Genomic DNA, 55,316 nt, shown 5'->3' on the forward strand with positions numbered 1-55,316 from the left:
AGCCGCCGACGGGGTTCAGCAGGCCAAGGACTATGCCGAAATCCTTGGGCTGAAATTCGCCTATGCCGCCAACGGTGCCGAGATCATCGAGATCGACTACACCACCGGCATTGAAATGCTCGTGCCCGCTTTCCCGACGCCGGATGAACTATGGGCGCGGCTGCGGGCTGCCGAGGGCGTGGCGGACGACAAGGCCGCCGAGCGCCTGCTGACGCCCAGCTATCCTGATCACAAGAAGCCGCTGCGGTACTATCAGGAGATAGCAGTCAATCGCGCGGTACAGGCCATTGTCCAGGGACGGCGACGCAATCTGCTGACCCTATGCACCGGGGCGGGAAAGACTGCTGTTGCCTTCCAGATTTGCTGGAAACTGTGGTCCAGCCGCTGGAATAAGACCGGCGAATACCGCACCCCAAAAATTCTGTTCCTGGCCGACCGTAACGTGTTGGTGGATGATCCCCACGCCAAGGACTTCGCCCCCTTCGGTGACGCCCGCTACAAGATCGGCGGCGGTGCGCCCAGCCTGGGGCGGGACATGTATTTCGCCATCTATCAGGCCATGGCCGAGGACGAACGCCGCGACGGCCTGTTCCGCGCTTTCCCCAGGGACTTCTTCGACCTGATCATCGTGGACGAATGCCACCGGGGCAGCGCCAGCGACAAGAGCACATGGCGCGATATCCTGGAGCACTTCGATTCCGCCTATCAGCTTGGCATGACGGCGACGCCGCGCCGCGAGGAGAACGTAGACACCTATGCCTATTTCGGCGAACCGCTGTACGTCTACAGCCTCGCCCAAGGCATCGCCGACGGCTTCCTCGCCCCATATCGGGTCCATCGCATCATCACCGATGCCGACGCGGCGGGCTGGCGTCCGACCAGGGGAGAGTTGGACCGCTTTGGGAGGGAAATCCCTGACGACGAATACGAGACCAAAGATTTCGAGCGCGTCGTCGCTCTGCGCGCCCGCACCGAGGCCATTGCCCACCACCTCAGCACCTTCCTGAAGGCGACCGACCGTTTCGCCAAGACCATCGTGTTCTGCGTCGATCAGGACCATGCCAGCGAGATGCGCCGAGCCCTGATCACCGAGAACGCCGACCTCGTGAAGGCTTTTCCTGATTATGTCTGTCGGGTGACCTCCGACGAGGGCGATGTCGGCAAGGGTCACCTATCCCGGTTCCAGGATATTGAAGCTACCTCGCCGGTGATCCTCACCACCTCCCAGCTCCTGACCACCGGTGTGGACGCCCCCACCTGCAAGAACGTGGTGCTGGCCCGTGTCGTCGGCTCCATGAGCGAGTTCAAGCAGATCATCGGGCGTGGCACCCGGCTGAAGCCCGATTACGGGAAGCTGTATTTCAACATCATCGACTACACCGGCACCGCCACCGAGAAGTTCGCTGACTCTAATTTTGACGGTGATCCCGCCGCCACAGGCGGAGCCACTATCGACGAGACAGGCGAGATCGTTACCGAGACCCCAGACGAGGAAACTCCGGTTTCACCCGGCGAATTGGACGACCCTTCTGGGGAAGGCGACCCGCTGCCACCCGATGGTGGGGATGATGACGGAATGCCGCGCAAGTTCTTCGTGGACGGCGGCACCGTCGCAGTGATCCACCATCTGGTCTACGACCTGGACGCCGACGGCAAGAAGCTGACCTGCCGCCAGTTGACCGACTATACCGGAGAGAAGGTCCGCACCCTCTATCCCAGCGCCACAGAATTTCGACACGACTGGCTCGACCCAGACAAGCGCCCGCTGATCGTCGAGGAGTTGCTGGAACGCGGTATCGACGTGGAAAGCCTCGCCGAGACGCTGGACAAACCTGAGGCCGATCCCTTTGACCTGTTGTGTCACCTCGCCTACAACGCGCCACTGCGCTCGCGGCGGGAGCGGGCGGATCGCGTCCGCCATGACGAAGCCGCGTTCTTCGCCCAATACGGCCCCGACGCCCGCGCCGTCCTCGACGCCCTGTTGGAGAAATACGCCGATCATGGTGAGGCCCAGTTCAGGCTTCCCGACGCCTTGGAGGTAGCCCCCTTGGACAGCTTCGGTAATGTTATCGAGATCGCTGGGCGGTTTGGCGGCGCAGCCAAACTAAAGGAAGCTGTTGCGGAATTGACCCAGCTTCTATACGCCGCATAGCCTTTAGCCTTTGAGAGATCAGAACACCATGGCTCGCCAGCCCGGCACAAAGAAGAAGCAACCGACGCAGACCACCGCCCAGCGGCTGGACAGCATTATCAAGTCGGCGCGCAAACACATGCGCAAGGACCGGGGCCTGAACACCGACCTGGAGCGCCTGCCGACTCTGGTGTGGGTCATGTTTCTCAAGTTCCTCGACGACAAGGAACGCATCGAGGAAGAAAAGTCCGTCCTCTCTGGCACTCCCTTTAAACCGGCCATCGCCCGGCCCTACCGTTGGCGTGATTGGGCGGCCAAGTCCGAGGGCATCACCGGCCCCGACCTGATTCGCTTCGTGAATGACGAGAAGGCGGTGCTGCCGGGCAGCGAGGAGGAAGGCCCCGGCCTGTTCGCCTATCTCCGTTCGCTGCGGAACGGTGGCTCGGGTAAGGACCGCCGCGACGTCATCGCCAATGCCTTCCGCTCCATTAGTAATCGGGCGGAAAGCGGCTATGTGCTGCGCGATGTCATCAACCTGATCGACGACATCCATTTCACCAGCTCCGAGGAGATGCAAATCCTTGGGCGGCTATATGAAACTCTGCTGCGTGAAATCCGCGATGCGGCGGGCCAATCGGGTGAATTTTATACCCCACGCCCAGTCGTCCGCTTCATGGTCAATGTCACCGATCCCCGGCTGGGCGAAACCGTCCTCGACCCCGCCTGCGGCACCGGCGGCTTTCTGACCGAGGCATTCGAGCACCTGTCCGCTCAGTGCCGCACCGTCGCCGACCGCAAGACCCTCCAGACCGCCAGCATCTTTGGCGGCGAGGTGAAGTCGCTGCCCTACATGCTGGCCGAAATGGGCCTGCTGCTGCACGGCTTGGAAGCGCCGCAGATCGACCCCGAGAATGGGCTTCGCCACCGTCTGACGGACATCGGCGAGAAGGACCGGGTGAACGTAATTCTCACCAATCCACCCTTCGGTGGCGAGGAGGAGAAGGGCATCCTCAACAACTTCCCCGAGGATAAACGCTGCCAGGAAACCACCCTGCTGTTTCTGCAAATGATCATGCGGCGGCTGAAAAAGGCTGGGAAGGGTCGGGCCGCCGTGGTGGTGCCCAATGGCACCCTGTTCGGCGATGGCGTCGCCGCCCGCATCAAGGCCGATCTGATCGAGAACTACAATCTTCATACCGTGGTGCGACTGCCCGAGGGCGTCTTCGCCCCCTATACGGACATTCCCGCCAACCTGATCTTCTTCGACACCAGCGGCCCGACCAAGGACATCTGGTTCTACGAACACCCACTGCCGCCGGATCGGCGGAAATACACCAAGACCAATGCCCTGGCTTTCGAGGAGTTCGAGCCGTGTCTGTCGTGGTGGGCGAACCGCGAGGAGACCGAACGAGCCTGGAAGGTCCACGGCCACGATCTTATCCAGCGCGATGCCGAGGGCAAGGTGGTCTCCTGTAACCTTGACCTCAAGAATCCGAACGCCGCTGATGCTCTGGACCACCGTCCGCCCGCCGAGCTGGTGGATAGCCTGATAACACACGAGCGCCGTATCCTCGACATCCTGGCCGAGATCAAGGCCACGCTGGCGGAGCCGGTGTGATGGCGAAGCGGTGGCCAGTGGTCGCGTTGAACGATGTGGCCCCCATTCGGAGGCGGCCTGTGGAAACCGCGCCGGGCAACAACTACCCCCTGCTGGCAGTCCGGTCTTTCGGGCGCGGGACGTTTTGCAAGCCTCCGCTCGAGGGGGACGAGATCACATGGCAGAGCCTTTTTCAGGTTCGGGCTGGAGACCTCTTGTTAAGCAACATCAAGGCGTGGGAGGGGGCCGTCGCCGTTGTCGCCAATGACGATGATGGGCGCTACTGTTCGCACCGCTACATCACCTGCGTCGCGGACGAAACCCAGGTTCTTTCGACCTTCCTCGGCTACTACTTCCGTACTCCACAGGCCGTCTGGCAGCTTGCGAAGGCTTCACCGGGGAGTGCTGACAGAAACCGCACATTGAGCATGACCGCGCTCAGGCGGATCACGGTTCCTCTTCCTCCCCTTGATGAGCAGCGCAGAATCGTTGCCCGCCTAGATCAGGTTGAGCGGTTGATGAATGCCCGCCAAGCGGCCATTGAGGCGATGGATGCGGAGGCCGAGGCTATGCTGCGGTCGGCCTTTGACCGTCTCATCGACGGCGCGCCTCTGCGCCCCATGGCCGAGGTTGCACCGCTTGTCCGCCGTCCGGTGGCGGTTATTCCCGAAGACTCTTACCCGGAATTGGGTGTTCGATCTTTCGGGCGGGGAACCTTCCATAAGCCGCCATTGTCCGGGGCAGAGGTCGGATCAAAAAAGCTGTTCTTCATCAAGCCCGGAGACCTCCTGTTCAACATTGTGTTTGCCTGGGAAGGAGCCGTGGCCGTTGCGGCGGAAAGTGATGAAGGACGGGTTGGCTCCCACCGCTTCCTTACCTGCATTCCCCATCATGGAGGTGCCACAGCCGAGTTTCTGCGGTTCTATTTCCTTACCCCCGAAGGGCTTGCCAAACTTGGAGAGGCATCCCCCGGCGGGGCTGGGCGAAACCGCACCCTTGGTTTGAAGGCACTGGAGGCGATAAAAGTGCCCACCCCATCCTTCGACAGGCAACTCTGGTTCGACGGTCTGCAAGCCAAGGCTGGTGAAATGCGCTCCATCCGCGAACAAGCCGCCCGCGACGCCGGTGCCTTGCTTCCCGCCATGCTCCACGAAATCTTCGGCGGTGGGGAGGTGTAGACAACCACCATGCCCGACCGCCTGCCGCCCCTCATCGCCGCCACCAAGACCCTGGCCTCAACGCCCAAGTGGGCGGAACTGGACGACCAGTTTACCTTCACGGTGGCGCTGGACATCGACGGGGTTACCCAGATTGGCTTGCGGTTGAGAGGGCGATGTGCGCGGGAGTATTCCGACCAAAATCTGACCTTTCAAATCGAGTATCAGTTTCGTGGAATAGCCAGATTTGCCCCGGTCACACGCGTAGACTGGAAGCCGATAAAGCCACACAACAACCGACATTTTGGCCCTCCGGCATTGCGGCTAATGCGCTTTCACGCCTCGCACATTCACCCGTTTCAGGAAAACCACGAATGGATGTCGGGGAATGGTCAGCCGTTGGCCGAAAACCTCAAGGCGTATGATCTTCCCATCGCTATTCCGATGGAGCACGAACCGGATACTGTGTCCGCGCTAATGACTTTGGCTGGACGATGCTTCAATATCGACGGTATGAATGCCATCCTGGGTCCCCCGTGGAAGGCCCCGAGGTTGTTATGATGACGAACGGACTGAACGAACAGAGCAAGGCGTTTCAGGAGGTCGTGGACGGTGTAGCCCGTGCTATGGCCGACGTGCGCCATGCGCAGGACGCTTCGTTCGTCAGCCTGCCCGTCATGTATCCCAGCGGCTCGCTGGTAGTTGTCCGCATCGACCCCCACCACGATGGCCGCTATCTGGTGTCAGACGCGGGGCTGGGTTTCGAGGAAGCCGATTTGATGGGAGCGGGCCGGTTGTTCGCCCACTCCGCCCCTGCCGTCGCCATGCGGGCCGGTGTCCATTTCGACCGGCACACCTTTTCCTTGGGGGTACGCCAGGAACAACTTGTCGGTGCCGTCTCGGTCATTGCCGCCTGTTCACAAGAGGCGGTCCAGGTCGCCGCCTTCCGGCTGGACGAAAGGAAGAAGGCCGACGCCGCCGACCGCCTGTGCGAACGTCTCTTCCGCCTGTTCACCCCCGCCAAGGTCGAGCGCGGGGCGACTGTCATCGGCGCGTCGAACACGCCCTGGACCGTAACCGCGCTGGTGCGGGCCGATGGTCATAAGGCCGTCTACGAACCCGTGTCCGAGCATGCCAATTCGGTGGCCTCCGCCCTGACCAAGTTCGTGGACTTGACCCAGTTGGAGTATCCCCCCGCCCGCATCGCCGTGGTGCGGAACAAGGACGCATTGGGAACCCGGCTGGCGCTGATTTCGACGGCGGCCAACGTGGTCGAGGAAGGGGTGTCTGATCAGACTTTGGAGCGGCTGGCGGTGGACGCGGCTTAAATGGATTTGACGATCTGGTGAAGCAGACGTTCGATGCGGCGCTTAGCACGCAGGAGGTTGCTCTCCGTTGCGCTTGTTGTGGTGGGGGCCGACCATGTGGATGCGGTCTGAAAGGTAGTAAAGCGCCACAAGGGTCGTGATAAGCATGTTGGCTTGCCAGAAGCCATATGCAGCCATAAATGCAGCCTTAGCCCAGACATGGTAGCCCTGTGGGATAACCATCGCTAACGAGGGGGCGACGATGTTGGCGATGAGTCCTCCAAGATATAGGCCGATACTCAAGAAGGTGAGGTAGCCGAACATCGCGCTGAGAAACCGTCGTCTCGTCAACTCCAAGACAAAGGGTTTTCCCCTGTAGGTAACTGCCAATGTCGGAGGAACCTCCGGCATCGGGTCGTCCATGTCGGCCTTGTTGAACGTGGAAATAGCTGCGAGGGCGGCGATATAGAAGCCCGGCAGGATTTGGACAAGCTGTCCCAGGCGGTCGATAAGACCTGATGGTCCAAAAACGCTCGGCGGGACCGGAAGGATAAAGAATACGCCAACCGCAATGGCGGTCAGCCCGCCGGGTAGGTACCAGTCATATTTGCGCTTGGTCTCGTGCTGGATACGGAGATAATCCAGCGGAGCAAGTAGGCGGTTGGTCCAGCCCATAGAATAACCTCATCCCGTAGCCCCGGCTCGGGCCGGGGCTACCTCTTCTTCAAGGGCAGTGGTCTCAGTGGATGATTGCTTTCGCATCTCCTCCATGAGCGCGAGCATCTTCTTCAACATGTCGGCACGCAAGGTATCTGTCGCCTGCTTCATCGGCTCGATAAACCCATCAATCATTTCGTAGCGGGTATATAGAACATCTCCGACATCCTCTCGCCCAGCTGCAACACTGATGGTGCGGTCCGTTCCTTCCGCCCTCTTGAACCTGATCTTGACACCATCAAAGTTGTCCTGCTTTGCCCGCCTTGTGACCGCACCAATCACCTCCAGGGCACGCTCGCCTAGAGATTGTTTGACGGTGAGGCGCAAAGTCCGCGTGACCTCCTTGGTGTATCCAAACTCGTCGTAATCGACCTGAGCAGGTCGGGTCTGAACAAGCTCAAACCCCTTGACCTCTCCTCGCTCAAGATCGTCTCTAAGCCGCTGGGACATGGAGCCGTCGATCTTGGCAATCGGCCTGAAACGATGTTCCTGCCGATTGGGATCGGTAAACGTATATTCGTGCGGGGCGGCATCAGCTATGACTTTGAACTGCTTGGTCATGAATGGCTCGATCTTGGTCCGTCCAACTCCGGGGATGTCTTCGAGGACGGCCAGATAGGATGTTCCACCTTCTCGGATCGGGTCGAGGGCAATCATCATATGGGCGCAATATGAGCCACCCTCATTCTCTTCTTTAACAACCTCACGTTGCGTGCCGGTGGTCAGGTCTTCGTACACCGTGTTTGGAACATCGGGGTCAGCATAATTGAAAAGGAGGCTTGCCGTGCGGTGCGCCAAGTCCACCGACATATCGCGGATACGGAGAACCTTTTTGCCATTTTCAATTCGGTCAACCGCTTCGCCTGACACAACTCGCTTCTGGAGTTCCTGGATCAGCGGCTCAAGAGGTACTGATGGCGCGATGTCTGGGTACATCTTTAACGTCAGGTCGTAGATGAAGACCCATCTTTCCCATTGGCTAAGCATCACCACTCCCTCGGTAGCCTCAACACCTACATTACGTGATGATTGCCGCGAGGACAACTAGCCGGAGAAGGATATTCCGGTGCTTAATCCCATTGGAGGGGGGGTGGTAATGGACTGAGGGCTCATTTTGATTCTACCACCCAATCACCTCGTTAGCTGAACCCGAGTTCGGTATAAGCCAAGGCGTGCCCCCGCAACCAACAACAAAGCCCGTAACTGGAAACAGTTGCGGGCTTTTGTCGTTTTGGCCGGCGGAGGTGCCGCGGGCGCGGGGTAAGCACGGGGTAAGCGGAGCACCGCAAGCTTGCGCCGGCAGCCGCAAGGAAAGCCTGTTTGCGGCCAAGCCGAATTATGGCGAAGATGGACCAATATCCATCGCTGCAGGACCCGGATGGCCACGATTGGGCGATGATCCCCTCACCAGCCTGCCGCCCGTCGCAGCAGCCTGATCAACCCGGCCATCCCTGCCGGAGATCAAACGGCGACAGCGCTGTTATACCAATCCTTGGGACACGGGCACAGTTCCCGACAGATCAATCACGAAATGCGCGGGCCACTTGATTGCTGAGCGGCTGCATGAGATGGAAAATCGGGGTCAGAGTCCATTTTGACTGATCTATTTCAGTAGCCAAGGTGTGATGCATGGCTCGGCTTGCCCGCCAAGACGTTCCCGACGGACGGCGCAGGCATCATCGATGGGGCGTCACGACGTGAGTCCAAAGCCAAGGCCGGGGAATTCCTGGCCAAGGTCATCACGAGGGGCAGCCCAACAATGTCCGATAATTCTAAGCGGACCTGATCTCGCCCAGGAAGCCCTGGACCTCGCTGGCCAACTGGTTGGACACATCCTGCAGCGCCACTGCCGCGCCGGTGACCTGATCGGCCATCAGCTTGGTTTCCTCGGCGGCGTTGGCGACTTCCGCCACGTTCTCGGCGGCCTGGTGGGTGCCTTCCGCCGCCTGCGACACCGAACGGGCGATCTCCTGGGTGGCGGCGCCTTGCTCCTCGACCGCGGCCGAGATCGCCGCCGACAATTCGTTGATGGTCTCGATGGTCGAGGCGATGCCGCGAATGGCATCCACCGCGACGCGGGTCTCGCCCTGGATGGCCGACACCTGCTGGGTGATTTCCTGGGTGGCCCGCGCCGTCTGGTTGGCTAGGCTTTTCACCTCGTTGGCGACGACGGCGAAGCCCTTGCCGGCTTCGCCAGCACGCGCCGCCGCGATGGTGGCGTTCAAGGCCAGCAGGTTGGTGGCGGCGAGGCGCGAGTCGGCCTCCTTGTCGCGGCCGGCTTTCAGGTCGAACGCCGCGAATGCAAACTGCAGCATGGTCGCTCGCATCGAATCGTTGATCTGGCCCAATTGGCCGGCCGGGACCACGCGGTCGGCGTAAACCGTCTGGACCGCGCCATTGGAGTGCTTCATGCCCACCAATCCGATTGCGGCCGATATGATCATCAGGATCAGCATCAGCGACAAAGCGATCCACAGAATGCCTGAAACACTCTGCGCAATCTCATTCATCCGCCCCTTCAGCCCCGTCCTCACCACGGCGCCTTCTCGAATTTGCACACCGTGCACCCGCCCTTCCCGGAAGTCGGCATAAAGCTTTTCGGCCGCCGCCACCTGCTCGCGGCTGGGCTTCGAGCGGATCGACACAAAGCCGGTGATCTGGCCGTCTGGCCTGCTGCCGGTTTGGTGGACAGATTGTTTAGCTCATGACGCCTTCATTTCGTACTCCATGGGGCTGAGATATCCCAGGGTGGAATGTCGCCGTTTGGGGTTATAGAACCGCTCGATGTAGTCGAAGACATCGGCCCTGGCATGGTCGCGGGTGCGATAGACCTTCCTGGCGGTCCGTTCGGTCTTGAGCGACGAGAAGAAGCTCTCCATGGCGGCATTGTCCCAGACGTTCCCGGCTCGGCTCATGGAGCATTGAATGCCCTGATCGGCCAACAGGCGTTGGAACTGGTCGCTGGTGTACTGGCTGCCGCGATCGGAGTGGTGAAGCACGGCGTCGGGTCTGCCGCGCCGCCACACCGCCATCATCAGGGCATCGACCACCAGTTGGGAGGTCATGGCGGCGTTCATGGACCACCCCACGACACGGCGCGAGAACAGGTCGATCACCGCCGCCAGGTACAACCAGCCCTCCGCCGTCCAGATATAGGTGAAGTCGGCCACCCATTTTCGGTTGGGAGCATCGGCGCTGAATTGCCGATCCAACACATTGCATGCAATGGCCTCGGATTTGCGTTCGCCGCCATCCTTGGGCAAGCCGCGCCGACGCGGACGAGCCCGCAGGGCGTTCTGCCGCATCAGCCGCTTGACCCTATGCAGGCCACAGGCTAAGCCGTCGGCCAGGACATCGCGCCACACACGGCGTGCGCCATAGGTGCGGTCACTGGACAGAAAGCTCGCCAAGGCCGAGGCGGAAATCTCGGTGTCTTGCCGGGACCGCCGGCTGGGCGGACGGTTCAGCCAGGCATGAAAGCCACTGCGCGAGACACCGAGCGCCTCGCAAAGCCACGTCACCGGCCAGACCCCTCGGTGTTTCGCGATGAACCCGAACCTCATAGGGAGTCCTTCGCGAAGTAGGCCGCGGCTTTTTTTAGGATGTCGCGTTCCGCCTTNGTCTTCGGTGATCGGGGTGACGTTGGCGCGCACCCAGTAATAATCGCCGCCCTTGGTGCGGTTCTTGACGAAACCTTCCCACGGCTTGCCCATCTTGATGGTTTCCCACAAATCGGCGAACGCCTCTTTCGGCATGTGGGGATGGCGCACCAGATTGTGCGGAGAGCCCAGCAGCTCATCCTCGGTGAAACCGCTGATGTCGATGAAGGCCTTCTTGACGAAGGTGATCCGCCCACCCGCATCGGTCCGAGACACCAGCATGGTGCCATCGCCCATGATGACCTCGCGGTTCGTGATCGGCCCGTTGTCGCGCATCAAGAAACCTCCGCCCCAAAAAGGTATAACCTAAGTATAAATACAGAGGCATGGCACAAAGGTTCAAGAAGATTCCTGCTCCCGTCCCTTGAAACCGGAGGCGATGACGTATGTTTCCGCCGATTCCTTGCGACTGGCGGGCGGCTTGGCGTGGCGCACCGTGGCGAAGTTGCGCTTCAACTGGTCCAGCAGGCCCCGTTCGGTGCCGCCCTGGAAGACCTTGGCGACGAAGGTGCCGCCCGGGACCAGCACCTCCAGGGCGAAGTGCAGCGCCACCTCGACCAGGCCGATGATGCGCAAATGGTCGGTGGGCGGATGGCCGGTGGTCGGCGCGGCCATGTCCGACACTACCACGTCGGCGGGGCCGCCCAGCGCCTCTTTCAGGCGGTCGGGTGAATCGTCGGCCAGGAAGTCGCCCTGCATCGAAATGGCGCCGGGAACCGGGTCGTATTCCAGGATATCCATGCCGACCACGCAGCCCTTGGCGCCGACGCGGGCGACCGCCACCTGGGTCCAGCCGCCGGGAGCGGCGCCCAGATCGACGACGCGCTGGCCGGACTTCAGGAAATGGAAGCGGTCGTCCAGCTCGATCAACTTGAAGGCCGCGCGCGAGCGATAGCCCAGCTTGCGGGCCTCGTGCACATAGGGGTCGTTCAACTGGCGCTGCAGCCAGCGGGTCGAGGACGGCTTGCGCCCCCGCGCGGTCTTGACCCGTTCGACCAGCATGCGGCTGCCCGAACCCTTGGCGCCGCCGCCGGACTTGCTTTTGGTGCCGCCCTTGGCCCCGCCCTTGGTGGCGCTCATGCTTCTTGTTCCTCGCGCATCAAACCCAACAGAACCCCTTCGCGCACGCCGCGATCGGCCACCCGCAGGGTGTTCAGCGGCCAGGTGCGGCAGACAGCTTCCAGGATGGCGCAGCCGGCGATGACCAGATCGGCGCGTTCCGGCCCGATGCAGGGATGGCCGGCCCGTTGCGACGGCGTCAGGTCGTGCAGCCAGCGGGTCACCGCCGCGATGTCGGCAAAGCCCAGATCCAGCCCATCGACCAAGGTCCGATCGTAGCGATCCAGCCTGAGATGCAAGGCCCCCAGAGTGGTGACGGTCCCCGAGGTCCCCATCATCTGCACCAATCCATCGACCAAATGCTGTCCGATGCCGTGGCGCTGGTCGAACGGGGCCAGGCGGGCGGCGATGGCCTCGACCGCCTGGTCGTAGCCGTCGGCCGAGAACAGCCGCTCGCCCAGATGCTCGGTCAGGGTGACCACGCCCAGCGGCAGGGACTGAATGCCCTTGACGTCGTGGCGGCCGCTGGAGAGATCGACCCAGGCGACCTCGGTCGAGCCGCCGCCGATGTCGAACACCAGGGCCCACGGCAGGCCCGGCCGCATCAGCGAGGCGCAGCCGGCCAGGGCCAGCGCCGCTTCTTCCTCGGGGCTGATGATGTCGAGATCCAAGCCGGTTTCGGCGAAGACTCTTTCGCCGAATTCGGCGCAATTGTCGGCGCGGCGACAGGCCTCGGTGGCGACCAGGCGGGCGTGGGTGACGCGGTTGCGCCCCATTTTCTCGGCGCAGGCCTTCAAGGCCAGGATGGTCCGGTCCATGGCCGCATCGGACAGCCGGCCGCTGGCGGCCAGCCCCTCGCCCAGACGGGTGACGCGCGAGAAGGCGTCGATCACCCTGAATCCGACCAGGGCGGGGCGCGCCACCAGCATCCGGCAATTGTTGGTGCCAAGATCAAGGGCGGCGAAAACCGGGTCGCGGGGGTACAGGGGAGCCAGGGAACTCAACGCGGAACTCACCACGGGAAAGCGGGGCGGGGAACGAATGGGCCGGCATGTTACCCGCCCGGCCCCCAGGACCCAAGGGAAATGTCCCGCACAGCCAAATTCCCCCTTTGCAACCGCCGAAACGCTGTGATAGAAGGTCCCCCTCTCGCGGTCGGCCACCGGCCCCGCCAGACCCCTGCTGGGGGATCGTCTAACGGTAGGACAGCGGACTCTGACTCCGCCAGTCTAGGTTCGAATCCTAGTCCCCCAGCCATCTACTCCCAAGCAAAATCAACAAGTTAGCAATGAGCAGTGGCGCTCTCATTGCGTCAAAAAACCGTTAGCAGTACATTAGCAGTGCTCAAACGCTGTCCAGCATGGATTTTCCCATGCTGCGTTGCAATAAATTGAGCGTTTGTGAGGCTTTGATGGGCGACGTTGTTCATATCCTCGGCGGCTCAATAGCGCTCTATCAGCGTCTCTACATGGGCACTCAGACCTGGACAGCCCGCTACAAAATTCGCGGCATGAAAGGCTATCTGACCAAAACCACGGGCAAACGCGACTTGGCGGAGGCCAAGGAAGTAGCCTTGGAGAAGCACGCAGAACTGACTGCCGATTTCCGCCGTGGAATTCCCATTCGCAGCCGCACCTTCAAACTGGCCGTCAACGCCTACTTGGAAGATCTGCAAACGGCAGTTCTGACAGGCAGGGCCACGGAACGGACGATGAAGGACAACAAGGCGGTCATTGATCGCTATCTGCTGCCCTATTTTGAGAGCAAGGCCATTGATGCAATCAGGCAGGAGCAGATTGAGGCGTACAAGCTGTGGCGGCTGACATATTGGACGACAGGGCCAGGAGCGACGGACACCACCCGCAAATACATGCGCGGCGGCAAGCTCATCAAATCCAAGCGCCCGCAAAAGACCCAAACGCAGCGCTCGGGGGAAATCTTCATCCTCAAGGCCATCTTCAATTCAGCCCGCAAGCGCGGTTGGGTGAAACGCGATCAAATCCCCGACATTGAGGACGATCAGCGCAAGGCCGAACGTCGGCCCGCGTTCACGGAAGCGGAATGGAAGCGCATCATCGCGGCCATGCCCAGCTACATTGAGGGCGCGAAGGGCCTGCTGGTCGAGGCTGACCGCAAGATGGTCTGCGCCTACATGCAGTTCATGTTTGAAACGGGACTGCGGCCAGGAAAAGAGCACCAGCAACTGACATGGGCAGATTGCGAACTGATCACCAATAGGGCTGAGGTTGGCACGGCCAAGGAAACTCACATTCACGTCCGCGCCGACACCAAAACGGGCAAGCGCACAGCGGTCAGCAGCGAGGAAACTTGGGAGGTTTTGAACCACATCAAGACGTTTTCTCCGTGGACCAAGCCCAGCGATCCCATTTTCGCCGACCGCAAGACAGGCAAACCCATCAAGAGCTTTGCGAAGGGCATTTCGGCGTTGCTGAAGACGGCTGGTTTGGAACATGACCGCAATGGCGTGAAATTCTCCCCATACAGTCTGCGCCATACCTATGCCACCGACCGACTGATCAGGGGCAGCGTGGATGTTTGGCTGCTGGCGAAGAACATGGGCACCAGCGTGGAGATGATCCGAAAGCACTATGGGCAGGACGAGCCGAAGCAGCGCTCGCACGAACTGATCCACGACAAGGTGCAATTGGACATGGCCGCTTGGATGGCAATTCTGAAAACCAATCCCGCGCTCGCCGAGGAAGTTATGCGTAAGGCCAATGCGCCCGAAGGGCCGATCTACGATCCAAACGCTCCCGAGGCACCGCCCGATCCGAACGCGCCGCGAAAGCCCAAGAAGTTCAGGCTGAGCGACATGATTGATAAGCCGAAAGACCCCGACTGAGTGTCGTGTTACACGACAGGCGCACCTTATATATAGGCCGCCGTCGCAGCGGCCCTTTGCGCGTCACACAAACCGCCAATTTGAACAGCGGGCATTACGGCACTCATGGAAACAGCCCCGCTTGTACGGGGCTGTTTGGCGTTAAGCGAGCTTCTTGCCGAAGCGTCCCTTCATCGCGACCAACTGCTTGTCCAGTTCGCCAGCCACCACGGCATCGCGCACCAGCGTCAGCGTCGGGACCAGTTCCGCCACATCACCGATCTCAATGGCCGTCTTCTTCGGCTTGATCTCGATGATCTTGTTGCCGTAGCGCACTTCCAGCATGAACGCCCCATTGGCCTCCTGCCAGTACCAGGGGCGAAATTTGACCAGTCGGTCTTGCAGGGTCTTGTTGCCCTCGCTGTCCTTCGTCCAGCGCTTGCGCCGAATTTCAAAGCTCTCGCCCTTCTGCATCGCTTCCGCAGCAGCGATCTGCTGATTGATGGCCTCCACCAGCTTGTGCCGCAGGCGCCCTTCAGGCGTGGCCGCAACAGCACGTCGGGTCTTCTCGCTCAGCTTCAGCTTGTCCAATGCACTCATCATCACACCCTCCGATTGGGAACACATGACGAACACACTATGCTCTGATAGCCGAGCTGGACAACCGAAAGGCACTTGTTGGGAAACACGACAAGTTGGCCAACCCGCCATCGTTCAGGCCTGTTGCGAGGCTTTGAACGCTCTCGTCGCCGGATCCGGCCGGATCAAGAGCCTTTTTTCCAGCCATGGATCAGAAAGGTCATCTCGTAGGCTTGCGGAATAAGACGTGCCTCATCCGAAATTATCAGGAGTTCAGAAGGCGTTGCGATTCAGGATGAACCTTCAGAACGGTTCCGCCTAATCAGGTCTTCAAACTGTTCTATGGGAGCCGGTTTGTGGAATAGATACCCCTGGATGTAATCGACACCCATGGTTTTGAGCAGATCATTTTGGGCTTGGTCTTCGACCCCCTCGGCGGTAACGACGAGCCCCAAGTGATGGGCCAGGGCCACAGTTGCCGCGACGATATCGCGATGGCGCGGGCGTTCAACCATATCAACGATAAAACTTCGGTCGATTTTAAGCTTTGAGAATGGAAAGTCCCGAAGATAGCTGAGGGATGAGTAACCGGTGCCGAAATCGTCGATTGCCAGCGGGAAGCCCATTTCATCAATGGCCTTGAGATAGGCGCCAGCGGTTTTCATATCCCCGGCGAACACCCCCTCTGTGACCTCGATTTCAAGGGCGGCCAGGGGATAGCGTTCTCGAATGCCTTCGAGACGCGACAGCAGGTCCGTGCTGCGGAATTCCACGGCACTGATGTTCACCGAAATTGGCGCCTGAAAGCCAAGATGATCCGACATTGCGGACGATGCCTTTGCAGCATTTTCCACGATCCACTCGCTGATCGGCACAATTGCTCCGTTGCGCTCGGCGAGAGGGATGAATTCTCCCGGCGGGACCAGCGCGCCATCTCGTTCCCAGCGCACCAAAACTTCCGCGCCGCGCACAATTCCATCGACCGGAGATACAAACGCCTGAGCGAAAAGGCGCAGTTCATCTCGTGCTACCGCTTGGCGTAGATCGTTGTCGAGTTCGAAGCGGCGCTTAACCTGTTCGTCGAGAGTCCGATTGAACAGGCGATAGGTGCCGCCGCCGGTTTCCCGAGCTCTAATGGCGGCTGAATAGGCGTCATCGATAAGAATTGCCGCATCGCTGCCGTCGCGTGGGAATACCGCGACACCAGCCCGCAGGGTCAACGCGATCATTGACCCCGCCACGGCGTATGGTGCACTGCATTCGCGCAGGGCTCGGGCAGCTTGAATTTCTGCCTCACTGGCGATACCCAGGCCGGGAAGGACGAGGAGGAACTCATCTCCTGCCAGGCGACAGACCAGAGCGGGCGGGGGAAACAACTCCTGAAGCCGCTTTGCAACGACTTTGATTACCTCGTTGCCAGACTCGTAGCCAAATGTCTCGTTGACCCGAGTCAAGCCGTCGATGTCGAGATAGATAACGGCGGTCATGGTGCCGCCACCAAGGACCTGACGAAGTCGCTCGCGACCAAAGTCGCGGTTCGGGAGACCCGTCAAATCGTCCACTGTCTCCTTTCGGAGGAGGGCTGCTTCATACCCTTTCTGGTCGGTAATGTCCTCGGTGATGATCAGGTTGTGGGTGATCTGCCCGGCGTCGTCCTTAATGGGGGAAACCACCGCCCTCAACCACCGGCCTGTCATCTCGTCAAAATATTCCCCCGACCATGCCTCGGATCGCAGCCTTCCATCTTGAAGCAATGTGGTTATGGCTGACTCATCTGGTCCATGGATGCGCTGATGGGCCGTATTCCGGAAACGAGCAACACCTTCGGCATCAATGAGGACGATTGCCGCCGGACTTTGGCTGACGGCGGTTTCAAGAAGTTGGAGGTCCTGCTGTTGAGCTGTGATGGTCTCAAATGCCTTATCGATCGCCGACGAAATTCCCGCCAATTCATCAGAGCCCTCTAAGGTACAGCGCGCCTCCCGATCGCCGCCACGGAACCGAGAAATCGATTGAATAATCCTCTGGCTGGGCTTCGCCACGGCCTCATTGATGAGCCACCAGCAGAGGAGAGAAAATAGAACGTTGACCCCGAGCAGTGCCGCGCTACGTTTAAGTTCGGCAAACTTGGCGGCTGATAAACGCCACGCAGTTCCATGTTCGACAAGGAGGTACACACACCTGCGCACGGAGATGGTGCCCGGCACGACCTCGCAAATTGGCGCCACGCCATAAACGTGTTCATCTGCCCATGATTTGACCGTAACAGAATTAATGTTTGAGAGACTAATCTGGCGGAACCAAGGCGAGGCAAGCATGCGAGGCGCAAGCTCAGCGTCAGAAGTTTCGATTATGCGGCCATCAGCGTTTACCAGCAGTGCAACGTCGTCATGAGCCAAGATGGCCAGGGATTTGAGTAAGACGGCGAGCTCTTCCCGGTGGTTTTCATCCACGAGGGGGCCTGCCAGCCCTTGAGCAAGATGAAGTTGTCCTCTCAGATCGATAACGGCTTCGTGCTGTGCTCGTCTGAGAGCATCCCACACAGACAGCCCAAACACGACGGCATGGCTACCCAGACCAAGTATAAATAGCGCAACAATTACCTGGGCAGCCACGGGGAGACGGGACAGAACGGCACGAACGTTCACCGGTGCACCTCCCCTGAAATCATTGGGGTGGGCGCTCCAGAGGGGGAAATCCCATACCTTTGCATGATTTGCCAGAGTTTCAGTGAAGTCTCGGCCAGCCGTTGACCGGACCCTAGGATCAGGGTCTCAGACTCTTCAGCATTGGGAAATGCAATATCTTTTAGGGCCGCCCTAAGCTCCGGTTCCGAAAGGCCGGTACGCTTCGTAACGCCAGCAGCCAAAGCGGGATCTAGGGCGACCAGCTTTTTCCGGCCAAACTCCCATGCATCACGCAGATGCCTGATGGCTGCAGGATTGCTGTCCAGGGACTGATCCCTGACCACCAAAACATCGAGGACTTCGTTGGGAATGTCCCTTGAGGAAAAAATTTGCCGCGCTCCTAGCGAGAGAAGCTTTGTGCGGATAGGGTCAAAGGTGATCACCCCATCGACCTCACCGCTGACATAGAGCCGCTCTTGCCGGTCAATCGGCGCTTCGATCAATTTCACGTCATTCGGATGCAATGACATCTTTTCAATCATGCGCGCCGCCATGTAGGCGCCCATCGCCTTGCCCTCGAATGCTATCCTTGCACCTTGAACGCTGAGTGCCTCTGTGGCTCTGGGATTGATGACCACTGCGTCAGCGCCGTTCGATATGTCCGCGACCAGCAGCACACGGATTTGGGTTCCTGAGTGCTTGAGAAGCAGTGCCTCGTCGAGGGTAAGCGCGGCTGCGTCAAGAATTCCATTTTGCAGTGCGCGGATGGTTTCTGTGGTCGAGGACATATCCACGACCCGGACAATTTTGGGGTCAAGCGCCAAGGCATCTCGGGCGACAAGCAGGGGTTCGTAGCCGAGCCATGGGTTTATGCCGATGCGAAACGGTGGCCCAGGAATCCTCAATCCAATCGCGACGGCAAAGAATGCCACAGCAGCAAAGACAGAGAAAACCACGAAGATTCTCTCCCACCTAGATACCAATATTGCTCGAAAACGATCCACCTGCCAATTTTCTCCAATAGGATATTTAGCGAAGGCCTGCTGGATGATGCCGCACTTAAACTGGTAACTGTGACAATAAAGGTAGTATTGCAAATGCATGGTTTGTGGAGGGCTACACATCTAAAAGATATACTCGTTACTGAAAAACAGCTACTGTCATTCGCGGCAACCAGAGCTATCAAAAACAGAATTCCCCTTGATCAACTCACTGAGGGCGTCACGATGAATGCTTCCTGTCGCGTTATGCCGATGGGTGGCGTCATGCGGGGAGGGCGTAGGCTGCCTATCACTGGGCCATACAGATTCAAGTGCCCGAATCTGGCACATCCCGGTCATCCACCAGGGACAGCTACAACCCCTCCACAGCAGCTTTCATCATCTGGTCATTGACTTCGATGTAGCGCTGCGTGGTGGACAGGTGACGATGGCCCGCCAGGGTCATGATCACTTTGGCCGAAACGCCGCTGTGGGCCAATTGCGTGATAAACCATCGCCGACCGCTGTGGCTGCTCGCACCATCAATTCCGGCCAGTGCGTAAATCTGTCCGAATAGCTGGCAGAGCGTGTTGGCCGAGAACGCCGTGGCCTTTTGTGTCACGAGAAACGGCGCGGCCCGATTCGTTGTCGTGTTACACGACAGGAAGCGCTCCAATTCGCGGCGCAGCTTGCCACTGACGAACACCGTCCTGGCCTCGGCAGTCTTGGTATAATGGGCTGGCAGCACGATCTGGTCCTTCACGCGGCCATCGCCATCAATGACATCGCCGAGCTTCAAATGGGCGATCTCGCCGACGCGCATTCCCGCATAGAAGCTGAGCATGAGGGCCACGCGGTTGCGGGCTGCATGACGCTGATTTGCGACAACGGACAGCACGCGCTTGAGTTCCGCCTCGCTGAGTACCTTGGCCTGTTTCATCGCTTTACCTAATGAAAAGTTATTCCGTTAGGCAAATCATTATATGATAAAAGGCACAGCAGGCCCGACCGCAATTATCTGCGTTGATAATCAAGCAGTTAACGGTAAACATAATAAAATGTAGCTTTTCTTATGTTTTGCTCAGGCGCTGGCGTTTGTAGCTGCTAGCTTGATTAACTCGCCTTGGCGCTTGGTCAGGGACGCTCTGACGCTGTTTACCTGCTCGCGTTTTTTCTGCACGGATGCCGCTTGCTTGAGTTTCTTCGCCTGATCGGCCTTGGCATCGGCCTGTCGCTTCAGATTGTCCGCGAAGCTGTTGGCCGCGGCCTCCTCCGTCATGAATTCCCACGCCCGCATCGTCGCCTCCCTGTTGTCGGGTTTCACGACACTATTTATGGGCATGAGCATGTTGTTGGGATTCCCGACAAGTTGGCTGCGTAGAGGCCGACCGCCTGTAGGTTAAACCTACGGGCGCGGGTGTCGTGTAACACGACAAGGCGATAATCAACTGAAATTCACCTATAAGATCAATGACTTGCAAACAGCATGATTGTCGCAATGCAGCAATGTGGCGCGACGTGACAAGACGGCAGAAATAATTTTCCACATCCGCGTTGGCAGCGCTGCTGATCGGGATAAATACAATGCTGGGGCTTAACTGCGTCCGACGGGATCAGTGACAGCCTCTTTCATCAGCGTTTTCCAGGCCGCCCCAGCGTTTTCACTGAAAACGCTCATGGAGGAAAACGCAAATGGCAAACATTCAATGGAACAGACACATCAACAAGCTATGCGAGCACCAAGGGGGCCATCGGTATGACGACATGCTGATCGGCTGCATCGCAGCCTTTCATCAAAAGGGGCGTTCGTCCGAGAAGCAGGGAGAATGGCTGGTCAGGCAGTTGGACATGCACTACGGCATCCAGGTGGCCCATCACGGCGCAATACAGATGACGAAGGCGCAGCGTCGGCCAATCAAGGAAGCCGTGGATTGGACAAACGCCCATGCATCAAGTGGCCGCATGGCCTATCTGAACGGGCGCTTTCCACACACTTTTCACACCGTTTCCACACGGTTCCCACACAGTTTCCACACCAAAGGGGCAAATTCGTCTGTTGATACAACGACTTATGAAGTCACTATTGCTAAGCTATTGCTAAAACTAATCGATGCGCCTTTGGCTCACTCGCGGCCTTCGGCCACGCCCAATGGCCCTTCGGTCGATTTCGTCGATGGTGGCTCGCTTGTGGCTCGCCACTCGGAAGAAAGAGATGTGATCTGCCCAATCGGAATGAATGACAATGTGATTGACGATGCGGCTGCGCCACTTCGTGGCTTCGCCGCCAAATCGGACGAGCCATTGGAGAGAAAGAGGGAGCCACTTGGAGGGAATGAGGAGTTCGCCACTTGGGCAAAGGCCAATCGGACAGCAGCTCAGGTGAAGGCCAATTCCAAGGCCACGATATCGCTTTGGGTCGCTGGCAGTTCGCGCAGCTATGTGCGCGGCCAATTGGAGGTCGGAGACAAGAAGTACCGCGTGAATTTCCGCAGCCCACGTCACGTCGAGGAATTGGTCTATGTGGAGCGCGGCCAGGACGTGGAAGCGCGGCAGTGGTACGAGGCAGTCAGCAGCCAGGTCATTCCCTTCTGGCTGGACAAGGCCGAAGCTGCCGAGGGCAGATTGGCCCGTAAGCACGTCGCCAGCGCCATCCATGAATTCCAGGATAGAAATTGCGAAGGGCATGGCGTGAACTGCGGCATTGCGTTCATGGGCTATCGAGGCGATGTGCCCTCACGCTGTATCGTGCAGCTCAATGGCACTGACTGGAAATTTGACCTCCAGCCAATCCGTAGCGCGAAACTGAAATCGCCCCAGTACAAGGCGACCGCCGAGCGGTCTTCTGCAGCAGCATAGCGATGACGGCCTGATGTACGGCCTCCTCAATGGTCACTACCTCATTGGCAAAGCCGATCTCGCAATAGCCCCTCGGCAAATAGGACAGTCTGTTCATGGCGTTTTCTCCTCCTTGCGGCAGCATCCATCGTGGCGCTGCTCCGCAAGCGTATTTAGCGCGGAGGGCTAAATAGCGGGACGAAACGCCTTGGGGGAGAACGGACATGCTGTTGGAAACGGTCTATAGGGAATTGCGGGATATGTGGATGGTCGAGAGCCAGTATGAGTTTTCGCGGTTTTGGCTCGGCCAATCGCGCAGCTATATGTCCTGCGCCAAGGCGCGGCAGCGGCCACCGTCATTGCTGGTTCTGATGCGGCTGTCGCAGCGGCTTGCATCAATGTCGGCCAAATACGCCGCAGTGGCGACAACCGAGATGGAACTGACCAACTGCCGCAAGCTCAGCGAATTGAACGGCATCGTTGGCAACGCGGTCAGGGCGGAGGCGTTGTCGGTTTAACCGACAGGAAGCAGGTGTCGTTTTTCCCGACAAGTTGGTCGCGGATCAGCCTGTGAGGCGATCCCGCTCATTCTCTAAGTCGGCGTATTTATTTCGCCCGATCGCATCCCAAAATCGCTTAAACCCAGCGATTTCATCCGTAAAGTCATCAATATCTGCATGCTTCTTCAGAAAGAAGTCAGCCCCATGCTCATAGCAATTACATCTTTTGCTCTCGTAATCGGCCGTCGTTAGCATAACAACCGTTATATGATTAAATTTATGGTCACGGCGCATCTGTAAAAGCATTGAACAGCCAGTGATGGCGGGCATATTAACATCCAAAAAAACTATATGCGGCCCATATCCTTCATTTACGTTTTCTTCTAATATTTTTAATGCATGACGGCCATCTGTATGAAGCTCTACATCATTGTGAAAGCCAACGGCTTTCAATGCCATAATTGTTAAAGCTGCATCTTCGATGCGGTCATCAACCAACATTATGCGTGTATGCCCCATAACGGCCCCACTTCGCTATCCGCACAAAATTTAGTGCGGAGGTTCTGTAGCTGCGTGAGTACGACGCCCATCAGGATCAGGAGGCATAGTTGCGGCTACGGCTAAAGTATAAAGACGGATTGTGTGGGCCGAATAGCCGATGACATCACCTGCGTATTTCTACCCAAGGTGTTCGCTGGATTGATTGGGCGGAGACTGGAGGGCTAAGCCTCAGGAATCCAAATGTGCGATAATTTCGGCCAGCGTTAACCCGACCGCCGCAGCTTCATTGACAATTTCAATTACGTTGCTGATGCGTGCTTTTATATAAATCCGAGCGCGATGCCCCTCAACGGTTCTTGTGCTGGCATGTAGATGAGCTGCGATAGCCTTATTACCCATACCTCTAAGCGCGCCCGACAAAACTTGACGCTCACGATCAGTAAGATTGGCCAAACGCTCCCAAAAAGATTGCTTTGCTTGGCTGGTCCTGATCAGTTCAGCCTTAGCCTCCATCTTTTCGGTAATGTCCTCGGCTGCAATGATTATGCCGCTGACCACACCAGCAAAATCCGTCCAAGGCTGCACGGCCCAACGCAGCCAGTATTTGCTGCCATCGGCTTGAACCCATAAATCTTCATCGTTTTGCATGCTGGCACCAGCCAAACAGCGCTGGTGCACAATTTTCCATTCTAATGGCATGTCTGGTAGTAACTGATAGTGATTTAACCCAATTAAATCGGAATGTCCTTTTCCGAATTCTTTAATCCAGCGATCGCTTACCGACATATAATTCATATTCATATCAAACATTGCCATTGAGACTGGGGCGTATCGGATGAACGCTGTCAACTGATCACGAGATTTTTGAGCGCTTATTTCCCGCGCTTGCTCGGCGAGTTTGCGCTCGGTGATATCAGTTGCCGAGCAAATGACACCAATGATCTCGCCATTGCCATCGTAACGGGGTTCGATGTTCAGATCGTAGTACGAGATGGGGCCGTTTGGCGCTGAGGCGAGCACCTCTTGTTGTTTTGGCTCCCCACTTTTCATGACGCTGCGCTTGAGTGCGCCGATCGCTCTGGCGGCCCCAGCCTCCATGATATCGTCGTCTGTTTTGCCAATAACCTCTTGCGCCGCATAGCCGAGCTTAGGATTGAATATCCACGTATAGCGGAGATCCAAATCCTGCTCAAAAACTACGATCGGGGAATTAGCCAAGGCCAGCCTGAACCTGCTCTCGTTGAGGAGGAGCGCGGCTCTTTCTATTTCGCTGGTCATGTAGCGAATGCGTTCATCAGCACCCCATTTCAGGCCCGCAAAATGAGCCAGCAGATTCTAAAGGCATAGTGCAGCATATATGGGAAGGAAAATACGCGAGCGCACACCTGCGTAAATTTACCCAGGCACTGGCGGCGCTAAAATGACGGAGATCAATTGAAGCGGCGTTGTCCTTGCATGAGGCAGGGCAGTCAGACAGGAGGCAGTTGTCGTGTTTCCCGACAAGTTGGCCGCATCGCCGTCGTGTTACACGACAGCCGACCGCCGCGTTCGGTGGTCAGATTTCCCATTATAGCATACGATAACGAGCAAAAACGGGCAAGAACATATAACGAACATATTGCGCTACAGCGAGCCGCTTGAGCGTCTATGACGATGAAAACATTGAGAAAAGTGTCAATGAATTAGCAATTTCGTTAGCAGTTTAAAAAATCGCTTCATAATATATTGTTTTCTCACGGTAAAACGGATTCGCTTGCAATCTCTGACTCCGCCAGTCTAGGTTCGAATCCTAGTCCCCCAGCCATTCTCTAATTTTCCAATAAAATCAAACACTTAGCCGCCTCGACGAGGGGTGAAGATCCCCTCGTGTGTAGAAGCGTTGCAGGGGTGTTTTGTGGGGAATGCCTCCATTGCTCCCACCCCTCTTCCGAGGTAGCATGGGTTAAGCCTTCCTCAACTGCACGGCTGCCTCCCATGCTGATCGAAAAGGAGCTAAGGGCCGACGGCCTCTCCGTTGATGCGGTTCTGCACTACGCTGATGCTCGTGGTGCCGCATCCCGCCGCAATATCACCGTCCGCCGCATCTTCATTGAAGATGGCGACCTTCACTTCGACGCTTATTGCCATTTGCGGCGGGCGCCTCGGACGTTTGTCGGCAGGAACGTCATTGATCTCGTTGCCCCGGAAACCGGAGAGATTCTGAGCGCTCTTGAATTTGCTGCGCAGGCACTTCGAGTGTCGCGACAACAACTCGGTGAAATGGTCACAGCCAGACGCGCAAAGCGTCCGCGCACCAGTGAGATTGATATCAAGTGGGATGGGCACGGCTACATTGACGGGTGGGAGTTTGGTGTGCCTGATTGCTTCAAGTTGGCTCTCGACATCGAACTGACCACTTATGTCGAGACCGTGAAGCTCGCTGACGGACGCTCGCAAAAGAACTACCGGCAAGAATGGACGCGAGGTGCACCACCGTTGCTTCAATTTAGCGCGGGCGACATATTTTACGCCCCACCGGAAGTGCGTCGCATCCTCTGGGGTGACGCGCTAAAGATCGTCCGCCGTTGCGTTCAGATTTCCGAAGCCAAGCCAGATGCAATGGATGAATATGACCCTACGGTTACGCTGCCAGGAGAAGTGACCTTTCTGCTACTCGAATACAAAGGTGGGGAAATCGTTCGAGAGGGATTCCGGACCTTAAGCCAAAAGGCGTTTTACGACTATCTTAGAACTGGCGATGTTTAGCGCCGCTCTATAGTCCCCGCCCAGCGCCCCGGGTCGGCACTGTGCCCTTGCCCGGCGCACCTCGGTATGCTCGACGCCTCACCATGCCGCCTGACGACCTCGTCGCACTTATGACGAAAAATCCGACCCTATCGCATGCCTATGCCGTCGCCATCGTTCAGGAGTGGTGCGCCAAGATGGGGGCTGGGGCAAATGACGTGCAGAAGGGTGGCGAGGGCGATCGCAATCACACGCCCATCAAGTACCCATCAAGTACGGCGGCGGCGCGCTAACCAACTGATAGGACACAACCTATTTTTCCGGAGAGCTGCGGCCCAACAGGTGGGAAAGGGCTTCCCATCAAGTACCCATCAAGTACCCGGATGGCGCGCCCAGAACGGGATATAGCGCATCAGCTTGGGCGCGGCGTTCTCGTCATAGGGCAGGACGAGGCCGGAAACGACGGCTTCCCGGATGAACCGGGAGGCCGTGGACATGTTCTGCTTCTCGATGCCGAAGCGCTCCCGGATTGTCGCGTTGGTCATGGCCTCCTGGCTGACGTATTTCAGGCAGGCGTGCAGGTAGCAGGCCCTGATCCGGTCGTCCTTATCCATCTGGGTAAGAGGACTGTGGGCCTGGAGGATCGCGCTGGTGTTGTCGCCGCTGATGGCGAACAACGGCGCCGGCAACTGATAGAGCTCCGTCTGGAACACCACCTTGTCCACGCCGCTGCCGCGCTCCTCGCAGACGCCGAAGCGCCGCATGAGGCCGGCCAACTGCTCGTTGCGTGAGCGCGGCGGAGTGTCGAGGAAGCGGTCAGGTGACACCAGCGGCTTGCCGGGATTGGTGATCTCCAGCCGGTTGTCGAATATCTCGACCATCGGCCCGGCGCCGGTGATGGACAGGTCCTGATGGATGAGGGCGTTGGCGACCAACTCGCGGACGGCCAGTTCGGGATACATGGGAACAGTCCTGCGGAGAGCGCTGCCGATCACCTCGTTGGTCGGCATCAGGCCGTTGACGAAGGAGACAAGCCCCTCGAAGCCGTTGGCATAGCCCTTGGTCCCCACCTGCTCCTTGATGGTCTCGACCCGACTGTTGCCCTTGTAGTGAATGACGCGCACCGCCTTACGGCCAAGGCTGGGGAATTCGCCCAGCTTCTTGGCCAGCAGCAGGGCGCCGAGATTGGTGATGGTCCAGCGGCCGTTGGCGCTCCGCACGATCAGCCGCTCGCCGGCCAGAGCGTCGAGGAAGCCGGCTCGCCCCTCGGGCAGCGGCAGGTTCAGCAGATCAAAATAGGCGGGATAGTCGAGCAGACGAAGGACGTCGTCGTCCCCGACATTCTCCATGGCCGGCTGAAGCTCGAAGGGGGTGTCGTCAAAGGCGCGCCACAGGACGCGGGCCTTCTCCGGCTGCTCCTTGAGGTTCTTGGTGTAGGAGCCGACCCGGATGAACGCCTGGCCCTGGAAATGGGTTGGCTGACTGATGGCGCGGGGGATGGTCAGCACCACCACCCGGCGGCCGTCTACTTGGCCGGTCGAGATGACGAAATGGAGGCGCGGCTGCAACAGCTTGTTTAGCCATCCCTCAAGCACCTCGTTGCCCTTGCTCGTCTTGACGGGGTCGAACTCGGTGCCGACGATCTCGTGGGTGCCGTTCTCGATGCCCCAGACCAGGTAGCCTTCCTTCTGGCCGGCCAGGGCGGCGGAGTTGGAGATGGCTGAGATGTACTCGCCGATTTCCTCGGGGTTCGCCTTGTTCTGCTTGAACTCGACCCACTCGATTTCAGCGGGCAGATCGCGCAGCCCTCGAATCAGGTCGGTCAGTTGCTCGTCGGTCAGGCGCGACATCGGGTTCGTGTCCGGTGTGATGGTCGGCGCCACACGGCGCGCGGTCGATCTTACATGGAGACGGTGAGAGACACTACAGCCCTACTTCCCCGATCTCCTCGGCGCCCTCGGCCCCCGCCACAAGGTTGGGTTCGAATATTCGCGGACATGGAGAATCGGCTCCTTGCCGGAGTGGATGGACGCTTGGCCGGCGGTGTCGACCTGTGTCTCCACGTCGAACTGGCGCTCCAGTATCTGGGTGGTGCCGTCGAAGGCGGTGGCAAATTGGTTCGCCGACTTGCTCATCCGTCCCCTCGCCCAGGCCCAACAACGTGGCGTGCGAGGTCCGCCCCGGCTCAGCCCAGCCCGGCCAGCTTCAGCATCGGCACCAGGGCCGGCAGCAGGGTCTGGCGGTTCTGCTTCAGGAAATCCGCCAGGGCGGCGGCGGCGACGATCGCCACCCGCGCGTATTCGTCGGTGGCCAGCGCCCCATAGGCCGCCCGCACGGCCGCGCCCGACAGCGGCGTGTGCAGGCGGAACACGATGTCGAGCACGCCGCTGGGCAGATCCTCGACCAGACCGCATGCCTCGACGGCGGTGATGTCGGCGGGGCCGATGCCCAATTCCTCGTGCAATTCATCCAGCACCTGGCGGCGGGGGTCGGGCTGGGCCAGGCCGCCGGCCGGGGCGGCTTCCCACAGGCCGGGATCGGTGGCGACGTCGATGCCCCTTTGCCCCAGCACCAGGCCATCGGCGCACAGCAGCAGCCCGGTCACCCCCAGGGGGCGGAAGGTCAGCCCGTCACCGACCAGGTCGGGGGCCAGGCGCCGCGCCAGGACATGGCGATAGTCCGATCGCTGAATGCGCAAGACATCAAGGCCCGCCGATTCCAGCCCATAGACCGGCCCATTGGTCAGGCGGTCGCCGCGCTTCGTCTTCTCGGCCTGCCAGATGGCGGCAATGCGTTCCGCCAGGGCCGGCGGCGATGACCAGGCTGGGCCGACCTCAAGCCGGAAGCCAGGGTTCAGCGGATGGCTCACCACCTGCTCCATGGCCGGCTAGGCCGCCACCGAGGCGATGGCCAGCCGGGCCAGCGGGGCGTAAAGCGGCAACAGCCGCTCCTTGACCTGTTCGGCATATTCGGCGGCCGACAGGGTCGGCGGGCAGGGGGCGATATCCATCCACACGGTGGCCGCGACCCGGCCGGCATCGACCTCTTCCACCATGTGGTGGGCGGTGATGGCGACGCGGGCCTCGCCGGCCTCGATGGCCCGGCGCACCGGCTCGGCCCCGGCATAGTCCGGCAGGGCGCCGCGATGCAGGTTGATGGCAAAGCGGGCCTGGGCCAGCATCGCCGCGGTCAGGATCGAGCGCCACGACAGCACCAGCAGCAGATCGGCCCGGTGCTCGGGCAGCATCTGGTCCAGGCCTTTCGCCTGGGCGACGTCCAGACAGTGCAGGGGCACCCCTCCAGCGGCGCAGAGGGCCTGGTAGCGGGCCAGTTCCGGGCGCGGGCCGCCCCCTTCCTTCCTGGGCAGATTGGGGTGGGTGTAGACCGCCGCCAGCTCGACCAGCGGATTGTCGATCAGGACATCTTGCAGGACCCGCAATCCCGGCTCTCGTCCCAACAAGGCGACGGTGCGCAGCTTCTTCAACGATGTGGTCCAGTCCTGTCCGCGAGCATGTTTCATTTTTCGACGAAACCGCGCCCGGTTCAATCGGCGAAATCCAGCTTTGACGGCCGAAACAGGCAAGATATCATCGGCAGCGATAAATAAGACCCCTGGAGGCCGAGAATGAAGTCCCTTGCCGCCGTCACCGCCCTTGTCGCCCTGTCCATCGCCTTGCCGGCGGCCGCTCAGGACGCGGCGGCGGTCAAGAAGTGCCTGGCCTGCCACACCTTCGAAAGCGGCGGCGCCAAGAAGGTCGGCCCCAATCTGTTCGGCGTCTTCGGACGCGAGGCCTCGGTCCCCGAACTGGCCGGCAAGGGCGTGGTGTGGAACGAAGCGGCCCTGATGGAATATCTGGAAAATCCGTCGGCCTTCGTGGCGGCCAAGACCGGCGGCGCGGCCAAGAGCAAGATGGCCCTGCTGATCAAGGACGAGGCCGAGCGCAAGGCGGCCATCGCCTATCTCAAGACCCTGAAGTAGGTCCAACCCGTTCCAGCACGGCGGCGAAGAATCCGTCGGTGCCGTGCGAGAACGGGGACAGCCGCAGAGTGGGCTGGTCGACCGGGCATTCGGTGCCGACCAGTTCGGACCACAGGCCGGGCACGGGCACCAGCTTGAAATCCGGGTGGCTGTCCAGGAAGGCCTCGATTTGGCTTTCGTTCTCGTCGGGCAGGATCGAGCAGGTGGCATAGATCAGCCGCCCGCCGGCCTTCACCAATCGCGCGGCGCTGGCCAGGATCACCCTTTGGCTGTCCACCAGTTCGGCCAGATCGGTGGTGGTCAGGTTCCACTTGGCGTCGGGGTTGCGCCGCCAGGTGCCGGTGCCGGTGCAGGGCGCATCGACCAGCACGCGGTCGTAGGACCCGGCCGAGCGCTTGATCCATTTGTCGGCGGCGCCCGAAATCACCCGGCGGGTGACGTTGTGCACGCCGGCCCGGCGCAAGCGGTCGGCCGCCTTGTCGACCCGCCATTCGGCGACGTCGCAGGCGACCAGCCGGCCCTTGTTTTCCATCTGGGCGGCGATCGCCAGGGTCTTGCCGCCGGCGCCGGCGCAATAATCGCACACCGCCATGCCCGGTCGGGCATCGGTCAGCAGCGCCACCAATTGCGAGCCCTCGTCCTGGATCTCGACCAGGCCGGTGCGCCACGCCTGCAACTGCACCATCGGCGCCCGCGCGGTCAGGCGCAGGCCCAGCGGCGACCAGCGGGTGGGTTCGGCCTTGATTTGCTCGGCGGCCAGGCTGGCGATGGCCGCGCCCCGGTCGCCCTTCAGGCTGTTGACCCGCAAATCCAGCGGCGCCTCGTCGCGCATGGTGCCGACCTGGGCGGCCAGATCGCTGCCCCACAGCGCTTCCAATTTCGGCGTCAGCCATTCGGGGAACTCGCCCCTGACCCAGGCCGGCTGGTCGCGGTGGAACAGGTCGCAGCCCTTCAGGCGCTCCATCAGGCGCTTTTCCTCGCGGCCGGGCGGCGGCGCCGAATGGGCACCCTGGAACAGCGCGGGCTCCAGGCTTTGGCCCTCGAAGGCCAGGTCGGCCAGCACGCGGGCGCGGGCCTCGGCCGGATGCTCCAGGCGCTCCAGCCACCAATCGATGCGGGCCTTGCGGCGCAGCACCCGCCAGACCGTGTCGGCGACGGCGCGGCGATCCTTGGCGCCGATATAGCGGCGGTTCTTGAAGAAGAACGACGCCACCTGGTCGGCGGGCCGGGTCTCGGATTCGATGGTGGCCAGCAGCTCGATGGCGGCGGCGATACGGGCTGCTGGTGTCACCTGCCGCTACTCGCTTTTATAGTTCGGCGCTTCCTTGGTGATCGACACGTCGTGGACGTGGCTTTCACGCAGGCCCGCCGAGGTGATGCGGCGGAAGGTGCAGCGGGTCTGCATTTCCGGGATGGTACGGTTGCCGGTATAGCCCATGCCGGCGCGCAGGCCGCCCACCATCTGGTGGATGACCGTGCCGACCGGACCCTTATAGGGAACGCGGCCTTCGACGCCTTCGGGGACCAGCTTCAGCTTGTCGTTGACGTCGGCCTGGAAATAGCGGTCGGCCGAGCCGCGCGCCATCGCCCCGATCGAGCCCATGCCGCGATAGGATTTGTACGACCGGCCCTGGAACAGGAACACCTCGCCCGGGCTTTCCTCGGTGCCGGCGAACAAGGACCCGATCATCACGCAATCGGCCCCGGCGGCGATGGCCTTCGAGATGTCGCCGGAATATTTGATGCCGCCGTCGGCGATCAGGCAGATGCCGGCCTTGCGGGTGACTTCGGCCACTTCCATCACCGCCGACAATTGCGGCACGCCGACGCCGGCGACCATGCGGGTGGTGCAGATGGTGCCCGGCCCGATGCCGACCTTGACGGCGTCGGCGCCGGCATCGGCCAGGGCCTGGGCGGCGGCGGCGGTGGCGATGTTGCCGCCGATCACCTGGGCGCGGTCGGACAGGCGCTTGATCTGGCGGACGGTGTCGATGACGCCCTTGGAATGGCCGTGGGCGGTATCGACGACGATGACGTCGACCTCGGCCTCCAGCAGGGCCTGGGCGCGCTTGATGCCATCGGGGCCGACGCCGGTGGCGGCGGCGACGCGCAGGCGGCCCTGTTCGTCCTTACAGGCATCAGGGTGGGCCTGGGCCTTCTCGATGTCCTTGACGGTGACCAGGCCGGTGCAGCGATACTCGCCATCGACCACCAGCAGCTTCTCGATGCGGTGCTGGTGCAGCAGGCGCTTGGCCTCGGTCTTATCGACGCCCTCGCGCACGGTGATCAAGGTGTCCTTGGTCATCAGCTCGGCGACCGGCTGATGAACGTCCGAGGCGAAGCGGACGTCGCGGTTGGTCAGAATGCCGACCAGGCGGCGCGTGCCGCGCTCGACCACCGGGATACCGGAAATCTTGAAGTCGGCCATCAGCTTCAGCGCTTCGGCCAGCGGCTGGTCGGGGTGAATGGTCACCGGATTGACCACCATGCCCGACTCGAACTTCTTGACCATGCGGACTTCCGAGGCCTGGGCCTGGATGTCGAGATTCTTGTGGATCACGCCGACGCCGCCGGCCTGGGCCAGGGCGATGGCCAGGCGCGATTCGGTGACGGTGTCCATGGCCGCCGACACCAGCGGGATGCCCAGCTCGATCGAGCGGGTCAAGCGGGTGCGGGTGTCAACCTGCGTGGGAAGAACGTCTGATTCCGCCGGAACCAGCAGAACATCGTCGAACGTCAAAGCTTCCTTGATTTCCATGTCACCTCCGGCCGGCGCGTGAAACCGCTCTAATAGCAGCTATGCCCTCGGGTGTGCAACGGAGTACCCCCCTGTGCGTGGCATCTGTGCTATGCTTTTTGGCAAGAGCGCACGTTCAACGCTCGCGAGGGGAGGTTGCCATGCGTTCCTCCGATACCTGGGTGTGTGTGGCCGACGGTTCGCGCGCATCCTTCTTCCGCTGCGATGGGCCCCGGCACGATCTGGAGCCGGTGATGGGCTACGGCGTTCCCGCCGACGGCCGCCCATTCCTGGGCCGGGTCGCCGGCCAGTTGGACCGCGCCGCCCGCACCCGTTTGTTCGAGCATCTGGTGCTGGTCGGCCCCCAATCTGTGCTGTCGGCCCTTCAAGGGCAGATGACGCCCGACACCAGGCAATTGGTGGTGGGCGAGGTCGATCGCGATTTGATAAGGACCACACCGCGCGAATTGACCACCTGCCTGCGCGACTGGCTGCCGCATTAGGCGCGAAGCGCGGCCCGTGCCGGGCTGCTCAGTCGCCGCTCGGGCTTTTTCTACCACCGCCTTAAGCCCGGCGGCGTTTGAGCCGGCCCGGCACGGGCATGCGCCCCGCGCCTAATCCGCGCTCACCCTGACTTCTGCAGCAGGCGGGCGATTTCGACGAAGAACGGTCCCAGCAATTTGTCGGGAGCCAGGTTCCAGCGCCGGGTGAAGGCGCGGATACGGTCGGATGCAAACGTGTCCAGCTTGAGGCTGGCGTAAAGCGCGTCGAACAGCCGGCCCATATGGCCTTCGGTGAAGGCGAACTTGGCGCGCTCTTCCGCCTTCAGGGCGACGAACGAGGTCGAGCCGGTCGAGACCGCACTGGGATTGGCGTTCAGCACCACCAGGAACCAGTCGCGGCGAGCGTCGAAGCGGGTGAAGCTTTTGGTGACCAGCACCAGCACCTGTTCCAGGATCAATCCGGCCTCGGGGTCCTCGTGCAGGGCGTCCCAGGCGACCATGCCGTCATCGCCGCGATGGGCGGTGGCCAGCGCCTTGGCTCGCTGGCGCAGTTGCTCGTGCGCCTCTTCACCGATCATCATGCGCACCGCCGACAGGAATTGCGGCAGCCGCTTGCGCTCGATTCCCGACGGCGTGTCCAGCAGGGCGGCGATCGGGTGCACCACCATGCGGCCCAGCGGGTCGCGGCGCTGCCGCTCGATGGCGATGCGGTTGAAGACGTCCTCGCAGGTCCGGGTCTGCTGGTAATAGACCGTCGCCAGCGGGCCGCCGGCTCCCAGGATCGCCTGGGCGATCCGTTCGACGTCGGCCACCGCCACCTGGCCGTCGATGGCGATTTCGCGCACCAGATCAAGCAGGGCCCGCACGGCGACCCCGCTGACATGGCGGCAATGTTGGCCTTCGGGGGCTTCCGGCCCTTTCGGCTCGTCTTCGGTTTCGGCTTCCTCGGCCACGGGCGGCGATCCAGAGAGAACTTGCGCACAAGCCTACTCTGGGCCGGTGCGCGGCGGAAGTGCCAAAACGCGAAGGGCCGGCCCCCTGGCGGAGGCCGGCCCCGGACTTCTGCGACGCAGGTTTAGTTGTTCTGCGCGCCCTGCTTGATCCACTTGCGGATCAAGTCGCGGTCGCAAGAGGTCAGCTTCTTCTTGCCGTGCGGCATCTGCAGGGATTTGTCGGCCTTGCCGTCGATCAGCACCATCAGGTTGCTGGTGACGGGGTCGCCGGCCACGATCATCGGACCGTGCTTGGTGCCCTTCATGACGCCTTCATAGGTGGTGAGGTCCAGGCCGCTTTTCTCGAAGCCATCCTGGCCGGCCTGGTGGCAGGCCACGCAACGGACCTGCAAAATGGGGTGGACGTCCTCGGAGAAGCTCACGGGGGCTTCCTTGGCGAGGGCGGGCGAGGCGACGGCGAGGGCCAGGGCGGCCAGCGCGGCGGCGCGGAAGGTGATCATAAGCGGGAACTCCCCATATCCTGTCTAGTTCAGAAAGTTTGCAACTTAGCGACCGTTTTGGCAATGGCCGGGCTGCTAAAAAATCTCCCCAACCGGCTGTCTTCATGCTTTATTGGCGGCCCTTCCGGTTGGTTGGATGATGATATGTCGAGCTTGAACACCTACCGCGCCGGCCCGGACGAGCGTGGCCATTTCGGTATCTATGGCGGCCGCTATGTCGCCGAGACCCTGATGCCGCTGATCCTGTCGGTGGAAAAGGCCTATGGCGAGGCTCGGAACGACCCGGCCTTCCAGGCCGAATTCCGCACGCTGCTGGCCCAATATGTCGGCCGGCCCAATCCGCTGTATCACGCCGCCCGCCTGACGGAAGCTTGGGGCGGCGCCAAGATCTTCCTCAAGCGGGAAGACCTGAACCATACCGGCGCGCACAAGATCAACAATTGCATCGGCCAGATTCTGCTGGCCCGGCGCATGGGCAAGGAACGCATCATCGCCGAGACCGGCGCCGGCCAGCATGGCGTGGCGACGGCGACGGTGTGCGCGCTGTTCGGCCTGAAGTGCGTCATCTATATGGGCGCCACCGACATCGAGCGTCAGGCCCCCAATGTCTATCGCATGAAGCTGCTGGGCGCCGAAGTCCGCCCGGTCACCTCGGGGGCGGCGACCTTGAAGGACGCCATGAACGACGCCCTGCGCGACTGGGTCACCAACGTCGCCGACACCTATTATCTGATCGGTACGGTGGCTGGGCCGCACCCGTTCCCGGCCATGGTGCGCGACTTCCAGTCGGTGATCGGCGACGAGGTCCGCACCCAGATGCAGGCCCAGGAAGGTCGCCTGCCCGACAGCCTGGTCGCCTGCATCGGCGGCGGCTCGAATGCCATGGGGCTGTTCCACCCGTTCCTGGACGATCCCAGCGTGCGCATCATCGGCGTCGAGGCCGGCGGCCACGGGCTGGACAAGCTGCACGCCGCAAGCTTGACCGGCGGCCGTCCCGGCGTGCTGCACGGCAACCGCACCTATCTTTTGCAAAATGACGACGGCCAGATCCAAGAGGCCCATTCGATCTCGGCCGGCCTGGATTATCCCGGCATCGGGCCGGAACATTCGTGGCTGCACGATAGCGGCCGGGTCGAATATGTGTGGGTCACCGATGACGAGGCCTTGGAGGCCTTCCAGTTCGTCACCCGCGCCGAAGGCATCATCCCGGCGCTGGAATCCAGCCACGCGCTGGCCCATGCCGCCAAGATCGCCGGCACGCTTTCCAAGGATCATCTGATGGTGATCAACCTGTCGGGACGCGGCGACAAGGACGTCAACACCGTGGCGCGCGCCCTGGGCGACGTCCATCTGGGAGGGCTGGTGTAATGAGCCGTCTTGCCGCCCGCCTGTCGTCCCTGGCCGCCGACAATCGCGCTGGATTGGTGACCTATGTGATGGGCTTCGATCCCGACCGCGCCACCAGCCAGGCCATCTTCGACGGACTGCCGGCGGCCGGCGCCGACATCATCGAATTCGGCATGCCGTTCACCGATCCCATGGCCGACGGCCCGGCGATCCAATGGGCGGCCGGCCGCGCGCTGGAAGCCGGCGGCAGCCTTCGCGGCGTCCTTGAGATGGTCGCCGCCTTCCGAGAAAAGGACGCCGCCACTCCGGTCGTGCTGATGGGTTATTACAATCCCGTCTATGCCTGGGGGCCGGAAAAGTTCTGCGCCGACGCGGCCCGGGCCGGGGTGGATGGCCTGATCCTGGTCGATCTGCCGCCGGAAGAAGCCGACGAATTGCTGCCCGCTTGCCGGGCCAACGATATCGACTTCATCTTCCTGACCACGCCGACCAGCGACGATGCCCGCCTGCCGGTGATCGTCGGCAACGCCTCGGGCTTTGTTTACTACGTCTCGATCGCCGGCATCACGGGCACCGCCTCGGCCTCGAACCAGGCCATCGGTGACGCGGTGGCGCGGATCAAGGGCCATACCAGCCTGCCGGTCTGCGTCGGCTTCGGCATCAAGACGCCCGAGCAGGCCGCCGACGTGGCGCGTCTGGCCGATGGCGTAGTGGTCGGCTCGGCCATCGTCGCCGCCGCCGACGAAGCCAAGAAGGCAGGCGCCGACCCGGTGGCCGCGGCCCTGGGCCTGGTCGCCAAGCTGGCCGAAGGCGTGCGGGGCGCGCGCAGGCCGGCGTCATGAGACACAGATGAACACAGATGAACACCGATGAGCGGGATCCGCTGACGGCGGCCGTCCTGGCCGCGGCGTTCGAAGTGTCCAACCAGTTGGGGCATGGCTTTCTCGAGGCGGTGTACCAGCGGGCCTTGCTGAGGGAACTCGCTTTACGGGACGTTGCCGTCGAGCGTGAGGTTGCCTTCAAGATCAGGTATAAGGACGCCGAGATCGGGACCTATGTCGCCGATCTGGTTGTGGATCGGCGGGTCATTGTGGAACTGAAGGCTGTCGAGGCGCTGTCGCCGTCCCACATGGGGCAGTGTCTCAATTATCTCAGGGCGAGTGGCCTGCGGGTCGGCTTGGTTTTGAATTTTGGCAGGCCCAAGCTTGAATTCAAACGGCTCGCGCTTTGATCATCATCTGCGTTTATCTGTGTTCATCTGTGTCTTGAATTCGATGTATCTGACCGTTCGGAAGGTAATCCGCGCATGAACTGGCTGACCAACTACGTCCGACCGAAGCTGCAGGCCCTGGTCCGTCCGAAGGAAGTGCCGGACAATCTGTGGCACAAGTGTCCCGGCTGCGGTCACATGATCTTTCACCGCGATCTGGAAAAGGCGCTGAACGTCTGCGGCCATTGCGGCCATCACATGCGCCTGTCGGTCAAGAAGCGCCTCGAGATGCTGTTCGACGAAGGCCGCTATACCCGCATCGAGCTGCCCAAGATCGCCGACGATCCGCTGAAGTTCCGCGACCAGAAGCGCTATAGCGACCGCCTGAAGGAAACCCGCGCCAAGACCGGCGAGCACGACGCCATCGTCGTCGCCCACGGCAAGATGGGCGGGCTGGGCGTGGTGATCGCCGCCTTCAATTTCGATTTCCAGGGCGGCTCGATGGGCGTCGCCGTCGGCGAGGGCATCGTCGCCGCCGCCGAACTGGCGGTGTTGCAGGACGCGCCCTTGATCGTCATCCCGGCTTCGGGGGGGGCGCGCATGCAGGAAGGCATCCTGTCGCTGATGCAGATGGCCCGGACCACCGTGGCGGTCGACAAGGTCAAGGAAAAGCGCCTGCCCTATATCGTGCTGCTGACCGACCCCACCACCGGCGGCGTCTCGGCCAGCTTCGCCATGCTGGGCGACATCGCCATCTCGGAACCCGGCGCGGTGATCGGCTTCGCCGGTGCCCGCGTCATCGAGAACACCATCCGCGAGAAGCTGCCCGAGGGCTTCCAGCGCGCCGAGTACCTGCTGGACAAGGGCATGGTCGACATGGTGGTGCCGCGCCGCGACTTGCGCGCCACCCTGGTCCGCGTGCTGTCGCTGTTGAAGAACCGCGCCCCGGCCGGCGATCTGGTCACCCTGCCGGTCGAGATCGACAACCCCGAGGCGCTGGCCCGCATGTGATGGTCGATGCGGTTCTGGACCGGCTGACCCGGCTGCACCCCAAGGTCATCGACCTGTCGCTCGACCGGGTGCTGACCCTGCTGGACAAGCTGGGCCATCCGCAATTGCGGCTGCCGCCGGTGGTCCATGTCGCCGGCACCAACGGCAAGGGCTCGACGGTGGCCTTTCTCAGGGCCTTCGCCGAGGCGGCGGGGCTGCGCGCCCATGTCTATACCTCGCCGCATCTGGTTCGCTTCAACGAACGCATCCGCGTCGCCGGGCAGTTGCTGGACGACGCCGCCCTGATCGCCCTGCTGGAGGAGATCGAGGCGGTCAATGACGGCGCGCCGATCACCTTCTTCGAGATCACCACGGCGGCGGCCTTCCTGGCCTTCACCCGCACGCCGGCCGACCTGACCATCCTGGAGACCGGGCTAGGCGGGCGGTTGGACGCGACCAATGTGGTCGAACGTCCGGTGCTGACCGTGCTGACCCCGATCGCCATGGATCACGAGCAGTTCCTGGGCGGGCGCATCGAAGCCATCGCCGCCGAGAAGGCCGGCATCATGAAGCGCGGCGTGCCGTGCGTCATCGCCGACCAGGGGCGCAAGGTCATCAAGGTCCTCGAGGCCCGCTCGCTGGAAATCGGCGTGCCGTTGATCCGCGAGGGCAAGGACTTCTTCCTGCGCGCCACGCCCGACGGCGGCAGCCACTACAAGGGCACCAGCGTCGAATGGACCCTGCCGGCCCCCGGCCTGGCCGGCGCCTTCCAATTGCGCAATGCGGGCGTCGCCCTGGCCGCCATCGAGCGCCTGAGCCGCACCGAGAAACCGCCGGTGATCCCGGAATTCCCGCCCGCCGCCCTGGCGCTGGGGATGAAAAGCGTGCACTGGCCGGCCCGCCTGCAGCGCCTGAGCAAGGGGCCGCTGGTCGAGCGTCTGCCGGCCGGCTGGGAGCTGTGGCTGGACGGCGGCCACAATCCCCACGCCGCCGAAGCCATCGCGCGCCATGCCCGCTCGTGGCGCGACATGCCGCTGATGGGACTGTTCGGCATGCTGTCGACCAAGGATGTCGATGGCTATCTGGAACCGCTGGCGGCGCGCTTCCATTCCCTGCGCACCGTCACCATCCCCGGCGAGGCGACCAGCCTGTCGGCCGAGGATGCCGCCGCCGCCGCGACCCGGCATTTCTGCATGGACGCCGCCCCGGCCGCGTCGGTCGAGGCGGCGCTGGACGCCCTGGTCGCCAGCCATTCCCACAGCCCGGCCCGCGTGCTGATCTGCGGCTCGCTGTACCTGGCCGGCAAGGTGCTGGAACAGAACGGCTGAGCATCCTGTTTTGTTCTCAATTTATTGATTTAGACGGGTGTCGGTGATAAGGTCATGCGCGTTAACATCGCGTGTGTGCCATGAATTGTACGCAACTGTCCTTGGCTGTTCTGCTGCTGACCGTCCCGGCCCTGGCTGGGGCGGCGCCCGAACGTATCCGCGGTCCGGTCGAGGCCGAGGTGCTGACGGTCAAGGATGGCGACACCATCGCCGTGCGCGCCCACATCTGGCCCGGCCATTATGTCGAGGTGGCGGTCCGTCTGGCCGGCATCGACACCCCCGAAATCCGGGGCAAGTGTGACCGCGAACGCGATTTGGCACAAAAGGCGCGCGACAGCCTGGCGCAATGGACCGCTTCGGGCCGCGTGCTGCTGACCGACGTCACCTACGACAAGTATGGCGGCCGCGCCGTGGCCAAGGTGGGCACCGACGACGGCAGCGACGTTGCCTCCCGCCTGATCCAGGCCGGCTTGGCCTATCCCTATGAAGGCCGCACCAAGCAGGGGTGGTGCTGACGACGACCCTGCGCTTGTAGGCGCGCAAAGGGTGTGGCACGATAATTTGCCGCATCCAGGGGGTGGCGCTATGCGCGGTTTGGCGATTCTCGGTTTCGTTGGCGGGTTCTGCTTGGCCGCTCCCGCGTTGGCGGGGGGATTCGATTTCGGGTTCGCCCGGCCCGGCATGGCCGAGGCCGAGTTGCGCGCGGCCTACGACAATCCTGGGATCAAGGTCGTCTGCACCTCGGACAGCGAATCCCTGCCGTCGGCGATTGCCCAGGCCTTGGCTGTGGATCCTGTCCTGGCCGGCCGTGGGGTGGCGCGCTGTCGCCATCTCAAGCGCACCGACAAAGGCGGGTGGAAGGCCATCGAGGTCAAGCTGTGGGATGTCTGCTGTGCCGATCTGTTCGTGACCTTGGCTCCCGAAGCCAAGGATCGCCGGGTCGCCCGCATCAATGCCCGGGCGCCGGCCGCTGCCTTCATGCCGCTGATGGTGCATTTCGCGGTGGAATACGGCCCCTATGACAGTTTCACGGACAATGTGGCGATTTGGCACCGGGACGGACAGACCGCCTATCTGCTTTCTCGCGACAGCGCGGCCATTCTTCAAATCGAAGCCGATTCCCTCGACGCGCAATTGCGCCAGTGAGTGGCCGCTCAAGCGGGCGCTTGCGCCGTCGTCGCGTTCTGGTGCCCAAAAGCGAAAAGGCCCGGGATTTCTCCCGGGCCTTTTAAAAAGCAGCAGCGACCGAAATTAGGCTTCGGCCTTGGCAGCCAGGGCCTTCTCGACGCGGCGCTTCAGGCGGCGCGACTCGGCGGTCAGGCGGCTGTCGTTGGTGCCGGTCAGATAGGCGTCCAGGCCGCCATTGTGCTCGATGGTCTTCAGACCGCGGGTCGAGACCTTGATGCGAACCATCTGGTTCAGCGCGTCCGACAGAACCGAAGTGTCCTGCAGGTTGGGCAGGAAGCGACGACGGGTCTTGTTGTTGGCGTGGCTGACGTTGTTGCCGGTCAGGACGCCCTTGCCGGTGATGGAGCAACGACGGGCCATAAGCGTATCCTCTCTCGTCTCGTTCTGGCGGCGTGAAGAATCGCCGCGCGCATGACAAATCCGGTCCCGGGCAAGCCCGGGGAAGCCGCGTTTTTAAGGGGCGAACCGCCCTTCGTCAAGCGGATTCAGACAAGCCCCGGGCGGGCCGGCGGCAGGGGCTACTTTTTAACGTCCAGGACGACGTTGCTGGCCCCTTCGGCACCCATGGAAACGGTCAGGATCTTGACCGGAACGGTGCCGCGATTCAGTCCGCGATGGGTGACGGCCATCGCCTCGACGAAGGAATCGCCGGCCTTGAAGTCGCGCGTGCCATGGCTGCCGTAATCCACCGTCAGCTCGCCTTGCTGGATCAGCGCGAACATCGGCGTGCCGTGCTGGTGCAACACGGTCTCGGCGCCGGGCATGATGGTCACGATGCTGGCGGTGACCCGGGCCGGCCCGGTGCTCGGGTAATGGATGGTCTCGCCCAGGATGGTGGTGCCGGTGGCCAGCAACTCGACGGTGGGATAGGCGGTCTGGGCGCCGGCCCCGGTGGCGATCAGCGCGCAAAGTCCCGTCGCCAGCAGAAAAGCCTTCATCGCCACGGCCCGATCTAGCCGAACAGCTTGTCGATGTCGGTCTGGGCCAGCATGCGATCGACCTCGTCCTGGCTGACGCCCTGGCCGGGCAATTGCGGCCCGTGCAGCAGGTTCTTGTCGGGGTCGTCCTGCTTTTCCTTGATCTCGACCACCACCTTGGTCAGCTCTTCGCGACCCCAGGTGAAGATGATGGCGTTGATGCGCTCCTCGACGAACTTCATCGAGTTGACGACCTTGGTGATGCGCTGGCCGGTGATATCCTGGAACGAGCAGGCCTCGAACACGGTGTTCACCTTGTCGGTGACCTGGTCGAAGATATCCCCCAGCTTGCCGCCCTGGCAGTAGGTCCGGGCCTCGCCCATCAGGGTGTCGATGCCCTCGACGCTTTCCATGATCGAGTTGGTCGCACCCTCGGTGGCGTGGACGATGGCGTCCAACTGCTCGGACATCGAGCCGAAATGGTTCTCGGCGCCGGGCGGGTTCAGCGCGGCCAGTTCCTTGCGGATCTTTTGAAGGTGGCCGAACAGGCCGACCAGCTCTTTCTTGAGGATCAGCGAGTCTTGGGCCGACGGGTCGAGCTGGTTCATGTCAGGGGTCCCGAAGGGTCAAAAATGCGAGAAACACATCCTAATGTGCCAAGAGCCGTGCCGCAAAGCGAATTGGGCATTGGTATGGGGGAATTCCTCGTTCATTCGGACGATGGCGCCCGGTTGCGAAAGGCCTCGACCAATTGGCGGGCGGCGGCGCCGGGGGCCAGGAAGCCCCGGGTGACGCCCGCTTCCAGTTCGGGCAGTTGGCTGGCGACGGCTGGGTCGTCCTTCAGGGTCTGCAGCAGCGTCTCGGCGATCTCGCTCCACATCCAGGCGTGGGCCTGGGCGGCACGGCGTTCCTCGAAGCGGCCGGCCGCGCTCATGGTCTGGCGGAACTTCTCGACCGTTTCCCACACCTGGTCGATGCCGGATCGCGCCAGCGCCGAACAGGTCAGCACCGGTACCATCCAGGCGGCGCTGGCCGGGGTCAGCAGGTGCAGGGCGTTGCGATAATCCCGTGCGGCCCGGCCGGCCGCCGCTTCCAGGTCGCCGTCGGCCTTGTTGACGATGATGGCGTCGGCCAGTTCGACGATCCCCTTCTTGATGCCCTGCAGCTCGTCGCCGCCGCCCGGCACCAGCAGCAGCAAGAACAGATCGACCATGTCGGCCACCGCCGTCTCGCTTTGGCCGACGCCGACGGTTTCCACCAAGATGACGTCGAAGCCGGCCGCCTCGCACACCAGCATCGCCTCGCGGGTGCGACGCGCCACACCGCCCAGGGTGCAGCCCGACGGGCTGGGTCGGATGAAGGCGCGGCTATCGCGCGACAATTCCTCCATGCGGGTCTTGTCGCCCAGGATCGAGCCGCCCGAGCGTGGACTGCTGGGATCGACCGCCAGCACCGCCAGGCGGTGGCCGCGTTCGACCACGTTCAGGCCGAACGCCTCGATGAAGGTGGATTTGCCGGCGCCGGGGACGCCGGTGATGCCGACGCGGATCGAGCGGCCGGCATGGGGCAGCACCTCGTGCAGCAGGGCCTCGGCGGCCAGGCGATGGTCGGGGCGGGTCGATTCGATCAAGGTGATGGCGCGGGCCAGCGCGCGGCGCTCGCCGGCCAGCAAGGCCCTAGCCAGGGTTTGCGGATCAGGGAACAAGGGCGTCGTCGTCCTATTTCTTCTTGTCGGCAAGGAAGGTGGTGATGGCCATGGCCACCAGCTTGGCCCGGCTTTCATCGTCCAGATGGTCAAGGATCTGGCGTTTGGCGCGGACGGTAGCGGTGGCCTGGCGCAGCAGGGCCTGGCGTTCCGGGCTGATGAATTCCGGCACCGAGGAATCCAGGCGCTGGCGGGTCTGCTGGGCGGTGGCGGAGGGCAGGCGCTGGGCCTTGACCGCCTGCGACACCGCACGCGGCGCCATCTCGGCGGCGCGCCGCTGGATCGCCGCCTCTGCCTCTTTCTCGAACATCGCTTTCAGGAAACCGAACATACAGGCGCTCTCGGCTTAGAAGGACCTCCCATTCTAGCACGGCTACTCAGCGGAAGGGACTATCTGGAAACAGGCGCCAGACGACAAAGGCGATCCCAAAGAGAGCCAGCAAGATGACGGGCAGGAGCAGTTCGGCCTTGCAGGACCGGTAGACCCAATCGCCGAACATGTCCCACAAGATTTCGCCAAGCCACCGCATGCCCCACCCCTGAAAGGTGCCTCGCCGGGACCGTATCACGCGGTGGGTGCAACAAAAAACCCCCTTCCCGAGGGAAGGGGGTCTTCTGAACGATCAGGCTGACGGCGGACTTAGAAGTCCATGCCGCCCATGCCGCCCATGTCGCCACCACCCGGCATCGGGGGCAGGTCGCGCTTGGGCTTCTCGGCGATCATCGCCTCGGTGGTGATCAGCAGGCCGGCCACCGAAGCGGCATCCTGCAGAGCGGTACGGACCACCTTGGTCGGATCGATGATGCCGGCCTTGATCATGTCGGTGTAGGTGCCGGTCTGGGCATCGAAACCGAACGACGGATCGGTCGAGTCCATCAGCTTGCCGGCGACGACGGCGCCGTCATGACCGGCATTCTCGGCGATCTGACGGACCGGAGCCTGCAGGGCGCGACGGACGATCTCGAAGCCGACCTTCTGGTCTTCGTTGGCGGGCTTCAAGCCGGCCAGCACCTTGATGGCGTACAACAGGGCGGTACCGCCACCGGGGACGATGCCTTCCTCGACCGCGGCGCGGGTGGCGTGCAGGGCGTCATCGACGCGATCCTTACGCTCCTTCACCTCGACCTCGGAGCCGCCGCCGACCTTGATCACGGCAACGCCACCGGCCAGCTTGGCCAGACGCTCCTGCAGCTTCTCGCGGTCGTAGTCCGAGGTGGTCTCCTCGGTCTGCGCACGGATCTGCTTGCAGCGGGCTTCGATGTCGGTCTTCTTGCCGGCGCCATCGACGATGGTGGTGTCTTCCTTGGTGATGGTCACGCGCTTGGCGGTGCCCAGCATGTCCAGGGTGACGGTCTCCAGCTTGATGCCCAGGTCTTCCGAGATGACCTGGCCACCGGTCAGGATGGCGATGTCTTCCAGCATGGCCTTGCGGCGATCGCCGAAGCCGGGAGCCTTGACGGCGGCGACCTTCAGGCCGCCACGCAGCTTGTTGACGACCAGGGTGGCCAGGGCCTCGCCCTCGACGTCCTCGGCGATGATCAGCAGCGGACGGCCGGACTGCACGACGGCTTCCAGCACCGGCAGCAGCGGCTGCAGACCCGACAGCTTCTTCTCGAACAGCAGGATGTAGGGGCTGTCCAGCTCGACGGTCATCTTCTCGGCGTTGGTCACGAAGTACGGGCTGGTGTAGCCGCGGTCGAACTGCATGCCTTCGACGACGTCCAGCTCGGTGTCCAGGCCCTTGGCTTCCTCGACGGTGATCACACCCTCGTTGCCGACCTTTTCCATGGCCCGGGCGATCATGTCGCCGATCTCGCGCTCGCCGTTGGCGGAAATGGTGCCGACCTGGGCGATTTCCTCGTTGGTGGCAACCTTGCGCGAGCGGCTCTTGACGTCTTCGACGACGGCGGCGACGGCCAGGTCGATGCCGCGCTTCAGATCCATCGGGTTCAGGCCGGCGGCAACCGCCTTGCAGCCTTCGCGGACGATGCTCTGGGCCAGCACGGTGGCGGTGGTGGTGCCGTCACCGGCCAGATCGGCGGTCTTCGAGGCCACTTCGCGCACCATCTGGGCGCCCATGTTCTCGAACTTGTCGGACAGCTCGATCTCCTTGGCGACGGTGACGCCGTCCTTGGTGATGCGCGGCGCGCCGAAGCTCTTCTCGATCACCACGTTGCGACCCTTCGGGCCCAGGGTGACCTTGACGGCGTCGGCGAGAATGTCCACGCCGCGCAGCATCTTGGCGCGCGCTTCGGTGGAGAACTTGACTTCCTTAGCAGCCATTTTCGTTAACCTCTATAAATCCTGAATGGCGGGGACGAATCTTAGGCGAGGATGCCCAGGATGTCGGATTCCTTCATGATCAACAGCTCTTGGCCGTCGAGCTTGACTTCGGTGCCGGACCACTTGCCGAACAGGATGCGGTCGCCGGCCTGGACGTCCAGGGCGACAAGCTTGCCATCCTCGCCGCGCACGCCGGAACCCACGGCGATCACTTCGCCCTGCATCGGCTTTTCCTTGGCGGTGTCGGGGATGATGATTCCACCCGCGGTCTTCTCCTCCGCGTCGATGCGCTTCACCAGCACGCGGTCATGGAGCGGTCGGAACTTCATGTAAAAACCTCCGTCAAATGCGGTTTGGTCATAAAGAGCGCCCAAGAGTGGCTGTTAGCACTCTCCGGCGACGAGTGCCAACGATCTAGGGGGGGTTCCCCACAGAGTCAAGCGAGAAACCGTGGATTTTTAGAGGGTGTTACGCTAGTGCCTTGATTCTCAAGGCTGAACAATATGGGTCACCACCCATTTGATGCCTTCGACCTCGCCGGCATCGGCCTTGAGTTGGGCTGCCGCCTCGGGGGTGCCGCCGCCGATCAGGAAGGCGACGCCGTTGATCACCCGGACGATCAGGCCGGCCTTGCCTTCAATGCCCAGGTGCCGGCGGACCGCGTCCTCGCGGGCGAAGTCGGGCCGGAAGAAATCCAGTGCCGGCAGTTCGGCCAGCACCAGTTCGTTGGCGACCGACCCCACGCCTTCGACCGCGCGGGCGGCCTGCTCGGCGCGGCGGCGCTGTTCGGGCTTGACCACCGCGCCCATCAGCACGACATGGCCGCCCCATACCTCGGTCGTGACGGCGCGAAAGGCGGCGCGGTCGGTCTCGCTGATCTTGCGGGCGACGACGTTCTTCAAGACATCGTCGCGATTGGCGACGGCGCGCGGGCGATCTTGCGTGGTCACCACCGGCTTGGCCGGTTCGGCGCCCTGGCAGGCGGCCACCAGCAGGGCGAGCAGGAGAGCCAGCCGCCTCATGACACGTCGCCTTCGTCGCGATCCTTGCGGTAGCGGCGCCACAACAGCAGCCCCAGCACCGTCGAGACGGCGAACAGAACCACCGACAGCACCGTCGAAATCACCGGGTCCAGTTCGATGCCGCCGCCCAGCAGGGCAAAGACGATGGTCTGCGGCAGATAGCCCAGGGCCGAACCGGCGAAGAAGGGCAGCGGCCGCACGCCCGACACGCCGGCAACCAGATTGGTGGTCAGATTGTGGGTGAAGGGGGCCAGCCGCAGCACCAGGGCCATGCCCAGCGTGTTGTCGGCCAGGAAGGAATCGAGCTTGGTGACCTTTTCGGGGAATTTGCGGGCCAGGAAGGACCGGGCCATGAAGCGGGCGTAATAGAAGGCGCCGACGGCGCCGACCAGGACCGACAGCAGGGCGAGCCCGGTCCCGATCACCGTGCCGAAGGCATAGCCGGCCAGGAAGGCCACCACCTGGCGCGGCAGGCCGACGGCGGTGAACAAGGCGCCGACCACGATGAACAGCGCCTCGCCGGTCAGGCCTTGGCCACGGATATGCTCGTCGATCCAGCCTTGTTCCAGCAGGTGCTTGAGGCCCAGGCCTTCGAACAGCAGCCCCAGGGCGGCAAGCGTCAGGATCAGGACGATGCCGCGCACCAGCACGCGCGGGCGCCAGATCGACGGGCGGGGCGCGGGCTCTGTCACTGGCCGGGCTCGACCACCGGATTGCGCGACCGGCGCATCAGCCACATGACGCCCAGCAAATCGGGAACGCCGACCAGGGCGCGACGCAGGTTGGAATAGTTGGAGCTGCCGGCCCCGCGCGGGCGGTGATTGACCACCACCGATTCGACTTTGCCGCCGGCCCGGATGGTCAGGGCCGGCAGATAGCGGTGCATATGGTCGAAGCGCGGCAGGTCCAGGAACAAGGCGCGGGAAAACAGCTTCGAACCGCAGCCGGTGTCGGGGGTGTTGTCCTTCAGGGCCCAGGCGCGGATGGCGTTGGCCGCCTTCGAGGCCCACCGCCGAGACGAGGTGTCCTTGCGGTTGGCCCGCCAGCCGGCGATCAGCAGCTTGTCGCGGGTGGCGTCCGGCTCGGCCTTCCAGCGGGCCAGCATGGCCGGGATGTCGGCCGGGTCGTTCTGGCCGTCGCCGTCCAGCATGGCGATGATCGGGGCCTTGGCATGGCGGACCGCGGTGGCGATGGCCTGGCTTTGGCCGCAGCTGAAGCGATGGCGGACCCACGACAGCATGGGGAAGCGGGCCTTGGCCTCGGCCAGCCGCTGGGGCGTGGCGTCGGTCGAGCCGTCATCGACATAGACGATTTCGAAGTCGGTCACGCCGGACAGGGCGGCGTGAATCTCGCCGACCAGGGTCAGGATGTTGTCGGCCTCGTTCTTGACCGGCACCACGACGGCCAATTCGGCCGTCCCGGCCGGAGCCAGTTCTGGCGTCACCGCCGTCTCGCTCACGCCAGACCCGCCCGTCCCATTTCCAGGAACTTGTCGCGCCGCTTGGCCCGCAACACGCCGCCATCGATGCCGGCCATGTCGGCGAAGGCCGCGTCGATGGCCGCGCCCAGAGTCTGCATCGCCAGATCGGGATTGCGGTGGGCGCCGCCCAGGGGCTCGGGGATCACGCCGTCGCAGACGCCCAGCTTGTGAAGGTCCTGGGCGGTCAGGCGCAGCGCCTCGGCAGCGTCCTTGGCGTTCTCGCCGGAACGCCACAGGATCGAGGCGCAGCCCTCGGGGCTGATCACCGAATAGATGGCGTGTTCCAGCATCAAGACGGAATTGGCCGCCGCCAGCGCGATGGCCCCGCCCGATCCGCCTTCGCCGATCACCACCGAGACGAAGGGGACACGGATGTCCAGGCAGGTCTCGATCGAGCGGGCGATGGCCTCGGCCTGGCCGCGCGCCTCGGCGTCGATGCCGGGATAGGCGCCGGCGGTATCGACCAGGGTCAGGACCGGGACCTGGAAATGGTCGGCCATCTCCATCAGCCGCTTGGCCTTGCGATAGCCCTCGGGCTTGGCCATGCCGAAATTGTGCCTGAGGCGGCTTTCGGTGTCGTGGCCCTTTTCGTGGCCCAGCACCATGACCGACTGGCCGCGAAAGCGCCCCAGTCCGCCGACGATGGCCTGATCCTCGCCGAAACAGCGATCGCCGGCCAGCGGCGTGAAGTCCTCGATCAGGGCCTTGATGGTGTCGAGCGCGTGCGGCCGATCCGGGTGGCGAGCCACCTGGGTCTTCTGCCAAGGCGTCAGCTTGGCGTAGGTCGAACGCAGGAGCTTGTCGACCTTGACCTGAAGGCGTCCCACCTCGTCGGCGATGTTGACATCGCCGGCATCGGTCAGGTGACGCAGCTCCTCGATCTTGCCCTCAAGCTCGGCGATGGGCTTTTCGAATTCCAGGATATGCATGGGCCAGCTTCATACCACAGCGGTCGGCGGGAGCAAGTGAAAGCGACGCAATGTTGATGTCGATTTCAGCTTTTCGCTCCCTTGCGCCGGGCCGCGAGGTCGGCCCCCTCGTACAGCGGCCAGGTGCCGAACGCCACCGAATCCAGCGACGGCGAGCTTTGACCCAGGCGCGAGCGATAGATCCAGTAATTGCTCATCACCCGTTCGACGAAAGCGCGGGTCTCGCGCGACGGCAGGGCCTCGATGAACAGCAGCGGGTCGTTGTTGTGCTTCATGCCGCCCAGCCACTGGGAAAGCTTGCCGGGGCCGGCATTGTAGGCGGCGGCCAGCAGCAACAGATTGCCGTTGACCGGCTCCTCGGCCATCAGCTTGGCCAGGTATTTCTGGCCCAGCGCCAGGTTCAGCTGCGGGTCGGACAGGCTGTCCTTGACCGCGCGGCCACCGGCCATGGTCTGGGCGGTCCGGGGCATCAGCTGCATCAGGCCGGCGGCGCCAGCCGGGCTCTTGGCCTTGGGATTGAACGCCGATTCCTGACGCACGAAGGCGAAGACCAGGGCCTTGTCGATGGTCCAGCCGCCGGTGGGCGTCCAGTCCGGCACCGGATACGACGCGGCGTCGCTGGTCATGCCCGGGGCCATGCCGCCCAGACGGACCGACAGGCCCGGCATGTCGCCGGTGTGGGCCAGTACCATCATCGATTGCTTGACCGGCTTGGTGGCGCGCGGATAGGCCTTGCGCAATTCTTCCTCGGCCGCCGCGTTCATCCCCAGCTGCAGCAGGCCCAGCGCCCGCTTGGCGCCTTGCACGCGCATCAACACGTCGGCATCGGCCTCGGTGAAGGGCGGGGTTTCCCAGGCGAACAGGGTCTCGTAACCCAGGGTCTGGCGGGCCAGCAGGCCATAGAAGGTGCGCGGATAGGTCGCGGCGACTTCCAGCCAGTGGTTGACCACTTCGGGGCGCTTGGCCACCAGGTTCGACCGCGCCGCCCAGAAGGCGCCGGCGGCGACCATCCAGCTGGATGCGGTTTCGGAATTGGCGATTTCCTCGAAATGGCGGTGCGCCAGTTCGGGCTTGCCCTGGCGCCACTGGGCCAGGCCGGCCACCCAATGGGCGGCGGGCAGTTCGTCGCCCGATCGCTCGGCCGCCTGTCCAGCCCACGCCGCCGCTTCGGAATCACGGCCGCCGGCGAAATGGTCGGTGGCCATGATGACCTTCAATTCGTCGATTTCCAGGCGATCGAGCGCCCGGGCGTCGGGACCGGTCAGCAGGGACAGCGCGGCGGCGCCGTCGCCCTTCTTCAGCAGGGTGCGGAACTTGATCTTGAGGGCGCGGCCCTTGGGATTGCCGCGATCGGCCGAGAATGACAGCTCTTCCCAATTGGCGCCGTCGTCGGAATTGTCGATGCCGACGCCCCTAAGCCCGCCCTTGACCGGCGGCTTCAGCGCGCCAAAGCCCTTGACGCCCTTGGTGGTCGCCAGCTTGTAGATGGCTTCGGCCTGCGGCAGCTCGGCATAGTCGGCCATCCAGGCCCGCAGTTCCTGGTACTTGGGCTTGGCGCCCGATTGCAGGTAGCGTTGGGCCAGCACGTGGCCCTTCAGCAGGTCGTCCTTGATGTGGCCCATCTCGCGCTCGGCGGCGGCCCACTGGCCGGCCGCCTGCAGCTTGAAGATGCGGGCATAGGTTTCGGCGTCGGCGGCCGACAACGGCTTGGGCAGCGGTGCGACCCGCGCCTCGCGGCCGATGCCGGGCAGGATGGCGGCCGTCACCGTGCCGTCGCCACGGGCGGCGCTCGCCACCTGGTGGCCGGACGCGGCGCGGGAGGGATTGAGGTCACCGGCCAGAGCCGGCGAGGTCGCGGCCATGATGGCTGCCATCAGGACCGGGAGGAGCCTGTCGCGCAAGGCTGTTCTCCTCATGTTGTTATCGAAAATATCGAACACCATGCGCGGTTTTATAAATGACCTCGGGCCCGGAAGCAACCCTTGAATCCAGGAAAAGCTCGAAAAGTGGCTAAAATGTGTTTCGAATCAGGCGGTTATGTGATTCGGTTCAATCGCTTCCAAACTGCCAGCAAATCCCGCCACGCCTCGCGCTTGGCCGCCGGGGTGCGCAACAGATAGGCCGGATGGAAGGTGGCCATGGCCGGAACCGGGCGGGGCAGGCCCGGCGACGAGAAATCGTGCCAGTGTCCGCGCAATCGCATGATGCCCTCGTGCCGGGCCAGCAGCGCCGAGGCCGAGGCGCCGCCGAACAGGATCAGCACCTGTGGATCGACCAGTTCGATATGGCGGGTGACGAAGGGCAGGCACACCGCCACCTCGTCCGGTGTCGGCTTGCGATTGTCCAGCGGCCGCCACGGCAGGACGTTGGTGATATAGGCGCTGGTCCGGTCCAGCCCGATCGAGGCCAGCATGCGGTCCAGCAATTTGCCCGAGCGGCCGACGAACGGGCGGCCCTGGCGGTCTTCCTCCTGGCCGGGCGCCTCGCCGATGCACATGACCTTGGCCTCGGGGTTGCCGTCGGCGAAGACCGTCGACAGCGCGGTCTTCTTCAGCGGCAAGCCGTCGAAGGCCTCCATCGCCAGGCGCAATTGCTCGAGATCGTGGCATTCGGCGGCGATATGGGCGGCGGTGCCGCCGGACGGAATCGCCAGGGCCGGCCCGGCGGCGGGGTGGGGCGGGGCGGGGTGGGGCGAGGTGGGGCGGGGCGCGGCGGCGGCGGCCGGCAGCGGCCGCGGGGGCGGCTGGGCTTGGAAACGGTCCATCGCCACCTCGCCGATGGTCTCGTCGGCGCCGGCATCGATATACCAGCGCAGCAATTGGTCGGGGGCGAGTTCGGGCGGCATGGCGGCTAACAAAATATCACCGGCGGGTCCCTGATTGAAGGATTCGTGTCTTTCGCGCGACGTATGGTATAGAGGCCGCCTTGGCCTCACGAGCAGGTGCCGTCCAACGAGCGTGGAGCAGGGCGGCCGATTATCGGGGATTGTGGAGCGCGATGGAACGAGATTCGATGGAATTCGATGTGGTGATCGTCGGTGCCGGCCCGTCCGGACTGGCGGCCGCGATCCGCATCAAGCAGATGAACGCCGATCTGTCGGTGTGCGTGCTGGAAAAGGGCTCGGAAGTCGGCGCCCACATCCTGTCGGGCGCAGTGTTCGAGACCCGGGCGCTGGACGAACTGATCCCCGATTGGCGGGACAAGGGCGCGCCGCTCGCCACCATGGCGATGGACGACCGTTTCCTGTTCCTGACCGAAGGCAAGGCCATCCGCCTGCCGACGCCGCCGCAGATGAACAATCACGGCAATTACATCATCAGCCTGGGCAATCTGTGCCGCTGGCTGGCCGGCCAGGCGGAAGAACTGGGCGTCGAGATCTATCCCGGCTTCGCCGCCGCCGAGGTCCTTTATCACGAGGGCGGCTCGGTCAAGGGCGTCGCCACCGGCGACATGGGCATCGGCAAGGATGGCGAGCCGACCGGCAATTACACCCCGGGCATGGAACTGCATGCCCGCCAGACCATCTTCTCGGAAGGTTGCCGCGGCAGCCTGACCAAGACGCTGTTCGACACGTTCAATCTGCGCGCCGAGTGCGATCCGCAGACCTATGGCATCGGCATCAAGGAATTGTGGGAGATCGATCCCGCCAAGCACAGCCTGGGCAAGATCGTCCACACGGTGGGCTGGCCGCTGGACAGCCAGACCTATGGCGGCTCGTTCCTTTATCACCTGGAAGACAATCAGGTGGTGGTCGGCTTCGTCATCGGCCTGGATTACAAGAACCCGCATCTGTCGCCGTTCGACGAGTTCCAGCGCTTCAAGACCCATCCGGCCATCCGCCCGACCTTCGAAGGCGGCCGGCGCATCGCCTATGGCGCGCGCGCCATCTCGGAAGGCGGCATCCAGTCGGTGCCGGGCCTGACCTTCCCCGGCGGCCTGCTGGTCGGCGACACCGCCGGCTTCTTGAACGTGCCCAAGATCAAGGGCAGCCACACCGCCATGAAGTCGGGCATGGTCGCCGCCGAGGCGGTGGTCGCCCTGCTGTCCGACGGCTCGGGCAACCAGGCCCATGCCTATCCGCGCGAGCTGAAGCAAAGCTGGCTGTGGAGCGAGCTGCACAAGGTCCGGAACATCCGTCCCAGCTTCCACAAGGGGCTGTGGGCCGGCATCGCCTATTCGGCGCTCGACACCTATCTGTTCATGGGCAAAGCGCCGTGGACCTTCCATAACCACGACGATCATTCTGTCCTGGGCAAGGCTTCGGACTATCCGAAGATCGCTTATCCCAAGCCCGACGGATTGGTCAGCTTCGACAAGCTGTCCTCGGTGTTCATCTCGAACACCAACCACGAGGAAAACCAGCCGGCACACCTGAAGCTGAAGGATGAGGGCGTGCCGATCTCGGTCAATCTGGCCCTGTACGACGCCCCCGAGCAGCGTTACTGCCCGGCCGGCGTGTACGAGATCGTCGATGGCCCGGCCCTGCGGATCAACGCGCAGAATTGCGTGCACTGCAAGACCTGCGACATCAAGGACCCGACCCAGAACATCAACTGGACGGTTCCCGAAGGCGGCGGCGGCCCCAACTATCCCAACATGTAACCGGGTCCGGGCCGCCGCCTTCAATCTTCGAAAAGATATCCCGGCTTCGCCGGGAAGGCGGCGGCGGCCCCAACTATCCCAACATGTAGGTTTGCCGAGAAAGACGGTGCGCCGGGGATTGAATCGGTTATGATGAAACCGATTTCTTCCCGACGCCAAGCCGACCAGGCCTGGCGGGCGCATCACCTCTTCAAGGACGTTTGATGGTGCTTTGGTGCAAGCGGGGTGGGGCGGCGATGGCCGCCTTCGCCATGGTCGCGGTTCTGACGACCGGATGCGGGCCGCGTTCCGGCAGCGGCACGGCGGCGGGATCGGCCGACGAGGTTCGGCCGGCGGCGCGCTCGGCCCTGTCGGGCTATCTGGCCGGACGATTGGCGCAAGGGGTGGGCGACAGCCGCGCGGCCGCCGATTATTATGCCCAGGCGCTCAAGCACGATCCCGACAACACCGAATTGCTGCAACGGACCTTCAGCCTGATGGCCGCCGAGGGCCGGCTGGATGTCGCCCAGCCGCTGGCCGAGCGGGTGCTGGCCTTCGACGCCGATCAACCGCTGCCGCTGGTGGTGGCCGGTCTTGGCGCCGCCCAGGCCGGCCGCTGGACCGAAGCCGAGGGCAGGTTCGGCCAATTGCCCAAGCGCGGCATCAACGCCATTCTGGGGCCGCTGCTGGTGGCCTGGGCCAAGGTCGGCGCCGGTGACCAAGGCGCCCTGCAGGCGCTGGATGCTTTGACCAAGACCAAGGGGCTGGAACCGTTGGCCGCCTTTCACGGGGCGCTGATCGCCGATATCGGTGGCCGCGCCCAGGTGGCCGAGGACGGTTATCGCACGGCACTGTCGACCCAATTGTCGGTGCGCGGCATCGAGGCGGCGGGGTCGTGGTACCAGCGCACCGGCCGGCTGGACGAGGCGGCCAAGCTTTATGCCCGCTATCAGGGCGACCACCCCGACAGCATGTTGTTCGACGCCAAGCGCCTTCTCAGCCAGGGCGGCGGGATCGCGCCCGTCGTGCCCGACGCCCGCGCCGGCCTGGCCGAGGCGCTGTTCGACATCGCCTCGCTGATGCGCCAGGGCAATGCCTCGGACGTGGCGATGCTTTATGCCCGCCTGGCCCTGTGGATGCGGCCGGATCTGCCGCTGGCCCAGACCACGGTGGCCGACATCCTGGTCGGCCAGGGCCGCTTGGCCGAGGCCAACCGCCAGTACCTGTCGGTGCCGAAGGGGCACCCGGCCTTCACCTACGGCCGGCTGCGGGTGGCGATCAACCTGGACGAGTTGAACGATACCGAGGGGGCTTTGTCCGCCTTGGACGAGCTGGCGCGCGAGCGTGCCGACAGCCTCGAGGCGCTGGTCACCAAGGGCGACATCCTGCGTCGGCGCAAGCGCTTCGCCGAAGCGGCGTCGGCCTATGACCAGGCGGTCGGCCGGGCCGGCGTGCTGCAGTCCCACCACTGGGCGCTGCTGTATAGCCGCGCCATCTGCTACGAGCGTTCGAAGCAATGGCCCAAGGCCGAGGCCGATTTCCAGGAAGCCCTGCGGCTCAAGCCCGATCAGGCCGACGTGCTGAACTATCTGGGCTATTCCTGGGTCGATATGGGCATGCACCTGGACGTCGCCCGCAAGATGCTGGAAAAGGCGGTCGAGCTGCGCCCGCGCGACGGCGCCATCGTCGACAGCATGGGCTGGGCGCTCTATCGCCTGGGCGACTACCATGGCGCTGTGCGTTATCTCGAGCGCGCCGCCGAGCTGAAGCCCGAGGACCCGACCATCAACGACCATCTGGGCGACGCCTATTGGCAGGTCGGCCGGGTCGAGGAGGCGATGTTCCAGTGGCTGCGCGCCAATTCGCTGGAGCCCGAGCCCGAGCAGATCGAATCCCTGAAGGACAAGATCCGCACCGGCCAGGTCCCGGCCAAGCCGGTGGTTCGCCAGCAGTGACCCTGGCCGAGTTCGCCCCGGCCAAGATCAACCTGTACCTGCACGTCACCGGCAAGCGGGGCGACGGATACCATTTGCTGGATTCGCTGGTGGTGTTCGCCGGCATCGGCGACAGCGTGTCGGTGGCGCCGTCCGAGCATCTGACCCTGTCCATCGACGGCCCGATGGCGGCCGGCCTGGCCGCCGACGAGTCCAACATCGTGTGGAAGGCGGCCCGCGCCCTGGCCGCCCGCGCCGGCGTGGCGCAAGGGGCGGCGATCACCCTGACCAAGCGGCTGCCGGTGGCCTCGGGCATCGGCGGCGGTTCGGCCGACGCCGCCGCCACCTTGCGGGCGCTCGAGCGTTTGTGGGGCCTCACCCTGCCGGCCCCCGACCGCCACGGACTGGCCCTGTCGCTGGGGGCCGACGTGCCGGTGTGCCTGGCCGGACAGCCGGCTCGCATGAGCGGTGTCGGCGAGCGGCTGGAGCCGGTGCCGGCGCTGCCGCCCGTGTG

General features: G+C 62.8%; 55 protein-coding genes, 1 tRNA gene and 2 pseudogenes (1 of these 58 running past the window's edge). 22 read left to right on the plus strand and 36 right to left on the minus strand.

The window, feature by feature from the left end:
• The 5 genes from hsdR to MTBLM5_RS04150 all read left to right on the plus strand — a co-directional run.
• On the plus strand, window positions 1–2,152 hold a 2,152-nt coding region (hsdR, locus tag MTBLM5_RS04130), incomplete at its 5' end, for an EcoAI/FtnUII family type I restriction enzme subunit R (RefSeq protein ID WP_173974532.1).
• 28 nt (window positions 2,153–2,180) lie between these two features.
• Window positions 2,181–3,749: an N-6 DNA methylase gene (locus tag MTBLM5_RS04135; RefSeq protein WP_173974533.1), complete on the plus strand. Its 1,569-nt coding sequence runs from the start codon at window positions 2,181–2,183 to the stop codon at window positions 3,747–3,749.
• Window positions 3,749–4,906, plus strand: coding sequence for a restriction endonuclease subunit S (locus tag MTBLM5_RS04140; RefSeq protein ID WP_173974534.1), 1,158 nt, complete (start codon window positions 3,749–3,751; stop codon window positions 4,904–4,906). Before MTBLM5_RS04135 ends, MTBLM5_RS04140 begins: the two co-directional genes overlap by 1 nt.
• A gap of 9 nt (window positions 4,907–4,915) precedes the next feature.
• Window positions 4,916–5,446, plus strand: coding sequence for a hypothetical protein (locus tag MTBLM5_RS04145; RefSeq protein WP_173974535.1), 531 nt, complete (start codon window positions 4,916–4,918; stop codon window positions 5,444–5,446).
• Window positions 5,446–6,213 (plus strand): hypothetical protein, encoded by a 768-nt coding sequence (locus MTBLM5_RS04150; protein WP_173974536.1) that lies wholly within the window; start codon window positions 5,446–5,448, stop codon window positions 6,211–6,213. The genes MTBLM5_RS04145 and MTBLM5_RS04150 overlap by 1 nt, the downstream gene beginning before the upstream one ends.
• Before the next feature lie 42 nt (window positions 6,214–6,255).
• Here the strand turns inward: MTBLM5_RS04150 and MTBLM5_RS04155 are convergent, their stop codons facing one another.
• The 7 genes and pseudogenes from MTBLM5_RS04155 to MTBLM5_RS04190 form a co-directional block, all read right to left on the minus strand.
• A complete protein-coding gene (locus MTBLM5_RS04155) occupies window positions 6,256–6,867 on the minus strand; it encodes a hypothetical protein (RefSeq protein WP_173974537.1) in 612 nt (203 codons plus the stop codon).
• Between the two features lie 9 nt (window positions 6,868–6,876).
• Entirely contained in the window at window positions 6,877–7,896 is a 1,020-nt protein-coding gene (locus MTBLM5_RS04160; protein WP_173974538.1) for a hypothetical protein, read from the minus strand.
• Window positions 7,897–8,681: 785 nt separating this feature from the next.
• A complete protein-coding gene (locus MTBLM5_RS19175; protein WP_371813998.1) occupies window positions 8,682–9,419 on the minus strand; it encodes a methyl-accepting chemotaxis protein in 738 nt (245 codons plus the stop codon).
• Window positions 9,420–9,611: 192 nt separating this feature from the next.
• Window positions 9,612–10,534: pseudogene (locus tag MTBLM5_RS04175) on the minus strand (IS3 family transposase); the annotation flags it as partial.
• Window positions 10,530–10,844: pseudogene (locus tag MTBLM5_RS04180) on the minus strand (PAS domain-containing protein); the annotation flags it as partial. The pseudogenes MTBLM5_RS04180 and MTBLM5_RS04175, both read right to left, overlap by 5 nt.
• Before the next feature lie 63 nt (window positions 10,845–10,907).
• Window positions 10,908–11,648, minus strand: coding sequence for an RlmE family RNA methyltransferase (locus MTBLM5_RS04185; protein WP_173974539.1), 741 nt, complete (start codon window positions 11,646–11,648; stop codon window positions 10,908–10,910).
• Window positions 11,645–12,631: a Ppx/GppA phosphatase family protein gene (locus MTBLM5_RS04190; protein ID WP_254430901.1), complete on the minus strand. Its 987-nt coding sequence runs from the start codon at window positions 12,629–12,631 to the stop codon at window positions 11,645–11,647. Before MTBLM5_RS04190 ends, MTBLM5_RS04185 begins: the two co-directional genes overlap by 4 nt.
• A 179-nt stretch (window positions 12,632–12,810) precedes the next feature.
• Here MTBLM5_RS04190 and MTBLM5_RS04195 point away from each other — a divergent pair.
• Together MTBLM5_RS04195 and MTBLM5_RS04200 are read left to right on the plus strand one after the other, a co-directional pair.
• Window positions 12,811–12,884, plus strand: a tRNA-Gln gene (locus MTBLM5_RS04195).
• Window positions 12,885–12,999: 115 nt separating this feature from the next.
• The gene (locus MTBLM5_RS04200; protein ID WP_254430902.1) at window positions 13,000–14,490 is read left to right on the plus strand and encodes a tyrosine-type recombinase/integrase; all 1,491 of its coding nucleotides are present in this window, start codon (window positions 13,000–13,002) and stop codon (window positions 14,488–14,490) included.
• A gap of 141 nt (window positions 14,491–14,631) precedes the next feature.
• On the opposite strand, the gene MTBLM5_RS04205 is transcribed toward MTBLM5_RS04200, so the two are convergent.
• From MTBLM5_RS04205 to MTBLM5_RS04225, 5 genes are all read right to left on the minus strand, one after another.
• Complete coding sequence (locus MTBLM5_RS04205; RefSeq protein ID WP_254430909.1) at window positions 14,632–15,069, minus strand: DUF6641 family protein; 438 nt, start codon at window positions 15,067–15,069, stop codon at window positions 14,632–14,634.
• Between the two features lie 269 nt (window positions 15,070–15,338).
• Window positions 15,339–17,696 carry a bifunctional diguanylate cyclase/phosphodiesterase gene (locus MTBLM5_RS04210; protein ID WP_173974541.1) on the minus strand — a complete coding sequence of 786 codons (2,358 nt, stop codon included), beginning with the start codon at window positions 17,694–17,696 and terminating at the stop codon, window positions 15,339–15,341.
• A complete protein-coding gene (locus MTBLM5_RS04215) occupies window positions 17,693–18,778 on the minus strand; it encodes an ABC transporter substrate-binding protein (protein WP_173974542.1) in 1,086 nt (361 codons plus the stop codon). Before MTBLM5_RS04215 ends, MTBLM5_RS04210 begins: the two co-directional genes overlap by 4 nt.
• 250 nt (window positions 18,779–19,028) lie before the next feature.
• Window positions 19,029–19,595 carry a site-specific integrase gene (locus MTBLM5_RS04220; RefSeq protein WP_173974543.1) on the minus strand — a complete coding sequence of 189 codons (567 nt, stop codon included), beginning with the start codon at window positions 19,593–19,595 and terminating at the stop codon, window positions 19,029–19,031.
• 141 nt (window positions 19,596–19,736) lie between these two features.
• Window positions 19,737–19,952, minus strand: coding sequence for a hypothetical protein (locus MTBLM5_RS04225; RefSeq protein ID WP_173974544.1), 216 nt, complete (start codon window positions 19,950–19,952; stop codon window positions 19,737–19,739).
• Window positions 19,953–20,347: 395 nt separating this feature from the next.
• Between MTBLM5_RS04225 and MTBLM5_RS04230 the strand changes: the two genes are divergently transcribed.
• The gene (locus MTBLM5_RS04230) at window positions 20,348–21,511 is read left to right on the plus strand and encodes a hypothetical protein (RefSeq protein ID WP_173974545.1); all 1,164 of its coding nucleotides are present in this window, start codon (window positions 20,348–20,350) and stop codon (window positions 21,509–21,511) included.
• A 203-nt stretch (window positions 21,512–21,714) separates the two neighbouring features.
• Window positions 21,715–22,008 (plus strand): DUF6626 family protein, encoded by a 294-nt coding sequence (locus MTBLM5_RS04235; RefSeq protein ID WP_173974546.1) that lies wholly within the window; start codon window positions 21,715–21,717, stop codon window positions 22,006–22,008.
• A 45-nt stretch (window positions 22,009–22,053) separates the two neighbouring features.
• On the opposite strand, the gene MTBLM5_RS04240 is transcribed toward MTBLM5_RS04235, so the two are convergent.
• Complete coding sequence (locus MTBLM5_RS04240) at window positions 22,054–22,491, minus strand: response regulator (RefSeq protein WP_173974547.1); 438 nt, start codon at window positions 22,489–22,491, stop codon at window positions 22,054–22,056.
• A 228-nt stretch (window positions 22,492–22,719) separates the two neighbouring features.
• Window positions 22,720–23,769 (minus strand): PAS domain S-box protein, encoded by a 1,050-nt coding sequence (locus tag MTBLM5_RS04245; RefSeq protein WP_173974548.1) that lies wholly within the window; start codon window positions 23,767–23,769, stop codon window positions 22,720–22,722.
• 696 nt (window positions 23,770–24,465) lie between these two features.
• Here MTBLM5_RS04245 and MTBLM5_RS04250 point away from each other — a divergent pair.
• Window positions 24,466–25,236, plus strand: a complete 771-nt coding sequence (locus MTBLM5_RS04250; RefSeq protein ID WP_173974549.1) for a hypothetical protein — start codon at window positions 24,466–24,468, stop codon at window positions 25,234–25,236.
• A gap of 350 nt (window positions 25,237–25,586) precedes the next feature.
• On the opposite strand, the gene MTBLM5_RS04255 is transcribed toward MTBLM5_RS04250, so the two are convergent.
• The 4 genes from MTBLM5_RS04255 to MTBLM5_RS04270 form a co-directional block, all read right to left on the minus strand.
• Window positions 25,587–27,065, minus strand: a complete 1,479-nt coding sequence (locus MTBLM5_RS04255) for an ATP-binding protein (protein WP_173974550.1) — start codon at window positions 27,063–27,065, stop codon at window positions 25,587–25,589.
• Window positions 27,066–27,146: 81 nt separating this feature from the next.
• Window positions 27,147–27,350, minus strand: a complete 204-nt coding sequence (locus MTBLM5_RS04260) for a hypothetical protein (protein ID WP_173974551.1) — start codon at window positions 27,348–27,350, stop codon at window positions 27,147–27,149.
• Window positions 27,351–27,400: 50 nt separating this feature from the next.
• Window positions 27,401–28,084 carry a hypothetical protein gene (locus MTBLM5_RS04265; RefSeq protein ID WP_173974552.1) on the minus strand — a complete coding sequence of 228 codons (684 nt, stop codon included), beginning with the start codon at window positions 28,082–28,084 and terminating at the stop codon, window positions 27,401–27,403.
• Between the two features lie 18 nt (window positions 28,085–28,102).
• Window positions 28,103–28,699 (minus strand): formyltransferase family protein, encoded by a 597-nt coding sequence (locus tag MTBLM5_RS04270; protein ID WP_173974553.1) that lies wholly within the window; start codon window positions 28,697–28,699, stop codon window positions 28,103–28,105.
• Window positions 28,700–28,840: 141 nt separating this feature from the next.
• On the opposite strand from MTBLM5_RS04270, the gene MTBLM5_RS04275 reads away from it, so the two are divergent.
• Complete coding sequence (locus MTBLM5_RS04275; protein WP_173974554.1) at window positions 28,841–29,194, plus strand: cytochrome c family protein; 354 nt, start codon at window positions 28,841–28,843, stop codon at window positions 29,192–29,194.
• Here the strand turns inward: MTBLM5_RS04275 and MTBLM5_RS04280 are convergent.
• Together MTBLM5_RS04280 and guaB are read right to left on the minus strand one after the other, a co-directional pair.
• Entirely contained in the window at window positions 29,178–30,485 is a 1,308-nt protein-coding gene (locus tag MTBLM5_RS04280; RefSeq protein WP_173974555.1) for an RsmB/NOP family class I SAM-dependent RNA methyltransferase, read from the minus strand. The two genes, MTBLM5_RS04275 and MTBLM5_RS04280, sit on opposite strands and share 17 nt — an antisense overlap.
• A 6-nt stretch (window positions 30,486–30,491) precedes the next feature.
• A complete protein-coding gene (guaB, locus tag MTBLM5_RS04285) occupies window positions 30,492–31,952 on the minus strand; it encodes an IMP dehydrogenase (RefSeq protein ID WP_173974556.1) in 1,461 nt (486 codons plus the stop codon).
• Window positions 31,953–32,092: 140 nt separating this feature from the next.
• Here guaB and MTBLM5_RS04290 point away from each other — a divergent pair, with 140 nt between their 5' ends.
• Window positions 32,093–32,434: a host attachment protein gene (locus tag MTBLM5_RS04290; RefSeq protein WP_173974557.1), complete on the plus strand. Its 342-nt coding sequence runs from the start codon at window positions 32,093–32,095 to the stop codon at window positions 32,432–32,434.
• A gap of 122 nt (window positions 32,435–32,556) precedes the next feature.
• Here the strand turns inward: MTBLM5_RS04290 and MTBLM5_RS04295 are convergent, their stop codons facing one another.
• Both MTBLM5_RS04295 and MTBLM5_RS04300 read right to left on the minus strand, forming a co-directional pair.
• Window positions 32,557–33,387: a hypothetical protein gene (locus MTBLM5_RS04295; RefSeq protein ID WP_173974558.1), complete on the minus strand. Its 831-nt coding sequence runs from the start codon at window positions 33,385–33,387 to the stop codon at window positions 32,557–32,559.
• 122 nt (window positions 33,388–33,509) lie between these two features.
• The gene (locus tag MTBLM5_RS04300; protein WP_173974559.1) at window positions 33,510–33,887 is read right to left on the minus strand and encodes a c-type cytochrome domain-containing protein; all 378 of its coding nucleotides are present in this window, start codon (window positions 33,885–33,887) and stop codon (window positions 33,510–33,512) included.
• 144 nt (window positions 33,888–34,031) lie between these two features.
• Here MTBLM5_RS04300 and trpB point away from each other — a divergent pair, with 144 nt between their 5' ends.
• The 7 genes from trpB (at window position 34,032) to MTBLM5_RS04335 (ending at window position 39,908) form a co-directional block, all read left to right on the plus strand.
• Complete coding sequence (trpB, locus tag MTBLM5_RS04305) at window positions 34,032–35,255, plus strand: tryptophan synthase subunit beta (RefSeq protein WP_173974560.1); 1,224 nt, start codon at window positions 34,032–34,034, stop codon at window positions 35,253–35,255.
• The gene (gene trpA / locus MTBLM5_RS04310) at window positions 35,255–36,076 is read left to right on the plus strand and encodes a tryptophan synthase subunit alpha (protein ID WP_173974561.1); all 822 of its coding nucleotides are present in this window, start codon (window positions 35,255–35,257) and stop codon (window positions 36,074–36,076) included. The genes trpB and trpA overlap by 1 nt, the downstream gene beginning before the upstream one ends.
• A 17-nt stretch (window positions 36,077–36,093) precedes the next feature.
• Entirely contained in the window at window positions 36,094–36,465 is a 372-nt protein-coding gene (locus MTBLM5_RS04315) for a GxxExxY protein (RefSeq protein WP_173974562.1), read from the plus strand.
• A 75-nt stretch (window positions 36,466–36,540) separates the two neighbouring features.
• Window positions 36,541–37,455 (plus strand): acetyl-CoA carboxylase, carboxyltransferase subunit beta, encoded by a 915-nt coding sequence (gene accD, locus MTBLM5_RS04320; protein ID WP_173974563.1) that lies wholly within the window; start codon window positions 36,541–36,543, stop codon window positions 37,453–37,455.
• The gene (locus MTBLM5_RS04325; protein ID WP_173974564.1) at window positions 37,455–38,762 is read left to right on the plus strand and encodes a folylpolyglutamate synthase/dihydrofolate synthase family protein; all 1,308 of its coding nucleotides are present in this window, start codon (window positions 37,455–37,457) and stop codon (window positions 38,760–38,762) included. Before accD ends, MTBLM5_RS04325 begins: the two co-directional genes overlap by 1 nt.
• A gap of 80 nt (window positions 38,763–38,842) precedes the next feature.
• On the plus strand, window positions 38,843–39,277 hold the full coding sequence (locus MTBLM5_RS04330; RefSeq protein ID WP_173974565.1) for a thermonuclease family protein: 435 nt from the start codon (window positions 38,843–38,845) through the stop codon (window positions 39,275–39,277).
• 166 nt (window positions 39,278–39,443) lie between these two features.
• The gene (locus MTBLM5_RS04335; protein WP_173974566.1) at window positions 39,444–39,908 is read left to right on the plus strand and encodes a hypothetical protein; all 465 of its coding nucleotides are present in this window, start codon (window positions 39,444–39,446) and stop codon (window positions 39,906–39,908) included.
• Window positions 39,909–40,013: 105 nt separating this feature from the next.
• On the opposite strand, the gene rpmB is transcribed toward MTBLM5_RS04335, so the two are convergent.
• The 14 genes from rpmB to MTBLM5_RS04405 form a co-directional block, all read right to left on the minus strand.
• On the minus strand, window positions 40,014–40,310 hold the full coding sequence (gene rpmB / locus MTBLM5_RS04340) for a 50S ribosomal protein L28 (protein WP_173974567.1): 297 nt from the start codon (window positions 40,308–40,310) through the stop codon (window positions 40,014–40,016).
• Between the two features lie 158 nt (window positions 40,311–40,468).
• The gene (locus MTBLM5_RS04345; RefSeq protein WP_173974568.1) at window positions 40,469–40,888 is read right to left on the minus strand and encodes a cupin domain-containing protein; all 420 of its coding nucleotides are present in this window, start codon (window positions 40,886–40,888) and stop codon (window positions 40,469–40,471) included.
• Between the two features lie 14 nt (window positions 40,889–40,902).
• The gene (locus MTBLM5_RS04350) at window positions 40,903–41,475 is read right to left on the minus strand and encodes a protein phosphatase CheZ (protein ID WP_173974569.1); all 573 of its coding nucleotides are present in this window, start codon (window positions 41,473–41,475) and stop codon (window positions 40,903–40,905) included.
• 101 nt (window positions 41,476–41,576) lie between these two features.
• Entirely contained in the window at window positions 41,577–42,572 is a 996-nt protein-coding gene (gene meaB / locus MTBLM5_RS04355) for a methylmalonyl Co-A mutase-associated GTPase MeaB (RefSeq protein WP_254430903.1), read from the minus strand.
• Between the two features lie 13 nt (window positions 42,573–42,585).
• Window positions 42,586–42,903, minus strand: a complete 318-nt coding sequence (locus tag MTBLM5_RS04360) for a hypothetical protein (protein WP_173974571.1) — start codon at window positions 42,901–42,903, stop codon at window positions 42,586–42,588.
• 46 nt (window positions 42,904–42,949) lie between these two features.
• The gene (locus MTBLM5_RS04365; RefSeq protein ID WP_173974572.1) at window positions 42,950–43,102 is read right to left on the minus strand and encodes a hypothetical protein; all 153 of its coding nucleotides are present in this window, start codon (window positions 43,100–43,102) and stop codon (window positions 42,950–42,952) included.
• A 110-nt stretch (window positions 43,103–43,212) separates the two neighbouring features.
• On the minus strand, window positions 43,213–44,856 hold the full coding sequence (gene groL, locus MTBLM5_RS04370) for a chaperonin GroEL (RefSeq protein WP_173974573.1): 1,644 nt from the start codon (window positions 44,854–44,856) through the stop codon (window positions 43,213–43,215).
• 41 nt (window positions 44,857–44,897) lie between these two features.
• A complete protein-coding gene (gene groES / locus MTBLM5_RS04375; RefSeq protein WP_173974574.1) occupies window positions 44,898–45,185 on the minus strand; it encodes a co-chaperone GroES in 288 nt (95 codons plus the stop codon).
• Between the two features lie 159 nt (window positions 45,186–45,344).
• Window positions 45,345–45,878, minus strand: a complete 534-nt coding sequence (locus tag MTBLM5_RS04380; protein WP_173974575.1) for a BON domain-containing protein — start codon at window positions 45,876–45,878, stop codon at window positions 45,345–45,347.
• Complete coding sequence (locus MTBLM5_RS04385) at window positions 45,875–46,570, minus strand: TVP38/TMEM64 family protein (RefSeq protein ID WP_173974576.1); 696 nt, start codon at window positions 46,568–46,570, stop codon at window positions 45,875–45,877. The genes MTBLM5_RS04380 and MTBLM5_RS04385 overlap by 4 nt, the downstream gene beginning before the upstream one ends.
• A complete protein-coding gene (locus MTBLM5_RS04390) occupies window positions 46,567–47,337 on the minus strand; it encodes a glycosyltransferase family 2 protein (protein WP_254430904.1) in 771 nt (256 codons plus the stop codon). Before MTBLM5_RS04390 ends, MTBLM5_RS04385 begins: the two co-directional genes overlap by 4 nt.
• Complete coding sequence (locus MTBLM5_RS04395; RefSeq protein WP_173974577.1) at window positions 47,334–48,287, minus strand: acetyl-CoA carboxylase carboxyltransferase subunit alpha; 954 nt, start codon at window positions 48,285–48,287, stop codon at window positions 47,334–47,336. The genes MTBLM5_RS04390 and MTBLM5_RS04395 overlap by 4 nt, the downstream gene beginning before the upstream one ends.
• A gap of 65 nt (window positions 48,288–48,352) precedes the next feature.
• Window positions 48,353–50,188, minus strand: coding sequence for a lytic transglycosylase domain-containing protein (locus tag MTBLM5_RS04400; protein WP_254430905.1), 1,836 nt, complete (start codon window positions 50,186–50,188; stop codon window positions 48,353–48,355).
• A gap of 134 nt (window positions 50,189–50,322) precedes the next feature.
• Window positions 50,323–51,132: a uracil-DNA glycosylase family protein gene (locus MTBLM5_RS04405; RefSeq protein WP_173974578.1), complete on the minus strand. Its 810-nt coding sequence runs from the start codon at window positions 51,130–51,132 to the stop codon at window positions 50,323–50,325.
• Between the two features lie 152 nt (window positions 51,133–51,284).
• Between MTBLM5_RS04405 and MTBLM5_RS04410 the strand changes: the two genes are divergently transcribed.
• The 3 genes from MTBLM5_RS04410 to MTBLM5_RS04420 form a co-directional block, all read left to right on the plus strand.
• Complete coding sequence (locus tag MTBLM5_RS04410; protein WP_173974579.1) at window positions 51,285–52,889, plus strand: electron transfer flavoprotein-ubiquinone oxidoreductase; 1,605 nt, start codon at window positions 51,285–51,287, stop codon at window positions 52,887–52,889.
• Window positions 52,890–53,092: 203 nt separating this feature from the next.
• Window positions 53,093–54,823: a tetratricopeptide repeat protein gene (locus MTBLM5_RS04415; protein WP_254430906.1), complete on the plus strand. Its 1,731-nt coding sequence runs from the start codon at window positions 53,093–53,095 to the stop codon at window positions 54,821–54,823.
• Window positions 54,820–55,316 carry the 5' portion of a 4-(cytidine 5'-diphospho)-2-C-methyl-D-erythritol kinase gene (locus MTBLM5_RS04420; protein ID WP_173974580.1) on the plus strand. Its footprint extends 361 nt past the window's final position, so 497 of the gene's 858 nt are visible here — the first part of the coding sequence; it begins with the start codon at window positions 54,820–54,822; its stop codon lies off the right edge, out of view. Before MTBLM5_RS04415 ends, MTBLM5_RS04420 begins: the two co-directional genes overlap by 4 nt.

Source organism: Magnetospirillum sp. LM-5, assembly GCF_902729445.1.
Taxonomy (GTDB): domain Bacteria; phylum Pseudomonadota; class Alphaproteobacteria; order Rhodospirillales; family Magnetospirillaceae; genus Magnetospirillum.

What these genes read in the sequence shown, in the direction of transcription:
- MTBLM5_RS04135 (WP_173974533.1), top strand. Translation starts at nt 2,181, where the DNA reads ATGGCTCGCCAGCCCGGCACAAAGAAGAAGCAACCGACGCAGACCACC.
- MTBLM5_RS04140 (WP_173974534.1), top strand. Translation starts at nt 3,749, where the DNA reads ATGGCGAAGCGGTGGCCAGTGGTCGCGTTGAACGATGTGGCCCCCATT.
- MTBLM5_RS04145 (WP_173974535.1), top strand. Translation starts at nt 4,916, where the DNA reads ATGCCCGACCGCCTGCCGCCCCTCATCGCCGCCACCAAGACCCTGGCC.
- MTBLM5_RS04150 (WP_173974536.1), top strand. Translation starts at nt 5,446, where the DNA reads ATGACGAACGGACTGAACGAACAGAGCAAGGCGTTTCAGGAGGTCGTG.
- MTBLM5_RS04155 (WP_173974537.1), bottom strand. Translation starts at nt 6,867, where the DNA reads ATGGGCTGGACCAACCGCCTACTTGCTCCGCTGGATTATCTCCGTATC.
- MTBLM5_RS04160 (WP_173974538.1), bottom strand. Translation starts at nt 7,896, where the DNA reads ATGCTTAGCCAATGGGAAAGATGGGTCTTCATCTACGACCTGACGTTA.
- MTBLM5_RS19175 (WP_371813998.1), bottom strand. Translation starts at nt 9,419, where the DNA reads ATGAATGAGATTGCGCAGAGTGTTTCAGGCATTCTGTGGATCGCTTTG.
- MTBLM5_RS04185 (WP_173974539.1), bottom strand. Translation starts at nt 11,648, where the DNA reads ATGAGCGCCACCAAGGGCGGGGCCAAGGGCGGCACCAAAAGCAAGTCC.
- MTBLM5_RS04200 (WP_254430902.1), top strand. Translation starts at nt 13,000, where the DNA reads ATGCTGCGTTGCAATAAATTGAGCGTTTGTGAGGCTTTGATGGGCGAC.
- MTBLM5_RS04205 (WP_254430909.1), bottom strand. Translation starts at nt 15,069, where the DNA reads ATGAGTGCATTGGACAAGCTGAAGCTGAGCGAGAAGACCCGACGTGCT.
- MTBLM5_RS04215 (WP_173974542.1), bottom strand. Translation starts at nt 18,778, where the DNA reads ATGCATTTGCAATACTACCTTTATTGTCACAGTTACCAGTTTAAGTGC.
- MTBLM5_RS04220 (WP_173974543.1), bottom strand. Translation starts at nt 19,595, where the DNA reads ATGAAACAGGCCAAGGTACTCAGCGAGGCGGAACTCAAGCGCGTGCTG.
- MTBLM5_RS04225 (WP_173974544.1), bottom strand. Translation starts at nt 19,952, where the DNA reads ATGCGGGCGTGGGAATTCATGACGGAGGAGGCCGCGGCCAACAGCTTC.
- MTBLM5_RS04230 (WP_173974545.1), top strand. Translation starts at nt 20,348, where the DNA reads ATGGCAAACATTCAATGGAACAGACACATCAACAAGCTATGCGAGCAC.
- MTBLM5_RS04235 (WP_173974546.1), top strand. Translation starts at nt 21,715, where the DNA reads ATGCTGTTGGAAACGGTCTATAGGGAATTGCGGGATATGTGGATGGTC.
- MTBLM5_RS04240 (WP_173974547.1), bottom strand. Translation starts at nt 22,491, where the DNA reads ATGTTGGTTGATGACCGCATCGAAGATGCAGCTTTAACAATTATGGCA.
- MTBLM5_RS04245 (WP_173974548.1), bottom strand. Translation starts at nt 23,769, where the DNA reads ATGACCAGCGAAATAGAAAGAGCCGCGCTCCTCCTCAACGAGAGCAGG.
- MTBLM5_RS04250 (WP_173974549.1), top strand. Translation starts at nt 24,466, where the DNA reads ATGCTGATCGAAAAGGAGCTAAGGGCCGACGGCCTCTCCGTTGATGCG.
- MTBLM5_RS04255 (WP_173974550.1), bottom strand. Translation starts at nt 27,065, where the DNA reads ATGTCGCGCCTGACCGACGAGCAACTGACCGACCTGATTCGAGGGCTG.
- MTBLM5_RS04260 (WP_173974551.1), bottom strand. Translation starts at nt 27,350, where the DNA reads ATGAGCAAGTCGGCGAACCAATTTGCCACCGCCTTCGACGGCACCACC.
- MTBLM5_RS04275 (WP_173974554.1), top strand. Translation starts at nt 28,841, where the DNA reads ATGAAGTCCCTTGCCGCCGTCACCGCCCTTGTCGCCCTGTCCATCGCC.
- guaB (WP_173974556.1), bottom strand. Translation starts at nt 31,952, where the DNA reads ATGGAAATCAAGGAAGCTTTGACGTTCGACGATGTTCTGCTGGTTCCG.
- MTBLM5_RS04290 (WP_173974557.1), top strand. Translation starts at nt 32,093, where the DNA reads ATGCGTTCCTCCGATACCTGGGTGTGTGTGGCCGACGGTTCGCGCGCA.
- MTBLM5_RS04300 (WP_173974559.1), bottom strand. Translation starts at nt 33,887, where the DNA reads ATGATCACCTTCCGCGCCGCCGCGCTGGCCGCCCTGGCCCTCGCCGTC.
- trpB (WP_173974560.1), top strand. Translation starts at nt 34,032, where the DNA reads ATGTCGAGCTTGAACACCTACCGCGCCGGCCCGGACGAGCGTGGCCAT.
- trpA (WP_173974561.1), top strand. Translation starts at nt 35,255, where the DNA reads ATGAGCCGTCTTGCCGCCCGCCTGTCGTCCCTGGCCGCCGACAATCGC.
- MTBLM5_RS04315 (WP_173974562.1), top strand. Translation starts at nt 36,094, where the DNA reads ATGAACACCGATGAGCGGGATCCGCTGACGGCGGCCGTCCTGGCCGCG.
- accD (WP_173974563.1), top strand. Translation starts at nt 36,541, where the DNA reads ATGAACTGGCTGACCAACTACGTCCGACCGAAGCTGCAGGCCCTGGTC.
- MTBLM5_RS04325 (WP_173974564.1), top strand. Translation starts at nt 37,455, where the DNA reads ATGGTCGATGCGGTTCTGGACCGGCTGACCCGGCTGCACCCCAAGGTC.
- MTBLM5_RS04330 (WP_173974565.1), top strand. Translation starts at nt 38,843, where the DNA reads ATGAATTGTACGCAACTGTCCTTGGCTGTTCTGCTGCTGACCGTCCCG.
- MTBLM5_RS04335 (WP_173974566.1), top strand. Translation starts at nt 39,444, where the DNA reads ATGGCCGAGGCCGAGTTGCGCGCGGCCTACGACAATCCTGGGATCAAG.
- rpmB (WP_173974567.1), bottom strand. Translation starts at nt 40,310, where the DNA reads ATGGCCCGTCGTTGCTCCATCACCGGCAAGGGCGTCCTGACCGGCAAC.
- MTBLM5_RS04345 (WP_173974568.1), bottom strand. Translation starts at nt 40,888, where the DNA reads ATGAAGGCTTTTCTGCTGGCGACGGGACTTTGCGCGCTGATCGCCACC.
- MTBLM5_RS04350 (WP_173974569.1), bottom strand. Translation starts at nt 41,475, where the DNA reads ATGAACCAGCTCGACCCGTCGGCCCAAGACTCGCTGATCCTCAAGAAA.
- MTBLM5_RS04360 (WP_173974571.1), bottom strand. Translation starts at nt 42,903, where the DNA reads ATGTTCGGTTTCCTGAAAGCGATGTTCGAGAAAGAGGCAGAGGCGGCG.
- MTBLM5_RS04365 (WP_173974572.1), bottom strand. Translation starts at nt 43,102, where the DNA reads ATGCGGTGGCTTGGCGAAATCTTGTGGGACATGTTCGGCGATTGGGTC.
- groL (WP_173974573.1), bottom strand. Translation starts at nt 44,856, where the DNA reads ATGGCTGCTAAGGAAGTCAAGTTCTCCACCGAAGCGCGCGCCAAGATG.
- groES (WP_173974574.1), bottom strand. Translation starts at nt 45,185, where the DNA reads ATGAAGTTCCGACCGCTCCATGACCGCGTGCTGGTGAAGCGCATCGAC.
- MTBLM5_RS04380 (WP_173974575.1), bottom strand. Translation starts at nt 45,878, where the DNA reads ATGAGGCGGCTGGCTCTCCTGCTCGCCCTGCTGGTGGCCGCCTGCCAG.
- MTBLM5_RS04395 (WP_173974577.1), bottom strand. Translation starts at nt 48,287, where the DNA reads ATGCATATCCTGGAATTCGAAAAGCCCATCGCCGAGCTTGAGGGCAAG.
- MTBLM5_RS04405 (WP_173974578.1), bottom strand. Translation starts at nt 51,132, where the DNA reads ATGCCGCCCGAACTCGCCCCCGACCAATTGCTGCGCTGGTATATCGAT.
- MTBLM5_RS04410 (WP_173974579.1), top strand. Translation starts at nt 51,285, where the DNA reads ATGGAACGAGATTCGATGGAATTCGATGTGGTGATCGTCGGTGCCGGC.
- MTBLM5_RS04415 (WP_254430906.1), top strand. Translation starts at nt 53,093, where the DNA reads ATGGTGCTTTGGTGCAAGCGGGGTGGGGCGGCGATGGCCGCCTTCGCC.